The organism is Pseudomonas sp. E102, assembly GCF_052660185.1.
The window spans coordinates 4,578,047-4,633,513 of sequence record NZ_CP084025.1 but is presented as its reverse complement, the minus strand read 5'-3'; the positions used below and the strand labels follow the sequence as shown (position 1 = coordinate 4,633,513).

Below are 55,467 nucleotides of genomic sequence, written 5' to 3'. Positions count from 1 at the left end.
GACGCGCAGATGGGGCTTTTCCTGCAGCAGGCGCTGCATGGTCAACAGGAAATTGCGTCCTGCGTTGGAATACACCCAACTGGTGCGCAGGATCAGATGCTCTCCGCCCGCCTGGCGGATGGCCTCTTCGCCCGCCAGCTTGCTGCGACCGTAGACACTCAGCGGGTTGGGCGCGTCGTCCTCGGTGTAGGGGGTGTGCTTGCGACCGTCGAAGACATAATCGGTGGAGTAGTGGATCAGCGGCACGCCCAGTTCGAGCGCCGCCTGGGCGAGCACGCCCGGTGCGATGGCATTGATGGCGAAGGCCTGCTGCGCCTCGCTCTCGGCCTGGTCGACCGCCGTATGGGCGGCGGCGTTGATGATCAGGTCGGGCCGCGCCGCCTCGATAGGCGCGCGCAGGTGATCGGGTCGGGCCATGTCGAGCTGGCTGCTGCCCAGCACCGTCAGTTCGCCGATGCCGGCCAGGCGCTTTTGAAGGGCTTGGGAGACCTGGCCGTTCCGGCCGATGATCAAGATGCGCGAGGAAGTACTCATGGGAACAGATCGGCCTCATGCAGGGCCTTGCCGGCCTGGTCCTTGGGCGACAGGATCGGTGCGCCTGGCAACTCCCAGTCAATCGCCAGGTCGGGGTCGTCCCAGCGAATGCAGCGCTCGGCTGACGGGGCATAGTAATCGGTGGTCTTGTAGAGAAAGTCCGCCGAGTCGCTCAGTACGACAAAACCGTGGGCAAATCCAGGGGGAATCCACAGCTGCCGATGGTTCTGTCCCGACAGGCGTACGCTGGCCCACTGGCCGAATGTCGGCGAGCTGCGGCGAATGTCCACCGCAACGTCGAGTACCTCGCCGGCGGTGACGCGCACGAGTTTTCCCTGGGTTTGTTCGATCTGATAATGCAGGCCGCGCAGCACGCCCTTGGCCGAGCGCGAATGGTTGTCCTGGACGAACTGCACCGTGCGCCCCGTGGCTTCGGTGAATGCCTGGGCATTGAAACTTTCATAGAAGAAGCCGCGATCATCGCCGAAGACCTTCGGCTCGAGGATCAAGACTTCCGGCAGTCGCGAGGCGATGACATTCAACGTGTTTCTCCGGCAATCTTGAACAGGTATTGGCCGTAGCCGGTCTTGCCGAAGTAACTGGCACGCTCCAATACGTGCTCGCGGCTGACCCAGCCCTGTTGATAGGCGATTTCTTCCAGGCATGCGACCTTCAGGCCTTGGCGATGCTCAATGGTCTGAACGTATTGCGAGGCTTCCAGCAGGCTGTCATGGGTGCCGGTGTCCAGCCAGGCAAAGCCGCGGCCAAAGCGCTCGACATGCAAGTCCCCTCGTTGCAGATAGGCATTGTTGACGTCGGTAATCTCCAGTTCGCCTCGTTTGGACGGCTTGATGGCTTTGGCGATCTGTATGACGTCGTTGTCGTAGAAATACAGGCCGGTCACCGCATAGCTGGACTTGGGGGCGGCGGGTTTTTCTTCGATGGAGACGGCGCGTCCTTCGGGATCGAAGTCGATCACGCCGAAACGCTCGGGATCCTTGACCCAATAACCGAACACCGTCGCACCGCGTGGGCGGTTGACGGCGGTCTGCAATTGCTCGCCGAAATGTTGGCCATGAAAAATGTTGTCACCCAGGATCAGGCAGACCGGATCATTGCCAATGAACTGCTCGCCAATCAGGAAAGCCTGGGCCAGACCGTCGGGGGTCGGCTGCTCGGCGTAGCTGAAATGGACGCCGAACTGGGCGCCATCGCCCAGCAGATTTCGATATTGGGGCAGGTCCTGCGGGGTGGAGATGATCAGGATTTCCTTGATGCCGGCGAGCATCAGTACCGAGATCGGGTAATAGATCATCGGCTTGTCGTAGACCGGCAACAACTGCTTGGAAACCCCGAGGGTGATCGGATGCAGCCGCGTGCCGGAACCGCCGGCCAGAACAATGCCTTTCATCATGCAATCGTATCCTTGTTTTCGAGCGAGCCGAGGCGCTCGCCTTGATAGCTGCCATCCTGCACGCGCCGGCACCACAGCAGGTTCTCCAGATACCACTGCACGGTCTTGCGCAGCCCGGTCTCGAAGGTTTCCCGAGGGGTCCAGCCCAGCTCCCGTTCGATCTTGCCGGCGTCGATAGCGTAGCGCAGGTCATGCCCGGGACGATCCTTGACGAAGGTAATCAGGTCCGCATAGCGCTCGACGCCCTCGGGTTTGTGGGGCGCGAGTTCTTCGAGCAGCGCACAGATGGTGCGCACGACATCGATGTTCTTCTGCTCATTATGGCCACCAATGTTGTAAGTCTCGCCGACTACACCTTCCGTCACGACTTTGAGCAGCGCCCGGGCGTGGTCTTCGACGTAGAGCCAGTCGCGCACTTGCTGGCCGTCGCCATAGACAGGCAACGGCTTGCCCGCCAGCGCATTGAGGATGACCAGCGGGATCAGCTTCTCGGGGAAGTGGAACGGCCCGTAGTTGTTCGAGCAGTTGGTCAGCAGCACGGGCAAGCCATAGGTGCGCTGCCAGGCCCGGACCAGGTGATCGGACGCTGCCTTGCTGGCTGAGTAAGGCGAGCTGGGGGCGTAGGCGGTGGTTTCGGTGAACAGGTCATCGACGCCGTGCAGGTCGCCATACACTTCGTCGGTGGAAATATGGTGGAAACGAAACGCCCGTTTCTGCGGTTCGGCCAGGGCCTGCCAATAGGCACGGGTTGCTTCGAGCAAGCTATAGGTGCCGACGATGTTGGTCTGGATGAAGTCCGCCGGACCGTCGATGGAGCGGTCCACATGGGATTCGGCGGCCAGGTGCATGATTGCGTCAGGTTTGAACCGCGCCAGCACCGCGCTGATCGTTGGTTGATCGACGATGTCCGCCTGCACGAATTCGTAGCGGCTGTCGTGATCAATGCTGCTCAGCGACTCCAGGTTGCCAGCGTAGGTCAGCTTGTCGAGGTTCAGGACCTGGTGCTCGGTATCAAGAATCAAATGCCGTATGAGAGCCGAGCCGATGAAGCCGGCACCGCCGGTGATGAGAATGCGCATCCGGTTAAGCCTTTTTTCGATAAGACGATACAGCGATGGAGCATAGCTTGTCGGCATGACGAGGAGCGTGCAAGCGAATCTCCCTTGGGAACGGGCCAAGGGAAGCAGGCTCACTACTTAATAAGAAGTGGGGGTTGCTAATCCTCCGACTCAATGGCGAGATAAGCATCCAAAACAAAACCACTCAGGGGTCGTTGTATGCCGCTCGCTACGTTGGTTCACCGTGCCAGTTTGCCAAGCCCACAGATCAGCGCCGAACAGGCGTTGGTGCTGCTGCGCTCGAATTACGGACTCAGCGGTGACCTGCGACCCCTCGGCAGCCATCAGGATCTCAATTACCGCGTCGACAGCGACCGCGGGCGGTTCGTATTGAAGATTTGCCACGGCAACTATGCGGTCCAGGAGCTCCAGGCCCAGCATGCCGCGCTCAAGGCGCTGGCCGGGCATGGCGCGGTAAAGGTGCCTGCGGTCATGGCGGCCAGCAATGGCGAGGACCTGTTGACGCTTGAGGTCGACGGGCAAACCGTTCACGTGCGGTTGCTGGAGTACATCGAGGGCCAGTCCCTGACCCAGCTCAAGCATCTTTCCCGCGACCTGGTGACAGGGCTGGGGCGCGTGTGTGCCGAGATGGACGTGGCCCTCGCTGCGTTCGATCATCCCGGCCTGGATCGCACATTGCAGTGGGACGCGCGTCATGCGCCGGCCTTGATCGATCATTTGCTGCCCGTCATCAAGGATGAACAACGACGCCGATTGATCGCCGAGGCGGCGCAACAGGCCGAACGGCGTTTGCAACCACTCAAGGAAAGCCTGCCGGTGCAAGCGATCCACATGGACATCACCGATGACAACGTGGTCTGGCAGCGGGACGCCCAGCGCCAATGGCAACTGCAAGGCGTCATCGATTTCGGTGACCTGATCCGCACCTGGCGTATCACCGATCTGTCGGTAACCTGCGCGGCCCTGCTGCATCACGCCGATGGGGACCCGTTTTTCATCCTGCCGGCGATCCGCGCCTACCACCGCGTCAATCCGTTGCAACGCGAAGAACTCATGGCGCTTTGGCCGTTGATTGTCGCCCGCGCCGCGGTGCTGGTGCTCAGCGGTGAGCAACAAGTGGCTATCGATCCGGGCAATGAATACTCCCGTGACAATCTTCAACATGAATGGGAGATCTTCGATGTTGCCCATTCAGTGCCGCTCGAGTTGATGGAGGCGGCGATTCTCACCGCCGCCGGCCACAGCCTGCCGCCTTTCGCCAACGAGGGTTTCGCGCCGTTGTTGCCGAGTTTGGTCGGGCGAGATTTCGCCCTGATCGACCTCGGCGTCCTGAGCCCGCATTTCGAGGCCGGCAATTGGGAGCAGGCGGGAATCGACCAGCGCCTGCTGAGCGAAGCGGCTGCGGTGCATGGATTGGCGGCCAGCCGCTACGGGCAATATCGGCTTTCACGCACCCGTCCGGACAGTGCCGTCGAGCCCGATACCTTTCCATTGCACGTGGAATTGCATGTGCCCCACGGTACGCCGTTGGCGTCGCCCTTCGCCGGGGTTGTGCACAAGGATGCCAATGGCTTGCTGCGGCTCGACGGCCCGCAACTGAGCTTGCATGTGTGGGGCGTGTCTTCGTCGCTGCGTTCCGGGGCCTCGTTGACCAAAGGCCAGGCACTTGGCGAAGTGGCTGGCCCTTTGCGGGTCCAACTGTGCCGAGGTGAACATCTGGCGCCGCCGCTGTTCTGTGCGCCGTCGAGGGCGCCGGCTTGGCAGGCGCTTTGCCCCTCGCCCGCGGCGTTGCTGGGTCTGGCTTGCGATGCTGAGCCGGAAGTCGACCCCGAGGCGCTCCTGGCCCGTCGCGATGCGAGTTTCGCCCGGTCGCAAAAACATTACTACGTCGACCCGCCACGCATCGAGCGCGGCTGGCGCAATCACCTGATCGACATGCAGGGCCGCTCCTATCTGGACATGCTCAACAACGTCGCGGTGTTGGGGCACGGCCATCCGCGCATGGCGGCGGTTGCGGCCCGGCAGTGGTCGCTGCTCAATACCAACTCGCGCTTTCACTATGCGGCGATCGCCGAGTTTTCCGAGCGCCTGCTGGCGCTGGCACCGTCGAACATGGACCGGGTGTTTCTGGTCAACAGCGGCACCGAGGCCAATGACCTGGCGATCCGCCTGGCCTGGGCCTACAGCGGCGGGCGCGACATGCTCAGCGTGCTGGAGGCCTATCACGGATGGTCGGTGGCGGCGGACGCGGTCTCGACCTCCATCGCCGACAACCCCCAGGCCCTCAGCAGCCGTCCAGACTGGGTGCACCCGGTGACAGCGCCGAACACTTATCGCGGTGAATTCCGCGGGGTCGACAGTGCGCCAGACTACGTGCGCAGCGTCGAGCACAACCTGGCGAAAATCGCCGAGCAGAAACGCCAGCTCGCCGGTTTCATTTGCGAGCCTGTGTATGGAAACGCCGGCGGCATCGCATTGCCGCCAGGCTACCTGAAGCAGGTGTATGCCATGGTGCGCGAGCGTGGCGGTGTCTGCATCGCCGACGAGGTGCAGGTTGGCTACGGGCGCATGGGCGAGTTTTTCTGGGGCTTCGAAGAGCAAGGTGTGGTGCCGGATATCATCACCATGGCCAAGGGCATGGGCAACGGCCAGCCACTGGGGGCAGTGATCACCCGCCGGGAGATCGCTGAGGCGCTGGAAGCCGAGGGGTATTTCTTCTCTTCCGCAGGCGGCAGTCCGGTCAGTTGCCAGATCGGCATGGCCGTGCTGGATGTCATGGAAGAAGAAAAACTGTGGGAAAACGCCAGGGTGGTCGGAGGACATTTCAAGGCCCGCCTGGAGGCGTTGATCGACCGGTATCCCCTGGTCGGAGCGGTGCATGGTTCGGGGTTTTACCTGGGAGTGGAATTGATCCGCAACCGCGACACCCTCGAACCGGCCACTGAAGAAACCACGGCACTGTGCGATCGTTTGCGCGAGCTGGGTATCTTCATGCAGCCGACCGGTGATTACCTCAACATTCTCAAGATCAAGCCGCCGATGGTCACCACGCGTCAAAGCGTGGATTTCTTCGTCGATATGCTGGCGAAGGTGTTGGAGGAGGGGTTGTAGCCAATCTGAAACGCCACGCTGTTCCCCTGTGGGAGCGAGCTTGCTCGCGATGACGGTTCCAGGCCGATAATTGTTTGACTGGTCTACCGCTATCGCGAGCAAGCTCGCTCCCACAAGTTTTTCCGACGGTTATTTATCGATTTTTGTCGGCTCTGGAAGCATAGTTTCAGGGAAAATTGGCCTGATTCTATTTTAAAGTCGATTTTTATCGGCTATAAAGGCGGCTCTGTCCATCGCCCAGGAGATGATTCATGAGTCGTATCGTTACCGTAGCCGCTACTCAAATGGCCTGTTCCTGGGATCTTGAAGCCAATATCGAGACCGCCGAAAAGCTCGTTCGCCAGGCCGCTGCCCAAGGCGCGCAGGTTATCCTCCTCCAGGAACTGTTCGAGACGCCCTACTTCTGCCAGAAGCCGAACCCGGATTACCTGCAGTTGGCAACGCCGGTCGATGAGAACATCGCCATCAAGCACTTCCAGAAACTTGCCGAGGAGCTGCAGGTCGTGTTGCCTATCAGTTTTTTTGAACTGGCCGGCCGGGCGCGCTTCAACAGTATTGCCATCATTGATGCCGATGGACGGAACCTGGGCGTCTACCGCAAGAGCCATATCCCGGACGGTCCTGGATATCATGAAAAGTATTATTTCAATCCTGGCGACACCGGTTTCAAAGTATGGAATACCCGCTACGCAAAGATTGGCGTAGGCATTTGCTGGGATCAGTGGTTCCCGGAATGCGCCCGCAGCATGGCGCTGCAAGGCGCGGAGATCCTGCTGTATCCGACCGCTATCGGCAGCGAGCCGCACGACAAGACCATCTCGTCGCGCGATCACTGGCAACGCGTGCAACAGGGTCATGCGGGCGCCAACCTGATGCCGCTGGTGGCCAGCAATCGCATCGGCAACGAAGAGCAGGATGGCTACGACATCACGTTCTACGGCTCGTCGTTCATTGCCGACCAGTTTGGCGAAAAGGTCCAGGAATTGGACGAAACCGAAGAAGGCGTGCTGGTGCATAGCTTCGACCTTGACGAGCTGGAACACATTCGCAGTGCCTGGGGCACTTTCCGTGATCGACGGCCGAACCTGTACGGCGCGATCAAAACCCTCGACGGCTCACTGGAGTCCTGATTGATGACAACTTTGCACAGCACTCCGCGCGCGGACGGTTTCCACATGCCCGCCGAATGGGCGACTCAGACTCAGGTCTGGATGATCTGGCCCGAGCGCCCGGACAACTGGCGCCTGGGCGGCAAGCCGGCGCAGGCTGCCCATGTCGCGGTCGCCAAGGCCATCGCCCGTTTCGAGCCGGTGACCGTTGCGGTGTCCGCTGCCCAGTATGAAAACGCCCGGGCGCGCCTCGATGTGCCGAATATTCGTTTGGTGGAAATGTCGAGCGATGACGCCTGGGTCCGGGATACCGGCCCGACGTTCGTCGTCAATGACAACGGCGAAGTTCGCGGCGTCGATTGGGATTTCAACGCCTGGGGCGGGTTCGACGGTGGGCTGTACTCGCCGTGGAATCGCGATTCACAAGTGGCCGGCAAGATTCTCGAAATCGAGCGCAGCCCGCGCTATCGCACCGAAGGTTTTGTACTCGAAGGCGGTTCGATCCACGTCGATGGCGAAGGCACGTTGATCACCACCGAAGAATGCCTGCTCAACCGCAATCGCAACCCGCACATGAGCCGCGAGGACATCGAGGCGGTGCTCAGCGCCCAGTTGGCGGTAGACAAGATCATCTGGCTGCCGGACGGCCTGTTCAATGATGAAACCGATGGCCACGTGGATAACTTTTGCTGCTACGTGCGCCCTGGTGAAGTGCTGCTCGCCTGGACCGACGATCCGCAGGACCCCAATCATGCCCGCTGCCATGGGGCGATGGAGGTGCTGCGAAACAGCACCGACGCCAAGGGGCGCCCGTTCACAGTGCATAAAATGCCGATCCCTGGGCCGTTGTACGCCACCGAGGAAGAATGCTCGGGCGTTGACGCGGTGGAAGGATCCCAGGAGCGCAATCCGACTGTGCGCCTGGCCGGTTCCTACGTGAACTTCCTGATCGTCAACGGCGGCATCATTGCCCCGAGTTTCGATGACCCGCTGGACGGTCCGGCCAAGGACCTGCTGCAAAGCCTGTTTCCGGAGCATGAAGTGGTCATGGTACCGGGTCGGGAACTGTTACTGGGAGGCGGAAACATCCATTGCCTTACCCAACAGCAGCCGGCGCCGCGCATAAAATGAGTGGCGATGTAACAGCCGGGTGACACTCATCGCAGCGGCTCTATGCCGGTGTTTTTGGATCCATCCCGGCAAGCCCGCGTCCTGATTGGGGCGCGGGCTTTTTTGTGTCTGGCGGGCTACCAGCGCGACGACATTGGCATAGCTCTTGTATCGTTATTTCGGCAGTTCTGGGGCAGTGGAGCTGCGTTGTTTTGTCATAAACCTCGGATAGATTGGCCGCTCATCAACCAGGAGGGCGCTGGAATGAACATGATTAGCGAGCGCACATGCCATCCTTTGGCTGTAAATGGTGAGTCGCTTCAAGCCGTGGCGCAGTGGTTGAAATCCAACGGAACGCGTCAGATCAGGGAACCTGATCCGCGCCGGATGATCATGGAACGCTACCCCGCTGGCCTGTTCAGCGAGGCTGAGCTGGAAGCGTTGTGGGATGTGATGCAAGGATAGAATTCAACGGATTGATAAAAAGCGCTGACCGCGAGGGCAGCGCTTTTTTTATGAGCGACTGTTTACCCGCTCATGTAAACGGCTTGCTCACCATGGTGGCGTCTCTACCAACCCGACATTCCCTTGGACCGCATGCTTACTTGAATCCGTTTCCGGAAATTTTTTGCCTGATTTCAGAAGATTCACGAAATTGACACAGGCTTCCGGGCGCGACTAGGATTCGCCCACGCCTGTGGCTAACAGCCATGACTCTTAAATAATAAAAAGGCCCGACACGATGATTCGTGGGCGGGCCTTTTTATTATTTCCAGGAGCAAGAGTCCGAATAAAGAGCGCTAAAGCGCCATTCCGGTTGCCGGTTGCAGTGCGAATCAACCCGTACAAGGAAAATAATCATGTTGAACAAGCGCTTTACTTTGATAGCACTGGGGATATTGAGCAGCACACAAGCCATGGCCAACGACCAGGCTGAATCCAAGGGGTTCGTTGAAGACAGCAGCCTGAAAGTGCTGTTGCGCAACGCCTACATCAGTCGCGACTACAAGGACGGCAACCGGGACAAGGCCGAATGGGGCCAAGCGGCCATCGGTACGTTCTCGTCCGGCTTCACCCAAGGCACCGTGGGCGTAGGCGTGGACGCCTTCGGCCTGTACGCACTGCGCCTGGACGGCGGCAAGGGGCGCACCGGTGCGCAAGGCATCGACTTCTTCAAGAAGGGTGACAGTGGCAACGCCGCCGACGACCTGTCCAAGTTCGGTGCCGCGGTGAAGTTCCGGGTTTCCAACACGGTGCTGGCCTACGGTGACCAGATGCCGGCCCTGCCGGTGTTGAACTATGACAACTCGCGCCTGCTGCCGGAAAGCTACACCGGCACGCTGATCACCTCCAAGGAAATCAAAGGCCTTGAACTGAACGCAGGCCGCTTCACTGCCGAGTCGCGCAAGAGCGCCGAAGGTCGTGACAGTGGTGGTCTGAAGTCGATCAACGTGTTGGGCGGCAGCTATCAGTTCACCGAGCAGTTTAAGGCTTCGCTGTACGCCTCGGATGTCGAAGACGTCTTGAAGAAGCAATACGTGAATGCCAACTACGTGTTCCCATTGGCCAAGGACCAGTCCTTGACGCTGGACTTCAACGGTTATCGCACCAAGCTGGACAACAGCTACGTTCGCGAAAACAACGTCACCGGGGACGACAATAAGATCTGGAGCCTGGCGGCGATCTTCGCCACCGGCCCGCACAGCTTCACGCTCGCCCATCAGCGCAGCACCGGCGACAGCAACCTCGGCTACGCCTACGGTGGCTACCAGCGTGACCAGAACCGTGTCGGTGATGGCGGCAATACCATCTACCTGGCCAACTCGTACTGGTCGGACTTCAACGCCGAAGACGAGCGCAGCTGGCAATTGGGCTATGGCCTGGATTTCACCACCTTCGGTGTACCGGGCCTGACTTATAACGTGGCCTATGTGCGTGGCGATAACATCACCACCTCCACCAGCGAAGGCGGTACCGAGCGCGAGATCTTCAACCAGTTCAAGTACGTGGTCCAGGGCGGACCGGCCAAAGACTTGAGCGTGCGGTTGCGCAGCTCGTTCCTGCGCGTGTCGCAGAAGTCCAGTGAGTACAACGTCAGCGGTAATGAACTGCGGGTGTTCGTGGATTATCCGATCAATGTCTTTTGATCGTTGACTGAATCGCCCGCGTTTGATGAAAAACCCGATCTTTGGATCGGGTTTTTCTAAGTGCCTACCTTTATTCCATGACCGTTTTCTGTTCAAGGCGCAGGACATCAAGCAGGGTTTGCTGTGGATTGGCTTCAGCGCCGATGAGCTTTGAAAAATAGCCCACCTTGCGCTTGAGAACACTCCTGGGCCATGCGCAATGGATATCAGGATGTTCTTCTTCGAGCCACTGCATCAGATTGTCGATCGGCGCAGACTGGTCCTGCTCGGCTAAAGCATCGAGTAACCCTTGCGGTACTTCCCACCATGGCCAATCCTGGACCATCGGCACCTTCCTCGGGCTTGCTTCCAGCGGTTTGCCATTGATCAAATACCGTTCGAACACCGGTAGCAAGGCTTGGGCGTCGTCTCCCAGGCCTTCAAGGATCGGATAGATGAAACGTCCATCCCAAAACCGGAAAAACACCTCGCGACCTTTCGGCATTTTCACTTGCGTCAGGCTGCGCAGATGCCCCAGCACCTCCTCCGGTTCACAACGGGAGACAGCAAGCCAGCCCCAATCAAGGGCGTCGGTTTCGGTAATCCATGGCAGGAACGTTGAGTCGGGGGCGAGTTTTGTGACGTAGGGCATTACCGCATGCCAGGTGGAATAGGGCGTTTCGCTCCAGATGGGCAGGAGCGGATGGCTAGGGCCGCTCAGGCGATAGGTCCCCAGGGCGTCCGTATCGCTCGCCGCGCTAATGATCAGGTAAAGGTGTTCGTTTTCCCGCAGGGGCTGTTGGGCCAGCCAGGCGATGGGGTCGAGGGTCTTGAACGCCAGGGTCGTCATCCGGCTCTCCTTGCCAAGGGTATGGGGCCGGGCTTCACCCGGGGATGAGGCGCAGCAATCAAGGATCAAGCCAGGTTCGGCGAGTGCCGCGTGGTTCGGTGTTTACGACGGATTTTCAATGGCTTGGAGGAGCGGAAGTCGAGAATGACGAGCAAAAGATGCCTAATTGATTGCGCACTGTTGTGCCATGACTTGCGCACCCTCGTGGCGTCGAAAGCTGTGGGTGGTCTTTCCCCGGAATGAGGGTTCTGCGATGCAATTTTCCCAACGTAAAGTCGTACTAATGAAACTTTTTGCACCGTTTCAAACATCGCTTGAAATGCTTCAAATACTTTTTCATGGACGCAAATCCTGCACCTAATAGATTAGTCCGCTCAATGTAGTGGAGACCTATGAAAAATGATCGTTTTGAACAGGGAAGTGGGCGAAGCGCTAAGACGTGACAAATACGTCAACGTCCGCGGTGGAGACTTCAATCTCTACGGTCATTTCGGCGATTTTGTCCGGCTGACCAAAAGCTGGGAAAATATGGAGCCCGACAGCTATTACGGCCAGGCCGAGTCAGGCATGCGTTTTCGCCGCTACAGCGATTTCGAATACAACCCCACGACTCGTGAACTCAAGCAGCTCGAACACCGAGCCTATGTCCAGTCCAAGGCCAACAACAGCTACGTGGGCGGATTGGAGCGGCACTTCCAGGATTTCTCCAATGAAGTGATCAATTCTCCGGTGATGCGCAGCCTGATCGACACAGACTTCGACGTGTACAAAAACGTCCTGCCCCAGGAATTGCATGACGAAATCTGGCAATGCCAGATCCATCAGATCCGCATCGAGATCAAGCCGGGCAAGCAATTGGAAATCACCCCGGAAGGCATCCATTGCGACGGCTATCCGTTCAGCGGCGTCCATTTCTGGGGCCGAAATAACGTGTCCGGTGCAGAAAGCCGTCTCTACAGCCCTCAGGAAGAACAACTGGCGGCAACCACTTACGAGGATATCCTCGATACGACATTCTTCCTCGATCGGGACATGCGCCATTATGTGACCCCGGCGCGCAATATCCACAGCCATGAAATGGCGTTCAGGCAGATTCTGGCGATCTCCTTCTCGCGGCCCGGGACCGCTTTTGACATTGTTCGCTGAGCAGCTCGAACCGATGGACGATTCGGTGCAGCAAGTCCTGTTGCGCCGAGCCATGGTCAGGGACGCGGAGCGACTGGAGCAGTTTTTCCGGGGTTTTGCCGAGGTGTCATTCTGCGAGTGGCAGGATGCGCGGTTCCTGCGCGGTGTGTTGTTGCAGGAAACCACCACCGCCTACATGGCGTTCGATGCGATGGGTGAAGTCGTCGGCGCGGTCATCGGCGGCATGCTGGGCACTCGAGGCACTATCAATCACCTGGCGGTCAGCCCGAGGCATCGTACCCAAGGCCTGGGCCAGCGTCTGGTGGAAGCGGCATCGGCGGATATGAAACGCGTGGGTGTACTGCGCATGTTTCTGTTCGTCGACGATGCCAACCTGGCTGGCAAGCGCTTCTGGGCCGCCCAGGGGTTCTGCGAGCCCCAGGGTGAAATCACTTTCGAGAGGGATTTATGAACAAGACTTCCAGCCAGCCGCTGGTGGTCGAACCACAAGCCTCGCGAACCTTCGCTGAAGCCAGTCCGGTAGTTGCGGGTTATTTCACGGTTTCGTTTGTGTTCGGCCTGATGGCGGTGAATGCTGGGCTGCCATTGTGGCTGCCAGTTGCGATGTGCCTGTTCGTCTACGCAGGCGCCTCGCAGTTCGCTGCGCTGGCGCTGATTTCCAGCGGTGCGTCGTTGACCACGATCGTGCTCACCACGTTCCTGATCAATGCGCGCCACATGCTCATGTCCGTCTATATGGCCAAGGCATTACGGGCATTGGGGCTCAGTCGGTTCGAGCGCTGGTGCTACGCGGCGGGGCTTACGGACGAGTCGTTCGCCTTCCACAGCGTCAAGCTGGGTAGTGGGGCCCCGGTCAGCCTGCGCTACCTGATTGGCTTCAACCTTTTTTGCCATGCGTCCTGGGTATTGGGCGGCTTGTTGGGGGCCATCTGCGCGCAATATGCAGCGCACCTGATCAAATATCAGCTCGATTACGCCCTGACAGCCATGATGCTCTACGTCCTGGTTTCGCTGTGCAATACGCGCAACAAACTGATTGCGGCTCTGGCGGCGGTCGTCTGCATGGGCGTGCTCAGCCTGGTGGGCAATTCACCGTTCAACGTATTCATCGCCACGTTTGTTGGCTGCGGGGTGGGCGTATGCCTGACCAAACGTTCCTGATCCTTGTCGTTGTGTTGATGATGGCCGTGACCTTCCTGCCGCGGGCCTTGCCATTGCAGGTCAATACGGAAAACTGGCCACCCTTCGTCGCCCGCGCGCTGGAATACCTGCCGGTAGCGATTGTCGCCGCCATCAGCCTGACTCCGTTGTTGATCAAGGATCAACAGATACAGATCGACCGCCCTGAGTTCTATGCTGCGATTCCGACACTGCTATGTGCGTATTTCAGCCGCAACCTGTTTCTCAGTGTGGCGGTGGGCACGGCGTCGTATATCGCGCTCGGTTCGTTCCTGTAGCGTCAGGTCTACCACATCGTGCAGCGCCTGGTCGCAAAGCTCGGGATTGTTAACCGCCAGGCGCACTTCCAGGAAGTCTTCGAAATCCGGGAAGATGGCCAAGCCGTTGCGCATCGCCGCGTCCCTGGAGACAAGCCCCAGGCCGTCGAGCTGGGTGATCAGCGACAAGGTCAGCGTTTCGCTGCAGGAATACACCATCCTCTGGCTGGGTCCGTATTCGCCGAGACCCGCGTCGAGAAAACGCAAGAAGCTGTGGGAATACGGGCATTCCTGCGCAGGGCGCACCTGGAATTTGTCGACGAGCAAGCCAAGGGAGTCATCCTGGTTACCGCAATGGGCCCCGACCACCTGCACTTGCACATCCGGCATCGGGATACTGGTGAAACCGCTTTGTTGCCCGATCAGGATCGCCAGGTCGAAATGCTCGTTCTTCAGCTTGCTCAGGTTCTCCATCGACTCGGCATAACTGAACTCCAGCTGGTATTCAGGAAAAACCGCGATCAGGCGATCGATCATGCGTCGATTGAAATCGGGCGTAAGCGTCGTGTTGAGCGCCACTTTAAGGCTCCGTTGCCTGGGGGCCTTGAGCGCCGCGACCTTTTCTTCGAGTTGCCGAGTGGCCGCCAAAACCTGATCCATGAAAGGCGTCAACTCAGAGCCTTGGGTCGTCAATGTCAGGCCTTTGTTCGAGCGACGAAACAACCGGAACCCGAACTGTTCCTCAACCTTGTTCAATTGCGCCGCCAATGCCTGCACCGTAAGGCACGACTGTTCCGCGGCGGCCGACAACGAGCCGGTCTGCATGATGCGCATGAGATTGCGTAAGGTTCTGCTATCCATGAGGTAATGCCCTCTGCTTAAGTGGGCTCGCTATTGTTGGGCACCTGGCCGGGTCTGGCGGTGCGATGCTGGCTATCATCAAGCACCTTGTCACGCTTGTCGCGGTTTTGTGGCGAAAAGCGCTGGCAGGCGATGATTGGAGCTTATGCGCGATTCTGGATTTTTGCTGGGGCGGCGTGTAGGCCAATTCAATTAACCCGGAATACGGGACGCATCGTGTAGAGAAGCTGACTTTATTACAGTCGATGTTGTACGTTTTTGAATTAAAATTTAATTTTTGTACGCATATGTACTAATCTTCAGATATCAACCTGTAGCAAAGGAGCCAGACCTCATGGCGACCTCTTCGATTACCTTGAGTACCCAGCAACAATTGGACTCCCCGGATGCGGGTCGAGTCGCTTTGAAGTTTTTCTTCAATCTGATGGAGTTGTGGAGCTGCAGCGTCGAGCAGCAGCGCACCTTGTTGGGAAAAGTAGGAAACACGACCTTTTACAAGTACAAGCAGTTACCCGAAAACGTCAGGCTGCCGCGAGACACCCTTGAGCGCATCTCATACCTGATGGGTATCCATAAAGCGCTGAGCATCATTTTCAGCAACAGCCGCGACCGTGTGTATCAATGGGTCAGCAGCCCCAATGCTGCCGCGCCGTTCAACGGTCAGTCAGCGCTGTCGTACATGTTGGCCGGGCGGGTGGTGGATATTGCCGATGTGCGGCGGTACCTCGACGGAGTACGCGGTTGATGGCGCCGCCTCTGGCGGAACCGCAATGGAAACGGGCCTATCGGATCGTCAATAGCAGTTTCCCGCCGATCACCCTGTTTGAAGATGTGCTCGATCCGCAAGACCTCGCCACCGCCTATGCGTTAGAAGCTTTGACCAATGATCGGCTCATGGAAGAAGCCGGCGTGCTCTCCAGGGTTCGTCCTGAAGATCGCGTTTCGGGTCCTGGTTCGTCACCCGTGATGGCGGCATTTACCCATATCGGCAAAAGCAGCCGTTTCAGCGATGGCACGTTTGGCGTCTATTACGCTGCCAGCAGCCAGGAAGCGGCCATTGCCGAGACGTGTTACCACCAGGCTCGGTTCTTGGGGGCGACCAACGAGCCGGACCTGGAATTGACCATGCGTACCTATGTCAACCAGGTCGTCAGACCCCTGCACGACATCCGCCACGATTATCCGCATCTGCACAATCCAGACCCCACGGCCTATGGCCCGTCCCAGGTATTTGCCCGGGAGTTGCGCGCAACCTTGTCCTGGGGGCTTTTGTATAACAGCGTCCGCCTGCCTGGTCACGAATGCATCGCCGCGTTCCGGCCGCCGGCGGTGTCGATTCCGGTGCAGGGCAAGCATATTCGTTATGTCTGGAGCGCCCAGAAACGGGAAATATCGTTTGTGTTTGAGGTAAATCAGGTGTGATAGATCATATCTTGAACTGCTGCACCGAAGCCTGCATCGAGCCTGCGGCATCGTTCAAATGATCTGCCGTTTTCGTCAAATCGTGGATCGAGCGGGTGTTTTCCCTAGACTGCTCGGCGATCGACTCCACCCGTTGGGCCATCTCATCGCTGGCTTTTGATTGCTCGGCGATGGTCTGGGAAATTTCCTCCACCACTTCGGCGGCATGCCGGGCGCCTGTGCGGATTTCACTGATGGAAACCCCGGCCTGCTGTGCCAGGTTCACGCCTTCGTCCACTCGGCTCACACAGGCCTGCATGTTCGCCACCGCATCTCGTGCGCTTGATTGGATGCGCTCGATCATCGCGGTGATTTCCTGGGTGGATTGCGTCGTGCGCGCCGCCAGGTTGCGTACCTCGTCGGCCACCACCGCAAAGCCGCGGCCCGCCTCGCCGGCGCGAGCGGCCTCGATGGCTGCGTTGAGGGCCAGCAGATTGGTCTGTTCGGCGATGCTCTTGATCACCTGGATAATGGAATGGATGTCCTCGGACGATGCATCCAGCACGGTGATTTTGCTGGACGATTGGGCAACCACCTCAGCGATCCGATTCATCCCTTCCACCACGCCAAGGATCACCTGCCCACCGCTGCTCGCCAGTTGTTCTGACTGCGCCGAAATGGTCCGCGCACTGTCGGCGTGTTGATGGATCTGGCTTATGTTCGCCATCATTTGCTCCATGCTCGCCGCCATGCTGGTGGCGCTCTGGGCCTGCTGGTCGGCACTGGAGACAATCTGCCGAGCCGTATCGCCCAGATTCCGTGATGTGCCGTGCAACTCATCGCTCTGGCTGCGGATCGTGGCGATCATTTGCCGCAGGTTGGCCTGCATCTGCTCTATCACCGCCTGCAATTGCCCCAGTTCGTCATTTCCATGAGCGCCCATTGAGCGCTGCAGGTCACCTTGGGAAATGGCCTGGGTATTGAGAATGATTTTATTCAGTGGCGTGAGCACAGCCTTGAGCAGGCTCCACGACAACAACGCCAACGCCACACATGTGGCCAGCAAGGTGATGATCAACCAGCGCTCGGAGGTGTTAATGCTCTGATCTTGAAACTCGCGAGAGGAATGCGCCTGGCTCTCGATCAGTTCACTGACCGCCTCGTTGCGCTCCTCCAGGGCAGAAAATGCCTTGTCGAATTCAATGCGCAACGCCCGGCCATCCTGAGCGCCGCTCAGCGCCTTGCCAATCACTTGCTTCGCTGAGGCAATATAGGCCTCGGCCTGAGGCTTGAGCTCGGAAATGGTCTGGGAAATCGTACCAGGCAACCGCGCCTCGGCGTTTTCGGCAATGACCTTGCGCATCCGCTGTGAGTGCTCATCAAACGCCTCGTTTACTTCCTTTGCGCCTTCGGCATCTCCCGGCGCCACTAGCAAGGCAGCCAACACATCGCCACGTATGGCGTCGTGCATCATGTCCGCCTCCATGTGCTTGCGCATGGCCGAAATACTGGTCTCGTTCTGCACCAGGGCCTCGGTCATGGAGTGATAGCCCCACAATCCGATCCCGCCGAGCAGCAACGCAAAGGAAAGACTGACCAACCCCGAGCCTATGACTTTGGTGCGGATCTTCATCGCTAACTGCTCCTGGAGCGAGATGTCTGGGCAAGTGTAGTCAAGCGCCAGCAGCGTCTTGGGACGGCTCATACCTGAAGCTATCGGCGGGAGAAATGATTGGATGAGCCGGTGGTGAGAGAGCTTGCTCCCGTTGGGCTGCGAAGCCGTCCTTCTTTCCCGCAGTGAGCCGGAAGCAGGCATTTCAGGAAAAGGTCAGGGCGCCCTTCGCGACGATCTCGTCCCATGGCGTAGGGGTAGGAAACAGTTCGTTCAGAAAACCCACGAACGCCTTGACGTTCGGGCTTCCCCGACGGCTCTCCGGCCACAAAGCGGTAATGGAGGAACGGTCGACGGCAAATTGTGGAAACAATGGCGTCAGTTCTCCCCGGGCGACATAGGGTGCGGCAACATAAGTGGGTGAGATGCCGATGCCACCGCCAGCGGCGAGCACCGCAGCCACCGCATCGCTGGCGTCGATGACGATAGATGTGTCGGGTGCGATCTCCACCAATCGATCTCCCACGCTGAACGGCCAGCGCAACGCTTGGCCCGAACTCTGGTAACGAAAATTCACGCAGTCGTGGTCGGCCAGGTCGCTCAGCTCCAACGGCGTGCCGCGTTTGGCCAGGTAGGCGGGTGAGGCAAAGGCACAAATTCGATGTGGGCCCAGCGTGCGGGAGATAAGCCGCGAGTCGGCGAGGTTGCCGACGCGCACGGCCACATCGATGCCTTGCTCGACGATATCGGCAAACTGATCCCCCAGGCGCAGGTCAATGGCGAGCTTGGGGTAGCGTTCGCGAAACCTGGGGATCGCCGGTGCCAAGATGTTCAATCCAATAGGCGGTGGCGCAGTCACTTTCAACGTGCCGGAAGGCTCTGCTCGCGAGGCTACGGCGGCCTGTTCGATGTCTTCCACTTCACGCAGGATCCGCAGCGCCCGTTCGTACAGGTCCCGGCCTTCGACAGTCAGGGTCAGCGAGCGGGTGGTGCGGCTGAACAGACTCAACCCGAAATGCTGCTCGAGCCGTTGCACGCTTTTGCTGATGGCCGACGGCGACACCGACAAATCGCGCGCCGCAGCGGTATAGCTGCCCAAAGAGGCGGCGCGGGCAAAGGCAATGAGACCGGTCAGGCGGTCCAACCCTATCTGTTCCTTCATGGCATTAGTAAAGCGACTTGCGCTCTAATTATCAACGTTGGCGGGAATCTCTAGTCTTTGCCCCACCGACGCCATCCAGGTGTTCAAGGGGATAGACCATGAGCCATTCATTTACCCAACCATTGCCCGCCCAACTGCAGGATCGCACCGTAGTGATATTCGGCGGCACCTCCGGCATCGGTCTCGCCGCCGCGATTCAAGCCAAGGCCGCCGGCGCATCCGTCATCGTGATTGGCTCCAACGCCGAGCGCGCCGAGCAAGCCGCTCTGGAACACAGCCTTGTCGGCTGGCGCGCCGCCGACGTCACCCAAAGCGAAGCCATCTACACCGCCTTGGCGGATATCCCGCAGGTGGATCATCTGGTTCTGTTCGCCGGCACCTTCGTGGCGGGCAAAGTGCTGGACGCAGAAATCGACTACCTGCGCCAGGCGTTCGAAGAGCGCATGTGGGCCTCTGTCCATGCGATCCGCGCGCTCGGGGATCGCTTGTCCAAGGATGGCTCCATCACCTTTATTTCCGGCTGCCTGGCCGACCGGCCCAATGCCCATGGCACCGCGGTGATCGCTGCCGCTTCGGCCGCAATGGAAGCACTGGCCCGCGGCCTGGCCCTGGAACTGGCGCCCGTCCGCGTCAACACGCTGTCTCCAGGCCCGATCGATACGCCTATCTTCAGCAAAGCCTTGGGTGAGGGGCGCGATGCGTACGTTCGCGCATGGGAGCAGGTGCTGCCGCTGCATCGCGTGGGCACGGCCGTTGAAGCAGGCGCGGCTACGCTTTTCTTGATGACTAACACGTTCATGAACGGCGCCACGCTGAACATCGATGGCGGTGCGCGGTTGGTCTGACCCAAACCCGTGGCGAGGGAGCTTGCTCCCGCTGGGCTGCAAAGCAGCCCCTCTTTATCCGCTCAAGCCAATGCTGCCCCATCCAGCGAGCAGCATTGGCCCGCTACCCTTAAACCGGATGACTCCCCGGCGCCTCCAGCACCTTCACCACATCATCAATGACGGCCTTGCTCATATCCTGCAAATAATACGAAGCCCAGGCATACCGATCCGTGCCGCGAATCATCGCCGCTTCCTCGGCGAGGACTTTGGCGACGTGGAGCAGGTCGGAAGCGTGGGATAGGGCTTCGTCAATGGGGATGCCGCTGTTGACGCGGAATAGCGGGGGGTCGGAGTGGTAGGAGAAGGGGGTTAGGCCTGGGGTTTTTGAGGTCTTTGGGATGTGTCATTGCGCACCTCCAAGCGCCAACTGGCGGCGGGTGGCTGGCAACGTGATAAAGCGAGACTGCAGCAGATCCTCGTTTTGTATGTGCGGATCTGCCGAAAACATCCCATAGCTTTAGCGCATAAAAAAAACCGCACGATTTGAGCATGCTGACCAGGTCAACCTAGGCTTGGCGGGTATTCGGCAGCCATTTTAGGTTGCTGGAAAAGGTCGCCAACGTCCCGATAAAAGTATTTGTAACCCTGGATTGGAGATGAATGAGTTCTGGGGCTTGCCGGCCTCAAGCTTTTCCTTCACTGTAAAGACTAACGTCATTACAGCGAGGGCTATCTCATGGCTTCCATCAACGTTCGTATCGACGACGACCTCAAGGCGCGTGCATACCGCGAGCTGGAAAAGCTCGGCGTCACCCCTTCTGAGCTGATGCGCCAAGCTCTGCAGTACGTAGCGGAGCGCGGCCAGTTGCCGTTCAAGCCCGTCCTGATGACCGAGGACGATGAAGCCCTGATCGCAACGGTGCGCGAGCGACTCGCAGCCCCGCAGCGGGTTAAGGTTTCGCTAGATGACCTATAACCTCGAATTCGATGCACGGGCGCTAAAGGAATGGCAAAAGCTAGGGAATACCGTCCGTGAGCAGTTCAAAAAGAAGCTCACGACGATCCTGGCCAATCCGCGCATCGAAGCAAACCGACTGCATGCCTTTCCTGATTGCTACAAGATTAAGCTGCGGAGCAGCGGTTATCGGCTGGTTTATCAGGTGATTGATCATGAGGTCGTGGTGTTTGTCGTGGCCGTCGACAAACGTGAACGAGATCAGGTTTATCGGAAAGCGGCTGAGCGATTAGGTGGTTGAGTTGTCGGTGAGTTGTTGGCCTCATCGCGTGCAAGCTTGCTCCCACAGATTTTTCAGGAATGGACACCCAGAAACAACAAAGCCCCCGCATTTCTGCGGGGGCTTCGTTTTGTATGGTGCGGCACCAGACGAACGGTATGTTTCTGCGGGGCTAGGTTTTTCGGGCGTCTGGAGTTCGCTGGAAAATTCGGCGTACCCCAACTAGTAACTATAAATAAATCAGCTAGTTATGGCGCTCGGTGGAATCGAACTCGGGATTTTTTAAATGTCAGCACATTTTCGATCTGTAAGTAATTTAGAGCCGCATACGAATGTTAAACCTCCTGAGTTCGAACGTTTTCGATCATCCTAGGCAGGAATCCGCCCAAAGCTGCCATGGTGACAGACAGCAGACGACCACGAGCGGAAACTTTGTAGCGAAGCTCAATCCCGCTCAATGGCCACTCTCCGACTTGGATTACACGCTGGTCGCACTAATTCGAACGATCGCCATGATCCCTTCAGTGTTCTCCCAGACATTAATGTCGTCAGGATATGAACGCGGTACAGATCATATTGTACATAACTTCACCGGGATGCTACTCGCCGCTGTCGGTCGTGTTACCGAAAAACTGATAGTCTGCACCTTCGTTTACTCGATCAATTTTGGCTTGGGATCCGGCGGTAAGTTGGTGCTTGAGACCGACCATCTGCCGTGAAATCTGCCAGCTTCAACAACCGGTTACCTTCGCATATGTCAGATCAACGATCTGGTCGTTGGATAATTTTGAGGTAAGGGAGTGAGGTCTATTTTACTGTCAAAGATTGGATTGCCTTGGATCGAGGTTGCCGGTTGAGGTCGACAACCTCGGCTAGTAATGCGGAATTTATACGCAGTACCGCGTCTCTTCACTTTTGCAATACCCAACGAGTGCTCACATGCAGCCTCAATTACCATCCAAACGGAAATTTTCTCTAGATGCGAAAAAACCTCATCGACCGCAGGTTTATATTGTAGTAGATTTTACCAAAATATTTGGCAAGGTTTTGGAACACATAGCATGGATGAGAAACATACAGTTTTCCAAATTTTCACCCCTGCAAATATATGAAAATCAGATAACAACTCGTTGTATGCAGGGGATGAGCTTTGATCAACTTGTGTTAGACGCGTTCGATCAGTTGGCCCCATTTTACACTAGTGAATAAACTGGCAAAAAGACATCAACCAAAACCGCCCAACTTAGTGCGACATACTTAGGCATACAAAGTCAAATCTCCGCAGTGTCTACTATCGAATTCGCAGAAAAGTCAGTACGAATTCTCCCTCCTCAATTAACACTGCAAAATTTAGCTCGCTTTATGGGGCAATCTAAAAGTTGCTGGATACTAGAGGACTTTCACAAAATCAATGAGAGCGACCGGACAAAACTTTCTCAGGCAATGAAGGTGTTTGTTGATATGGCCGGCGAGTACTCCGACCTGAAAATAATTGCGATTGGAGCGGTGGACTCCGCAAGGCAGGTTGTCCAATATGACAATGAAATGCGCACAAGAGTGGCTGAAATCCATGTTCCACTAATGGATGTCCATGAGCTTCAGGATATTATTATCAAAGGAACTAAGTTGATGACCCTACGATTTGACTCTTCATTAACGTCAACCATTAGCCACTATGCGGCCGGACTGCCCTCAATATGCCATGCCCTCTGTCTAAATATTTGCTTGCACTTGGATCTAAATCGTCCAAGCACTGACAATGTCATCATGAAAAAAGCTGCTCTCCAACCAGCCATAAAAATGTACTTGGACGAGGCGTCCGATACTTTGAAAATGGCATTTGAGAAAAACCTAAAACAATCAAAAGTAAAGAAATACAATAATGCCGAGTTAATAGTCAAGGCACTTTCCGAACTGCCACAAGAGGGCGGAACTCGCGCCGACATCTTCAAAATGATTACAAGAAATGAAAAGACTACCCGCAAGGAAATCTCACAAAATATCTAAAGCAAATGTGTAAAACTGCCATCACACCATTAATTCGCTCCAGCGAAAACTCTGGAAAATATGCTTTCATCGATCCGCTTTACCGAGCATTTGCGATTGCGCTTTATTCTAACACCCAAAACCAACTCGCACATGAACTGATAAATTGGAATGCAGCGATTGCAGAGTTTATCAAGAATTTCGATGCCGAAGAATTAACAAAAAGCATTACAAAAACTATAAACATTAACCTGCACAGCAAGCTTCGTACTTAGAGTGAAAAACGGGGAAAACTTATTTCTGAAAATAAATCAGTCCCATTTTCCACTGATTGACGATACCCGAGGATACTCGATAGTCCATTCGATCCATTTTTTTTGGACTGAGATCAATCTCTTGAACGTTCTTTCGCTTCTCCGAGTACCGAAAGAAATTAAAGTGTTACCGAGGTCAAAAAAGATACTGTGAGAACAGCACCTCAGAGGGGGCCGATTAATAATCCTGCCAATGGCTTAGTGAATCTATAGGAACTCGAATTATCGGTCTTCGAAGAAGTCTTCCTAGCGCCAGCTCGAACCGGACCCAAGGTGACTCGCATATGCAAGGTGAGTCGATAACAAGAATCAAGTGGCAACGAATTATTGCTATAACTACGCCAAGTTGTTGATGTTTTAGTTTGTCCTGTTCCAAGGCGTGTATGAATGGCTCCGATGTACTTTCAAGATGAGACTTCAATCGCAATAACAGTTTTTTAGTTACCAATCCATCGCGCTGAGTATAGCTAACGAAGATTTTCATGAAATTATTTTGGTGTAAAAAAGTATCCAGATCGAAAAATCAATAACTATCATTAAGAAATATAGCCACATTGAATGATTTAAACATGCCTTTCTAACCTGGATGAATTGAGATAGTCCAGTTCTATTCTTTTCAATAAACGGATGGCCGATAGACATTATTGATTTATTATTACTTCTTTTGGCGATATCACCACGTATCTCCTCCATCTTCACTCGCAGCTTTGATTGGTAGTAATACGCCACCGAATCCAAAAACCAAAAGCAGAGTGGTATAAGCAAGGCGGCGACGAATATTGAGTGGTCTAAGGCTGAGTTACCAGAGCTATCTTTCGTGAAAGATGCGATGATGCCTACTACTATAAACTCTATGGACACGCAAAGTTTTTTAGATTCGAAGCAGAATCCGCTTATCTGGGAGACAGCTGAGTGCAATTGATCTACCATTTTCCAATCTAGTTCGTCTTCGAGTGACTTGCTGTAGCGTACTTTAGTATTGCTCATTAGCGTGCTGCCACTTTTCAATATAGGAGAGATAGCATTTGAATTTAGGTGTGGTCGGAAATGCTCTAGATGATTGCTCTTGGTAGAGAGCGGATGGTTGTGAATGACCACCATCGACAAAAGCTATCACCCGCTAAAGCGTTAGCTAAGGTCGATAGAGTCAACAACGACGTTAGCTCTCAATGAGCATTCGGGTAAGTGCTTGGTGCAATCCTCTTTCCAACTCTTCCGGTGTCTTCCATAGCACTAATTTTTGCGATCTAAGATCAAACGGGATATCATCCAAACCTGAGGCTAGAATTATCACACCTTTGCCGAGAGCATGTGCTATTCCAAGCTCGTAAAATACGTTAGGGTTTCTGCCGTCGATATTTGCGATAATAATTCCGGCAGTGGTCATTTCTCTTAGTATATGAGAAAGAATGCCGCCTTGAATAAACTGTTCGTCACCGCGAGTGCAAGATAATCCGACATTCTGACAAGCGCCGCTTATCAGTCGATATGTTTCCTCAAATCGTGGGTGGAATGGCGTTAGAACGAAAACTTTCTTTTTGTCAATTTTTAAAGTTTCCAGGCTAATTCCTGAAGCTGCTAAAAACTTCCTTCCGCTCAAGTCTTGTGTAGCTGCTGATTTATCTGATTCAGACTTTGAAAGGAAATCCATCACTAAGTGATTTACTTGTGACCAGCGCTCTGGATCTGCTGTAAGGCGATCTGTATTGTGATAGATTTTTTCTTCAAGGTTACGACGCATGGCTTCGATTTCAATGCGTCTTTTTTCGTCATTGTATTTAGAGTCTTTTAACTTTAATGTTGCATTAAACATCCCGTATATAAATGCCATCATTGTCAGAGACAGAGCAATAATACTGTAGATATCACTGGCCGCCATTTGCATTTCCCATTACAAGGTTAACTGAATTAACGAGTGCAAATATTGCCATGAGGTAATTCGCACCTGCCAAGCAGACAACTGATTTAACGTGGCCTACATCAAAGTATTTGATGGATCTACGCCAAAAAAAGACAATGAATATTGCTGCAAACATATAAAATGCAAACCATGCCATTCCCTCTCGAGGGTTTCCAGTTGGGGATATTGTGAATCCCACAACTAAAGATATCGCTAGGAATGTAATGTCAACAGGAAGTTCAAGGGTGCTCTCGATCGCCTGTGGCATTGTTGTAGAGCGATCTATAAACAGTTTGAGCATAAATGAAAGCCCGAGAACAATTGCTGGCATAAATAATTCAAGTCTATCCAAGCGAGATCCTCTTTGTAATTGGTTTAAAGCAAACGACTGAAAGCTTCGATGGCATGTAGTGCTTCATTTGTTATGACAAGGTAGAGCTTTGAAACTAAGAACCACCGCAACTCTCCAGTGCAAATTTTCAAATTTTTTGGGAGTGCGCCGAGGGTAGCGTGTCGAGGGGACCAAAGGCAACCAAGCAGCGCAGGGAATATGGGGATCTAAAGGTTTTATTGCGAAAATCCAGTTTTGGCCTGTAGGTAACGTAGGTCTAGCGGTTGAACTGCCAAGTTTTTCCTAAGCGCAGAGTGATCAGATCTGTGGTCAGCAGGTAGTAGTAGCGCGTCGACTCAGCGTGCTGGTTTACTTGACGGGTTAGAAACCACAAAAGATGTTTTCGCCGCCAAGACCACGGATTGTCTCGGTGCCAGCGCTCAGCGATCGCTGTTTGGATAGCCTTCGCCTGACGCAGGTGGCGTTGGCGGGTGGTGTGCGATCCGGTCAGGACGCCCATCAGGAACAGCTCCATATCGAATGGCTTGCTCATGCTGGGCCACCGATGTACGCCGATACCACGTCGATACGGCCGTGTCCGAGCTCATAGCTGATTTGTAAGCGTGCCTCTCGATCAAGGCGTGGATTGAGGCGCCTGCACCTGCCACCGTTGATGGGCGCGAGATGATGGGTGATTTGCTCATAGCGTTTGCACGCATAGGCTGCCCGCAATTCGTGAAAGCCTTTGAGTTTGTGCGTATGGAGGATATCTCGGGCGGGGCGGACGATCCCCTGCAAGAAATCGAGGTAGCTTTCGTTCGGTGCCAGCAGGTTGCGGCCACCATTGGGCGAAACCTGTTCGGCAAATCTCAGAGCTTCACGAATATGATCATCCACCGTAATCCAACGAGGCGCGGAGGCACCTGAGCGGCCCCCTTTGGTGCCGTCCTGGATGTTGATCTTGCCGAATTGTTCAGCTTCACGTTTTAGACGGGGAAGGTCGGCCAAAATCGCCTCGCGCAAGCGCATACCGATGGCTCGCGCTAACTGAGCGATGGCCGCGGCGCGCGGCTGCTGGTTTTCGCAAAGCACCTCTACGACCCGCTTCACCTGTTCGCGGTCTTGGCACTGCGGCACTGAACGACGAACACTGGTGCGCCGCATTCCTAGCGCCTTACTCGGGCTCGGCACTTTCATATACTGATCACCACGAAGCGCGGCCATGGTCCGATTCACACTGGACAACCGGTTTTGCGCTGTGGCGATGGCGAGCTCACCTTGTTCAACTTGCTGACGCAGATGTCCGGCGTAATCCAGCAAGGTCTGCCGATCAATCTGCCGCGCGTCGTTAAGCCCGGGTCCATCCTCCGATTGACACCAGCGCACAAACGCCTGCCAGCGATCACTGTGCGCCTTGACCGTGCCGTAATGCCCGCCGCCAAACATGTCCCGCAATGCCTGTGGCCCGGCATAACTCAATTGCCGGCCATAGCCAAAATTCCGCCCATCCCTTTTGCCTACCAATGCCATGATCAAACTCCTCTCGAAGCCAAACCCTTAAAACCTTCCCCACGTCATCCCGCCAAGAATGTTGAGTGTTGTCAGGGATCAAGGCCCCTGCGGCCTGTGAGGGTTATCCACTAACGCGGGACTGGCGGCTCCTTACGACCGGGAGCTTGGGCATCTCATGATCTGGCCTCCTGAACACTTCCGAAGACGTGGGCGGGTGGAGGCTGCACTGGCTGACGAGACCAGCGCCGCGAGATCCGAGTCAGGTGAAGGCAGTGAGGCGATGACCGGGGCATACCTGACTGTCAGTCAGGTGCAGTCCATTCCGTGGGCTGCGGCACCATCATCTGCATCGCTGTTGCTGGTGACTTCGATGTTTGTCACGCCGATTGTCACGAGGGGAGATGCCGCAATGCCTTGTACGAGGTGGGCTGCAGCAGTGGTAGGAGCGCCCGTCTCTTTCCGGGAGAAAGAGACGGGCGCAGGTTGGCGCAGTGAAATGGCCAAGCGGAAAGGTTGCTGCAGGGCAGCTGGGTAGGAGATGTATTTGCCGCAATGGCAACGATCTGAAGTAGGCATCCATCACATCGCTGTGACCGTGCGAGCCGCCGGACGCTAATCGCACTTTGGGAGAACCACCACGGTGTGGCGTAGCCTTAAAGGTTCTGGCTACCTGGGTTGCTGTCAACGACAGCGCTTTGCCCGATCTTTTCTACGCCTGTGGATAATTCGGGTCAAGGCTGGAATTTTCGGGAACTCTGCGGCTGTGGATGAAATTATCCACCGGTGGAAATTGGTGGTTTTCCACAGACAGTTGCATGGGCTTTAGATTTTTTAAGTGAGGTCCATCCAGACAGGGCGGCTTTGCAGCCCTGTCTGGAGGGACCCGCGTGGAAGGGCGGACTGCGGTGATCTCATTGGCTTACCCACGTTTGGATGCGCCACGGCTATTTTGTAGGGCGGTAATGTTGTCGCCGACGGGGTGAGCGAATTCGTGAGGCGTTACATGGCCGCTGCGATTGGCATCAATGTAGTTGCTCCACCACGCCATGATCAGCCGGCGCTGCTCCAGAAATTCAGCTTTGTGGATGTACGCGGCGCGCACACGGTTGCGTTCCTTGTGGCTCATTTGTCTTTCGATGGCAGCGTCGGTCCATAACCCGGACTCAAGCAGGGCGCTACAGGCCATGGTCCTGAAGCCATGGCCGCACACGTCCTTGCTGGTGTCATAGCCGACGTTGCGGAGCATGGTGTTCACCGTGTTTTCGGACATGGGCTTCCAGTACTTGTGGTCGCCCGGTAGCACCAACTCTGAAAAGCGACTGAGGCTGCGCAGGCGCTCCAGTATTTCGACGACCTGCGGCGACAGCGGAACCATTTGAATGTCGCCGTTCATCTTGGTCCCGCGTGTGGAGTTGCGTACCCCTTCAATCGGTGCGCGTGTATCGGGGATTTCCCACATGGCGCGTTGGAGGTCGAACTCACTCCATCGTGCGAAGCGAAGTTCGCTGGAGCGGACGAATACATGCAACGTCAACAGGACGGCGAGGCGCGTCAGTTCGCGGCCGTTGTAGTTGTCGATACGGTGCAGCAGTTCGGGTAGGCGGTTGAGAGAGAGGGCGGGGCGATGGACTGTGCGCGGCGCGTGAAGCGAGCCTGCCAGATCCAGTGCAGGATTCATGGTGATCTGCCGAGCCCTTTTGGCCCCGCGCATGATGGTGGATAAGTAGTTCTGTACCTTAACGCCACATCCATGGTGCCGCGTTCCTTGATGCGCTGGGTGATCTCTAGCAGGTCATGGGTATCGAGTTCAGCGATGGGTCGTTGGCCGATCAGCGGGAAGACGTGGGTACGCAGTCGGCTCATCACGGTTTTTGCGTGTCCTTCGGTCCAGCGACGGGACATGTCGGCGTGCCACTCCAGAGCAACGGTTTCGAAAAGCAGTGCCGCCCGCTGGGCTACGATCTTGGCCTTCTTCTTTTCTTCCATTGGGTCGAGGTTGTCGAGCAGCAACGCCTTGGCTTCGTCTCGCTTACGTCGTGCGACGGAAAGGGTAACGATGGGGTAATTGCCGATGATGAGCGTCCCTTCCTTGCCGCTGGGCTTGGTGTACTTCAAGCGCCAGGTCTTCACGCCATTGGGTTTGACGAAAAGGTACATGCCGCCGCCGTCGAACAGTTTGTAGGCGCGTTCGCGGGTTTTGGCCGTGCGGCATTGCAGGTCGCTGAGGGGGATCGCTAGACGTGGCATAGGGGTACGCGCTCCTGACCGGGAAATCGCAATACCCCTAACATACCCTCGGGGAAGGGGGATTTTGTTGGATTCCGACAGAGGGTCCTGGAACGAAAAAACCCGCCAAAGGGCGGGTTTTCGGGGCTTCCAGAGCATTCAGTAGAATGCAATGGAGCCTAATGTGGTGCCGGCACCAGGAGTCGAACCCGGGACCTACTGATTACAAGTCAGTTGCTCTACCAACTGAGCTATACCGGCGTGTGGGCGACGATTATAGCGATTGGGAAGGTTCTGTAAACCCCTGAATTCTGACTATTTTTAGACGAGCTGCAGTTCTGGTGGATGTGGCGCCGCTGGGCGGGGCGCGAGGGGCCTGGTAGCGTGCGGTTGCCTGACTCGAATCGAGGCAAGCCAAAGCACTTGATGCCTGAGCGCAAAAGACGTCAGACCCAACCTTTATGCTGGTTTGCTCAAACGCTTATGCACAATCGAAAGGACGCTGCGAGGGATATCTTTCTGTTTTGTGACCGCTTTCCCGTTTGCTCGCAAGCTGCTGTTTTCATGGTTTTTTATCCATGTGAACAAAAAATGACCAGCTGAGATTCAGCCCGGAAATCGCGGTTTTCTTGGATCCTGGTTTAATTCATCAACAGAGTTATCCACAGGCTGTTTCGCCTCATTAACGTTCTGCCAGCAATAGCAAGTTGCGCGGTGTCAGAGGTGTCTCGCAGAAGGTGCCAAGGCGGACGTTGTAGCTGTTCTGAGTAAGGAAAAGTGCCCGGTCCAAGACCAGCCAAAGCTCCAGGGGGCGGCGGAAAAGGCCCCGCACCAATTCCAGGTTACGCACCTCGGCCAAACGTTGGTGGCCGGCTGCTTCCAGGGCGACCCAATCAGGCGTGCCGATTGTGGATAAGTCTTTCAGGGCAGCCAGGTCGGTGCAGTACTGGGCGAAGGATTTTTCCAGCCAGACGCTGGGCAACGAGGGAGTAGGCAGGTAGTCGTCGCCCCCTCTGATTTGCCGTTGCAGCAGGTCGAAACCCAGGCGCCAGGCCATGGATTGGTCCCGTTGTCTTCCTACGCGGGCGCCAGCGGTGACGGTCTCGGTCTGCGGCAGGCTGAGATCGTCGAGCGACAGCTGTAGGGCAGAGCCTTTTGCGGCGTCGGACAGCGGCTGATATTCCGAGGTGCTGATGCGGTTGTAGCAGCACGGCGCGATAGCCAATTGTGCGCAGCCAGCGGCGCTGGCCAGACGCATCAGGCGCACATGCAAGTCGCCGCAAGCGTGCAGAGCCACCGGGGTGTGTCTGGGGCGCAGCGCCTGGTTTGCGTCTGCCGCCAATACGTCTTGTTGCGAGTGCGTGGCGGGCAGGTGATGGCGTTGGCTCAGCAACTGGCCGCTGGCGACCAGGGCGGGGTCGTATTCCAGGCAGGTTAGTTGTTGTCCATCCTGCAACAGGCGCCGGCCAAGGTGGCCCTTACCGGCGCACCAATCGAGCCAATGGATCGGTGGGGTGGTGAAGCGCAGGCGGCTGGCAAAGGCTTCTATCTGCTGCCATTTGCGTCCGGGTACGTCGACGTTGAGGCGATGGCTGGGAGCTTCGAGCGAGTTGGCCGGCAATTCAGCCACGGCGCTCAATGCCCGGGAGAGAGCAGCCAGTTCCGGGAATGGCGCTGGCGCGCTCTCAATCAACCATGGTTGATGATGGTCGTTTTCCGCTGCGTCCAGCGAACGCTCGCGTAGCCATCGGGCCAATTCCGGGTGGGAAGTTTCCCAAGGCAATTGCAGATGCGTGAAGGGCCGAGGCTTCCATAGTGACTGGTGCGTTGTAAGAAACGCATCCAGCGCGGTAAAACGGGTGAGCAATGCTTCACCCGTCAGCACTTGGCTGTCAGCGCCCTTGGCAGGCATCGACGCGCAGCCAGCGTTCAAGCTGCTTGAAGCCTTGCACCAGTACGAAGGACATCAGCAGGTAGAACATGCCGGCCGCGAAGAAAATTTCCACTGGCATGTAGGTCCTGGCAATGATGGTGCGCGCCATGCCGGTGAGTTCCAGCAGGGTCACCGTGCTTGCCAGGGCGCTGGCCTTGAGCATCAGGATCACTTCGTTGCTGTAGGCGGGCAAGCCGATGCGCGCGGCCCGGGGCAGCATGATGTAGAACAGCGCCTTGGGCCGCGACATGCCCAAGGCTCGTGCGGCTTCGATTTCGCCGCGGGGAATGGCCTGGATGGCGCCGCGCAGGATCTCGGCGATGTAGGCGGCGGTGTGCAGGGTCATGGTGGCCGTGGCGCACCAGAACGGGTCCCGCAGATACGGCCACAGCGCGCTGCTGCGCACGGCATCGAACTGTGCCAGGCCGTAATAGACCAGGAACAACTGGACCAACAGTGGCGTACCACGGAAAAAGAAGATGTAGGCGTAGGGAAACGCCCGCACGTACCACAGCCGCGATGAACGGGCGATGCCCAATGGGATCGCCAGCAGCAAGCCGGCGATCACCGCGATGGCCACCAGCTCCAGTGTAAGCGTGGCGCCCTGGGCCAGTTTCGGCAGCCATTTGATGATGACTTCCCAGTTCATTGGGTGCTCCTGGCAAAGCCGCGGGCGGCGCGTTTTTCCAGCAGGTGCATGCCGATCATGGCGAGCACCGTCAGGCCCAGATACATAAGCGCTGCGACCATATAGAAAGTGAACGGTTGCTTGGAAATGGTCACGCCGATTTGCGCGTGGCGCATGATTTCTTCCAGGCCGATCACCGAAACCAGTGCGGTATCCTTCATGAGGATCATGAACAGATTGCCCAGGCCGGGCAGGGCGATGCGCCACATCTGCGGCAGGATCAATCGGGTGAAGATCCGCCATTTCGACAGGCCAAGCGCCACGCCGGCTTCACGGTGCCCCTTGGGTATCGCCAGGATCGCACCGCGAAATACTTCGGTGGCGTAGGCGCCAAAGCATAGGCCGAGGGCGATGACGCCGGCGGCGAAGGCATTGAGGGCTAGGTCGGGATTGCCGAAATATTCACCCAAGGCACGCATCAGGTTGACGGTACCGAAGTAGATCAACAGCACCCAGAGCAATTCCGGAATGCCGCGGACCAGTGTCGAATAGGTGCCGCCAAGCCATTGCAACGGCTTGTACGGGGAGGTCTTGGCCAAGGCGCCGAGCAGGCCGAGCACCAGCCCCAGGCAGAGAGCCGAAAGGGCCAGCTTGACGGTCATCAGCGCGCCGGCGGCAAGCGCCGGGCCGAATCCGTAGAGGTCGATCATCATGGGCGTGTGTTCATATCGCGGCAGGCTTTGCTAAGGGCCGGCGCTACTGGGTAGCAACGCCGGCCAGGCACGTCAGTATCAATAGATGCTGAACGGGAAGTACTTGTCGTTGATCTTTTTATAGGTGCCGTCGGCAACGATTTCCTTCAGCGCGGCATTCAGTTTGTTGCGCAGTTCGTCATTACCCTTGCGCACTGCAATGGCGATCTTGTCGCCTTCCACCACTGGGTCGCCCTTGAACTCATAGGCACGGCCGGCGTCGGTTTTCAGCCAGTCGTAGTTCACGTATTTGTCCGCCAGGATCCCGTCAACGCGGCCGGAGGTCAGGTCCAGATAGGCGTTTTCCTGGGTATCGTAGAGTTTCAGTTCGACGCCTTCCATGTTGTCTTCCATCCAGGTACCAGCCAGGGTGGAACGCTGGGCTCCGATGACCTTGCCCTTGAGGGAATCTTTATCGACTTTGAACTCGACGTTTTTCGGCGCAATGAACTGCAGCTTGTTGGAGTAGTACGGGTCGGTGAAATCAACGGCCTGCTTGCGCTCTTCGTTGATCGACAACGAAGAAATCAGGAAATCGAACTTTTGGGCCATCAAGGCCGGAATGATGCCGTCCCAGTCGGAAGTGACCACTTCACATTCAACTTTCATCTTGGCGCACAGCGCGTCGCCGATGTCTTTATCGAAGCCTACGACCTGGCCGCTGGCATCCTTGTTATTGAACGGCGGATAGGCCGCCTCGATGCCCATTTTCAGTTTGTCGGCCGCCATGACGTTGGCCGAGAAGACCAGGCTGGCGGCAGCAGCCAAAAAGAATTTCCTGTAGGTCTGCATAGGTACTGCTCCGTTAGCGGTTGCTGGACATGAATTGTTTGCAGCGCGCCGAAAGCGGGTTTTCGAAGACCTGCTGTGGCGACCCTTGCTCCTCGACGAGCCCTTGGTGAAGGAACACGACTTCGCTCGATACCTGGCGGGCGAAGCCCATCTCGTGGGTTACGAGCAGCATGGTACGACCTTCTTCGGCGAGGGCGCGGATCACGCTTAGTACTTCCTGGACCATTTCCGGGTCAAGGGCAGAAGTCGGCTCGTCGAACAGAATGACTTTAGGTTGCATCGCCAATGTGCGGGCGATGGCGGCACGTTGTTGCTGGCCGCCGGACAGTTCGGCAGGGTAGGCGTGGCGCTTGTCAGCAATGCCGACCTTGGCCAGCAAGGCTTCGGCCACTTCCACGGCTTCGGCCTTGCTCTGGCCCAGCACGCGGCGCGGGGCTTCGATGATGTTGTCGAGCACGCTCATGTGCGGCCAGAGATTAAAGTTTTGAAATACAAAACCAATCTCGCTGCGCATGCGATTGATCTGTTTGCCATCGGCGGCGATCAGCTCACCGTTTTTGGCAGCCTTGAGCTTGAGCTCCTCGCCTGCGACCAGAATCTGACCCTGGTTGGGATTTTCCAGCAGATTGATGCAACGCAAAAACGTGGACTTGCCGGAGCCGGAGGAACCCAGGATCGAGATCACGTCACCGTCGCGAGCGGTCAGCGAGACGCCTTTGAGCACCTCCAGCTTTGCGTAGCGTTTGTGCAAGTTGCGGATTTCAAGCGCGGGCGTGGCCTGGGCCATGTGCGATCCTCATGATTTGTGCTCCCTTGCTATTGGCAGCCTTCCTGGCGAGGCGGCCAAGCTAGCATGCGTCCGAATGACAGCCAACAGCGCTTCGGACGGTAGACCGATGATGAGTGACAGGTTGTCGCATCGGCGCAGCAGACTGTCGCGCCATCAACAACCGAACGGCTGTTTGAACCCTGTCCATCGGCGATTTGCCCGGGGAGTCGCGTAAAAAAAGGCGCGATGGTGCCAGCTTTGGGCGGGGGTGGGAAGGGTTAACCGGATGAGCGTTGTCTATTCCGTTTGGCATTCGGCTCAACTTCCAATCGATCTGAACATGGGTGTTCATAAAACGATCAAACGAGGTGGTGTTCCCTATCAGGAGTTGTGGTCATGAAGTTGCTATATTGCCCCATCGTTCTGGGTGCGCTGCTTTTTCCCATCATGCTCAACGCCACCAACCTCGCGCCCATCGACAACGCAGGCGTCCAGGTCCAGCCCATGCAACAGAACGGTATCAGCTACCTGTCCGGCGGTATCGGCGAAGACGAAGCCCGGGCCATCGAACAGGCCCAGGGCTACAACCTGCACATGACTTTTGCGATCGGCCCGGAGGGCAAATACGTCCCGGATGTGGAGGTGACCGTGCAGAGCTCAACGGGACAGACATTGCTGACGCTCAGCGACGCAGGCCCATTGGTGTATGTACAACTGCCGCCGGGCAGTTACAGCGTGATAGCGACGCGTAACGGCGAGGAGCGTCGCGACACCGCCAAAGTGGGCAGCGGAGCCGCGCGCAAGCTAGTGTTCCATTGGAACAGCAGCGAGTAGCCGAGAGCTTACTCGCTGGCGGGCTCTTCCATGGATTGGCGATAACGGTCCAGCGCCTCGCTGAAATCCTTGATGAATTCCGGCGTGCTGAGCCAGCGCTGGGCGGCCTCGCGGTCCATGTCGTCGGCCCACATGCGGTAGTCCACCAGCATATCGGCGGCCAGGTTGGTGGCGGCCATGCCCTCGTTTTCCGCGTTCTTGAGGTCCAGCAGGCCCGGACGCTCGATGATCATTTCGCTAACGTCGGCAAGCAGCGTGTCGAGCATCTGGCTGCGGCTGACGGCCTCGGCTTCACGCAACTTAGCGAATAGCTCCAGCACATAGACCGGCGGCTGGGCAGTGGCGTGAGCCGGATCGCCGTACATCGGGATGGATTTGCGCCCGGTCATACGGATTTGCTTGGCTTTGTCTTTGGCGCGCTTGGCGCGTTTCTGCTGTTTGTTCAGTGAGGCCATTGGGCTTCGGTTTCCAATTCGTTAGGGGGCGGTGGCCGGCTCAATCGATTTTCGGCACGGTGAAGCGGAATTCGCTGCCTTTGCCTGGCTGGCTTTCGGCCTGCAGTTTACCGCCATGAGCCTGGACAATCCCCTTGGAAATATAAAGTCCGAGGCCGGTGCCGTTCGGGTTGCCGTCCTTGGTGGTCCAGTAACGGTCGAAAACATGAGGCAGTTGTTCTGGCGCGATGCCCTCACCAGTGTCGCGGACACTGAATACGATCTCATCGCCTACCGACATTGCGCTGATACCTACGCTACCTTTCTGCGGCGTGAACTTGATGGCATTGCCAATCAGATTGGACAGCACCTGGAACAATCGCTCCGGGTCCGCGTTGATCCTGAGGTTGGGTTCGGCGTGGAAAGAGATATCGATGGCCTTGGCAGAGGCCAGCGGCGTCAGTAATGAACACGCGTCTTCGAATATCTGGCTCACGTCCATCGGCTTGGGGTGGATGGTGTAGCGGCCGGCGTCGATGCGCGAGGTGTCGAGAAGGTCCTCCAGGAGCGAATTCATACGGCTGGCGGCCTGCTGCATGGTATCGATGGCCGAGGAAATTCGCTTCGAGCTGTGGGAGCCATCGGAGCTGAAAGCCTTTTGCATCATGCCGCACAGCATGGAAATGACCGTCATCGGGTTGCGCAAATCATGGGACACGACTGCAACCAACTCATCCCGGGCCTGCACCGCCTGGCGCTCCTTGCGAACTTGCCGTGCCAAGTCGTTTTCCAGGGCCGAGCGCCGCAGGTCGTTGGCGGCGAATACATCGCCATGGCTCCATTTGGTACTGATGCCCCCCATTTCGACTTTCCAGATTTCGAACGACGTCCTCGGGCGTAAGCGTAGTCCGGTCGCGCTTTGCTCCAGGTCGAGGGGTTTTTGAGGGTCACCGCTCCAATTGATGGTTTGCTTGACCTCGGGGCGGAACCACAGCACGCCGTTTTCCACTGGCTTGGGCAGGTGAATCGCCAGCACACCGCTCGCAACCTCCGGATAAGCCTTGGCCGGCGCGAAAATTTCGCCCAGGTTATGGTGAGCAAAAACCGGTTGGTCGGTTTCCATTATCCATTTGTGCAATTCACGAATCTGCTCCGGTTCCGGGCACTGTCCGTGGCGATGCAGCTTGTTGTCCTCGATGATCGCAACGCCATTGGCCCCGGTGAGTTCCATCAGACGCTGTGGGTCGTGGGACAGACTGTCAAAGACGTTTTCGCTGGATTCGGCCATGAGAGTGGCAAGCGCCCCGAGGTCTTCGAGCTTGGCGTCCCGTTGCCCTGCCAGTTCAAGAGCCTCCATCGCACTGATCTGCAGTGAGAGGATCTGGCCGATCGTCTGACAGGCCATGCGCATTTGGTGGGGAACATGCAGCGGCTGGCGGTTGCCGCAGCTGATCAATCCCCATAATTGCTCGCCTTTCATCAGCGAGATGCTCATGGATGACAACACGCCCATGTTCTTCATGTATTGACGGTGAATCGGCGAGACGCTGCGCAGCGTGGAAAAGCTCAAGTCCAGTGGCGCCTGCGTGTCGGGGCGCAGCTCGGGCATCAGCGGTACCGGCGTGTAGTCGGCGTTGGGGATGATGCGCAACCAGTTGGTGCGATACAGCTCGCGAGCCTGTTCCGGAATGTCCGATGCTGGGAAAAACAGGCCCTTGTAGAGCTCCATCGAAGGCGCGCTGGCCTCGGCAATGACTTGCCCGTGGCCTCCTTCCTCGAAACGATAAATCAGGACGCGGTCGTATCCGGTCATGGCCTGGATCTCCCGCACGCTGATTTCGTACAGGGCCTGGAGCGTTTTCGCGCTTTGCAGACGCTGCAGCATGCGGCCCAGGTTGGCCTCGCCATTGACGCCCTCGGGGCGGTAGTCGGTCAGGTGCTGTTCCAGTTCGACAATCAAGGCGCCCTGATGGCGGTGGATCAGGGCGTCGAAGCGCTGCTGGCTCACTACGATGTCGAGCGGAACGTTGTCTCTTTCAGTTTCGGTGCGGAAAGCTTCCAGAAGGGTTGCGGCCTGTTCCTGCCCAAACAGTGCATCCAGGGGCAGACCGAGAAGCTCTTGAGGATCATACCCTGTCAGTTGTTGCGCGTTTGCGCTGACCTGGCGGATCACGAAATCAGGCTCGGACAGCATCAGCAATACGCCGTGAGGCTGGATGGCCCCGGGGAAGCGGATCGGTTCGTCTGCGCAATTGGCCAGCAATTCTTCGAAGGCTTCTTGGTTTTCCGGTTTCATAACAGAACCTCCTGACTGGCCAGCCAGCGTTCAAAACAGATGAATGTCGCCTTGGCAGCGCGTGTGGCTTCGAGCGTCTGGTCGTCGCCAAGGTTCCGGTCACCTAGATACTGAAGAAAATCCTTCCAGCGCCGGCCGGTAAGTTCTCCATAAACGTCGAGGAAAGCGGCACCGCTGGATGAATCGAGACCTAACTGTTCGGCCACCCTGCGTCGCAGGATCTGTCCGCCCAATGTTGCGCCTTCCAGCACATAGGAAACGCCGAGGGCGGCGGCCGGAGAATCAATCTGCGGCAGGAGTTGGCAGACGGGCAGCGAGTCAATCGCCATTTCGTCCAGACCCAGCGCCATGAGATCCGCTCGTAGCACCGGCAGCTTGATGCGTAGGGATTGGTCCAGCCCCGTCGGCGTCAGCGCGAGAATATGGAGGCGACGTTCCAGTGGCTCATAAAAACCGTGGTATGCCGCTATCAAGCGCCGGTACAGGCCTAGATCCAGTTGCTCCGAGAAAAACGGCAAGCGTTTCTCCAGGGCAATGTGCAGTTCAGCGGTTTCAGTCCGCAATGCCTGGATCAGGGAGGGCGGAGGGGCGGACGGTGCAGGCATGCAGAATGAAGCTCTTTGAGTGAAGCGTTGCAGAAAAAAACGCATCAATCTTACACAGGTTTATTGGGTGGGCGATCGTCAATAGCCCGCTTTATTGTTCGGGCAGCATGGCCGGTCTGTCGCTCCTGGTATCGGCCGGCGAAGAGGCGTTCATTACCTTCACGGCGGGTGTCCAGCCGTTGGGCGTAATCCACGATAGGCTACGCCGTAAAATCAGGCTTGGCCTTGGCTCAGTGCTTGGGATGCGGCCACATAGTCGGCTTGGAATTGCTTGCTTTCCACCCAATCCAGCGCGGTCTGCTCATCGACACCCGTGGTCAGGCGACGGTACTCGATCAATGCAGTGATGATGAAGTCGGTGGCCTCTTCTTCGCCTTCCTGTTCCAACACGAGCGCCAGCAGCGGATGTGCCAGGAATGCTTCGCACATGGCTTTCTGGCTGACCTTTTCGGCGGCGCTCATGAGTCCGAACAGATCCGACAAGTCCACGGTTTCCAAGTCGATGCGCTCATCGTTCGGGTCAAGGAAATCGTTTGGCGCAGCAGCACGCTGAATGCGGTTGTTCTTGGCTTTCGCCTTCGCGCGCTGGCTGCGTTTGTGCTGTTTGTTCGCCGATGACATGGTCGGATTCCTGATGGATAAGACGATCTATCCTACAGCTTCGACGCGGACGCTTCGAATCTCAATCGACTATGAAGAGCGTGGCCCCTGATGAAGTCGAAGACCGATGGGGCTCGGCCTGGTCCGCCACCTGGTAGCTCATGCCTGGCTTGAGCAAAAATTGCCGGCCATCTTCGAGCTCGGTATCGAGCTCGCCCTTTAGGCAAAACAGGATATGGCCCTTGGTGCACCAATGGTCGGCCAGGTAACCGGCGGTGTATTCCACCATCCGTACCCGAATGCTCCCGAACTGCCGCGTTCGCCAATAAGCGGTTCCGGTAATGCCCTTATGCTCGGTGGGCTCGATGGTGGACCAATCGGTGGTGCCGAAGGGGATGCCAGTGATGTCCATTTCGACTCGCTTGCTGGAGGGGAGCGGACGAATGTAGCTGAGTCGATAGGGCGGCGGAAGAAAAATCCAGGCAATAAAAAACCCCGATCAATTTCTTGATCGGGGTTTTCGGTATTTGGTGCCCAGAGACGGAATCGAACCGCCGACACGGGGATTTTCAATCCCCTGCTCTACCGACTGAGCTATCTGGGCAACGGGGCGCATTAAACGGGTTTTTCAGGGGGGCGTCAAGCGAGTTATCAAAAAATATTTAATTATTACCGTCGCTTACGATTCGCCCCCGCTCTGGAAGGCTTATTCGGACGGCGGCACGTAGCCTTCGGCCTTGGCGTATTCTTCGCCGGAAAAGAACTTCTCCATCTCGCCTTGAAGGTATTTGCGATCTTCGGCGTTCATCATGTTCAGGCGTTTTTCGTTGATCAGCAGGGTCTGGTGTTTCTGCCAATCGCCCCAGGCCTTGGCCGAGACGTTGTCGTAGATGTCCTGGCCTTTGGCGCCCGGGAACGGCGCGCGTTCCAGGCCTTCCAGTTCTTCTTTGTACTTGCGGCACATGATGGTGCGGGTCATTGCAACTCTCCTGCATTCAGTACGGCGGCCGCGCGTTCGAGCAAGGTTTTGACCGGGGCGGCAAGGCCCAGGCGCGGCGGGGTGGCGAGGTTATACCAGAGCCAGTCGGCCTCGGCCACGTGGTGGCCGGTTTCCCGGACCCGGACCAGCCAGGGTTCGATTGCCAACTGGAAGTGGCTGAAGGTGTGTATCAGGTCTGGCATTGCCTGTTGCGGGCCCAGCTCCAGGGAATGTTGCAAGGCCAGGTGCTGCAGATCATCCAGGCCATCGAGTTCCGGCAGACTCCACAAGCCGCCCCATAAGCCGGTGGATGGGCGACGGTAAAGCAAGATGGCGCCCTCGCGATTGGCCAGCATGGGCATCAAGGTGCGCTTCTTGGGCACTTCCTTGCGTGGCTTGGGAATCGGGTAGCGGGTTTCCAGGCCCAGCATGTGCGCCTCGCAACCTTTTTTGAGCGGACACAACAGGCAACTGGGCTTGCTGCGGGTACACAGCGTGGCCCCCAGGTCCATCATCGCCTGGGTGTAAGCGTTGACGCGGTCTTGCGGCGTGAAGCGCTCGGCGGTGGCCCATAGCTGTTTCGCAACCTTGGGTTCGCCCGGGTAGCCTTCCTGGGCGGTGAAACGCGCCAGCACGCGCTTGACGTTGCCATCGAGGATCGGCGCCCGTAGGTCCATGCTGATGCTGGCGATGGCGCCAGCGGTGGACAGGCCGATCCCCGGCAGTTCGGTGAGCTTTTCCACATCCCGGGGGAATTCCCCGGCGTATTGCTCCACGACGATTTTCGCTGTTTTCTGCAGATTGCGTGCACGGGTGTAGTAGCCCAATCCGGTCCACAGATGCAGCACTTCATCCTCCGGCGCGTCGGCGAGGGCCTGGACCGTTGGCAGGGCGGCCATGAACCGGTCGAAGTAATTGAGCACGGTGCTGACCTGGGTCTGCTGCAGCATGATTTCCGAGACCCACACCCGATAAGGCGTGATGCCCTGTTGCCAGGGCAGGTCGTGGCGTCCATGGCGGTCGAACCAATCCAGTACCGCGGCGGAAAACTGCTCGGATGTCATCGCTTGAACAGCCCCTTGAGCGCGTCTTTGAGCTCAGGGCTGACTTTGTCGCCCAGCTTCTCGTCAATCTTGTCGCCGAGGCGGTCTCCGGCCAGTTTCGCCGCGACCTTGCCCAGCCCATCGTTATCCAGGCGGCAGGCTTTGGCACCCAACTCCAGCGGGCCGCGGCAGCGCAACGGCCACTCGACGTCGACGTAGCGTTCGTTGACCTGGCAGGCAGGGTCGGGCATGTCGCTTTTGTCGCCTTCGACGATCACGCCGACGCGGTAGTCCATGCCCAGCACGCGCAGGTCGATGTCGCCGTTGCCGTTGACGGTCATGCCGGGAATGCGGACTTTCAGGTCTGGGTTGTGGGCAACGCCGTTGGTGAAAGTGAGGTTGCCGTTGAGCTGCTGGAACGGCGTGTCCTTGCCGCGAGGTTCGCCAGTGAGTGACTTGCGGTTCAGCGTGGCGATGCCTTTGCACAGTTGCTGTTCAAGATTGGCATTGAGCAATACGCCATCGTTGATGACGAAACCGGCCGTGCCATTAAGGCTATCGATCAGGGCTTTTTGGCTGTTGCCGTTGGCGGTGATCGCGCTGTTGAGCGTGACCAGACCCTTGACCGGCGGATTCTTGCCTTGGCTTTCGATGATTTTCTCGGCCGGCACCCGGTTGATGCGGGTTTGCAGGCTCAACTGTGGCGTAGGCTGCCGTACGTCCAGGGTGCCCTTGGTTTCAAAGTTGCCGCTGTACAGGTCGCCGCGCAGGTTCTCCAGAGTCAACAGGCCACCCAGGCCGGTCGCCTTGAGCGCGGCGTTCTGGATCGGCAGTTTGTCGAGGGTCAGTTGGCCGAAGGTCAGGTCGGCATCGATGTCCAGCTTGCTCAGGCGCTCCACCGGAAACAGCCGATCATTGCTCCAGGCGCCTTGGGTTGGAGCGCTTGGCAGGGGTGTGCTGCCGGCGCCGGCCATGGCACTGGCCTCGGTGTTGCTGACTTCGGCCTCGCGGGCTGCCTTGGAGCTGTCGGCTTCGGCGGACTTTGGCGGCAGGTAGCGGTCGACGTTGAACGTATCGGCCTTGAGCTGCACGCGCAGGGCCTGTTTGGCAAAGTCTTCCACAGCGATACGGCCGCTGAAACTGCTGTCGTCGACCTTCAAGTTGATGTCGTTGAGTTCGACACTGTTCGGCGTGCCGGCAATGCGGCTCGCCAGTTCGACCTTGCTCAGGCTGCCCTCAGCCATTGCTGGCAGTTTTTGGCCAACGCTGTCGACAAACTTTGCCAAGTCGAATTGGGCAATCGAAATGCCGCCATTCAGTTGTGGCGTCTTGTCGAGGTCGTTGACCTTCAACTCGCCCAGTGCACGCAGTTGGTTGAGGGAAAGCTTGATCCCGGTCCACTCGGCGACGTTTGCCGCTTTATCCAGGGAAAGTTGCCCTTGGGCCGCGAAACTCACGGTCTTGCCTTGCAAGGGATCGCCGGTGGCTTCGCCGGACAGCTTCAGGTCTTCGAACCGATAGCGCTGCAAAGCGCGCTCGAAGCGCAGTTCGCCAGTGACCTCGGTGCGCACGCGGACGGCCGGCTGGTTGCTGGACAGGAACGCCGTGAGGGTAACCGGGATGTTGGTAGCGTCATGGATCGGGCCGGTGCTCAACTGGATGCTTTCGGCACTGAACTGCTTGCCGGTCTGCTCGTCGGTGTATTCCACTCGGGCGTTGTTCACGGTCAGGCTGTCGATGTCCAACCGTGTTGGCTGGGCCGGCTTTTCTGCCGGTGCGCTGGCCGGCGGGGTGGATTGTTCGACGGGCGTTGGTGCTTCCTGGGTGGATGCGGAGGTGGGCGCCTTGCCGATATCTTCCCAGTTGCCGTGGCCGCTCTTGTCACGGTTCAGGCGTAGGTTCAGGCCTTCGACCCGGACATCGCTCATCTGCACCTCGCGGCGCAGCAGCGGCATCACCCGGACAGACAGCCCGAGCATCTGAAGGTCGGCGAAAGGTTGGGTTGGGTTGGCCAGGGTGGCGACACTGGCTTCGTGCAGTTCCAGACCCAGCCATGGGAACAGGCTCCAACCGATGTCCCCATTGAGTGTCAGCTCGATGTGGGCTTTATCGCGGGCTATCTGGCGGATCTCTTCTTTATAGTCGTTGGGATCGAAGAGGTGGGTCAGGGCAAAGCCCAGGGCCACAATGATCAGCAACAGCCCGAGAAGTACCAGACCCAGGATTTTGCCGAACGCTTTCATGGGCGAATCCTTATAGGTTGAGTTCAAATTTTGCCAGGGAGTATAACGTCCCGGGTCGGTGGAGCGTTGAGGGATCGATTTTTCGAGCTGCCGTTACCCGGCCAGGCGCGGTCCCCGTGGCGAGGGAGCTATTCGACATCCAGAGGTAATTTCAATTTCGCCGCCAAGGCCTGGGCTTCCAGATGCCCGGCAGGCGCCTGCAGTCGCAGCTCGGCGTTGCCTTGCTCAGCCATCCTCCGGGCTTCGCTCACCAGCCGTTCCGCCACGCCCCGGCGGCGAGTGACGTTTCGCACGCATAGGTGGGACAAGCGCCAGACGTTCTGGTGCCGTTGCAGTCGTGCTGCACCGAGCAGGCGATCGTTGAAGCGTGCCGCGATCAACGAGCCTTCCTCGAGACATCTCTCTATGAGTCGCGCGGCGTCGCTGAACGGCTCGAACAGCCAGACCGGCGCGTCCCGATAGATTTTCTGCAGATCCTGCTCGTCCTGACGAGTGGCTTCATTCAGGTGCTCGACAACGATGGGCATGGAAATTCCTGAAAAATAAACGAATTGCCCCCTACAGAAAGTCAGCAGAGGCGCGATAAGACGAGTGAGAGAAAAAAGGTGATAGCACTTTGGTTTTTCTGTCACGAGCAAATGTTAACCTTTGTCGGTTCGTCCGTCCTTCTGCGACGTGATGTCGCACTAAAATGGAGCTTCACCACAGAATACAGTCATGCCTGCGTGCAAGAAGGCTGAGGGTGAGGTGTGGCTGGCGAACCATTCCAATAACTGGGGGATACACAATGAGCACGAGCATCACGGCGGACGGCATCGCCGACCAGCCTGCGTTCCTCTCCAAGGAACGTATCATCGCCAAGCCCGGATTCAACCGGTGGCTGGTTCCACCGGCCGCGCTGGCCATCCACCTCTGCATCGGCATGGCCTATGGCTTCTCGGTGTTCTGGTTGCCACTGTCCAAGGCCTTGGGTATCACCAAGCCTGTCGCCTGTGCACCGGATATGAGCTTCATCTCGCAAGTCTTTTCGTCCCAATGTGACTGGCCGATCTCCATGCTCGGCTGGATCTACACCCTGTTCTTCATCTTCCTGGGCTGCTCGGCAGCCATCTGGGGCGGCTGGCTGGAACACGCCGGGCCACGCAAGGCCGGCGTTGTTTCGGCATTGTGCTGGTGCGGTGGCCTGCTGATTTCCGCGCTGGGTATCTATACCCACCAGATCTGGCTGATGTGGGTCGGTTCCGGTGTGATCGGCGGCATTGGCCTGGGCCTGGGCTATATCTCGCCAGTCTCGACGCTGATCAAATGGTTCCCGGACAAGCGCGGCATGGCGACCGGCATGGCGATCATGGGCTTTGGTGGCGGTGCGATGGTCGGTGCTCCACTGGCTGCGGCGCTGATGAGCCATTTCGCTACGCCGACCGAGGTGGGTGTCTGGCAGAGCTTCCTGGTGATGGCCGCGATCTACTTCGTGTTCATGATCGGTGGCGCCTTGTCGTACCGCGTTCCGCCAACCGGTTGGAAGCCTGAAGGCTGGACCCCGGCACCGAAGAAAGCCGCGAACGCGATGATCACTCATCGTCACGTTCACGTGAACGTTGCCTGGAAAACCCCGCAGTTCCGCCTGGTATGGCTGGTGCTGTGCCTGAACGTATCCGCCGGTATCGGCATCCTGGGCATGGCTTCGCCACTGCTGCAGGAAGTGTTTGGCGGCAAACTGCTGGGCAACGACCTGCCTTTCGGTCAGCTGGACGCCGTGCAACTGGGCCAGATCGCTGCCATTGCGGCCGGTTTCACCGGTCTGTTGAGCCTGTTCAACATCGGTGGCCGGTTCTTCTGGGCGTCCTTCTCGGACTACCTGGGCCGTAAAAACACCTACTTCGTGTTCTTCGCATTGGGTGTTGCCCTGTACGCGCTGATCCCGAACCTGGGTCACTTGGGCAGTATCGCGCTGTTCGTGGCGGCGTTCTGCATCATCCTGTCGATGTACGGCGGCGGTTTCGCAACCGTGCCGGCCTACCTGGCGGACCTGTTCGGTACGCAAATGGTTGGCGCGATCCACGGTCGTCTGCTGACGGCGTGGGCGGCGGCAGGCGTGCTGGGCCCGGTTCTGGTGAACTACTTGCGTGAATATCAGCTGAGCATCGGCGTCGAGCGTGCCGCGGCCTATGACATCACCTTGTACATCCTGGCCGGCCTGCTGGTGCTGGGTTTCCTGTGTAACCTGATGGTCCGTCCGGTCGCCGACAAGTACTTCATGACCGACGCCGAACTGGCCGCTGAACAGGCGCTGGGCCATGACAAGGGCGCCGACAGCACCACTTCGCTGGAATGGAAAGCCGCGCCGGGCACCAAGCCTTTGGCAATCGCCGCCTGGCTGGTGGTGGGCATTCCGTTGGCGTGGGGTGTGTGGGTGACCCTGCAGAAGACGGCGGTGTTGTTCCGTTAAGACCGTTGCCCTGATCATCAGGTCAGGGCAGCCCTTGTGGGAGCGAGCTTGCTCGCGATAGCGGTGGGTCAGCGGACAGTAATGTCGGCTGACACGCCTCATCGCGAGCAAGCTCGCTCCCACAGTCGTTTTGGCTGGTGGATAAGACTTGTATGCACATGTCTATCGCCGACAGCCCGGGTTTCAACCCGTCAGTGATGTCACCTCTTTTGTTTCTGTTTGCCGCTCGCGCCCCTATAATGGCTGCCTTTTTCGCCCAATGATTTTGCGGAGCTGGTGATGGCCGAACGTAAGGCGTCTGTCGAGCGCGACACTCTGGAAACCCAGATCAAAGCCTCGATCAACCTGGATGGCACCGGAAAGGCCCGGTTTGATATCGGCGTGCCTTTTCTTGAGCACATGCTGGACCAGATCGCCCGTCACGGGCTGATCGACCTGGACATCGTCAGCAAGGGCGACCTGCATATCGACGACCACCACACGGTGGAAGACGTCGGTATCACCTTGGGCCAGGCCTTTACCCAGGCCATCGGCGACAAAAAAGGCATCCGTCGCTACGGCCATGCCTACGTGCCGCTCGATGAAGCGCTGTCGCGCGTGGTCATCGACTTCTCCGGCCGCCCTGGCCTGCAAATGCATGTGCCGTACACCCGTGCCACCGTCGGCGGCTTCGACGTTGACCTGTTCCAGGAATTCTTCCAGGGCTTCGTCAACCACGCCAACGTGACCCTGCACATCGACAACCTGCGCGGGCACAACACCCATCACCAGATCGAAACCGTGTTCAAGGCCTTTGGCCGCGCGCTGCGCATGGCGGTGGAGCTCGATGACCGCATGGCCGGCCAGATGCCTTCCACCAAGGGCGTGCTGTAATGCAGACGGTCGCGGTTATCGACTACGGCATGGGCAACCTGCACTCGGTGGCCAAGGCCCTCGAGCACGTGGGCGCCGGCAAGGTGCTGATCACCAGCGATGCCGATGTGATTCGCGAAGCCGACCGCGTGGTGTTCCCCGGTGTCGGCGCGATTCGTGATTGCATGGCCGAGATTCGTCGCCTGGGCTTCGACAAGCTGGTGCACGAAGTCAGCCAGGATCGGCCGTTCCTCGGCATCTGCGTGGGCATGCAGGCTTTGCTCGATCGCAGCGAAGAGAACGATGGCGTCGATTGCATTTCGCTGTTCCCCGGCCAGGTAAAGTTTTTCGGCAAGGGCCTGCATGAGGATGGCGAACATCTGAAAGTCCCGCACATGGGCTGGAACGAAGTGAAGCAGGCGGTCGATCATCCCCTGTGGCACAACATCCCTGACTTGGCGCGCTTCTACTTCGTGCACAGCTACTACATCGCCGCCGGCAACGCGCGGCAGGTGGTGGGCAGCGGTCACTATGGCGTCGATTTCGCCGCGGCCCTGGCCGATGGTTCGCGCTTCGCCGTGCAGTTCCATCCGGAGAAGAGCCATACCCATGGCCTGCAGCTATTGCAGAACTTCGCCGCATGGGACGGACGCTGGTAATGGCACGCAAGAAACCGCCGATCCTCACCCTCACGCCTGAGCAGGAAAGTGAAGCGAACCGCAAGATCCAGCGGTTCATGGAGGAACGTTTCGAGCTGGACCTGGGCTCGTTCGAAGCGGCGGAAATTCTTGACCTGTTTACCCGCGAAATTGCTCCGCACTATTACAACAGGGCGATTTTCGATGTGCAGGCGCACCTTAAAGAAAGGTTCGAAAGCATTGAAAGCGACTTGTGGGCGCTCGAGAAAAACTGATTCCCGAGCCAAGCTGAATACTCGTATTTAAGGGTTTGCCAGATGCTGATTATCCCCGCTATCGATCTCAAGGACGGCGCTTGCGTACGTCTGCGCCAGGGCCGCATGGAAGACTCCACGGTGTTTTCCGATGACCCGGTGAGCATGGCCGCCAAGTGGGTGGAGGGCGGCTGCCGTCGCCTGCATCTGGTTGACCTGAACGGTGCTTTCGAAGGCCAGCCGGTCAATGGCGAAGTGGTCACGGCCATCGCCAAGCGCTATCCGAACCTGCCGATCCAGATCGGTGGCGGCATCCGCTCGCTGGAAACCATCGAGCACTACGTCAAGGCTGGCGTGAGCTACGTGATCATCGGCACCAAGGCCGTGAAAGACCCGGCTTTCGTCGCTGAAGCCTGTCGCGCGTTCCCTGGCAAAATCATCGTTGGCCTGGATGCCAAAGACGGTTTCGTCGCCACCGATGGCTGGGCTGAAATCAGCTCCGTGCAGGTCATCGATCTGGCCAAGCAGTTTGAAGCCGACGGCGTGTCCTCGATCGTTTATACCGACATCGCCAAAGACGGCATGATGCAGGGCTGCAACGTACCGTTCACCGCTGCGCTGGCCGCTGCCACCAAGATCCCGGTGATCGCTTCCGGTGGCATTCATAATCTGGGTGACGTCAAGTCGCTGCTCGACGCCAAGGCGCCGGGCATTATCGGCGCAATCACCGGGCGTGCGATCTATGAGGGCACCCTCGACGTCGCTGAAGCGCAAGCTTTCTGCGATTCCTACAAAGGCTGAGGACTGACCATGGCGCTGGCCAAACGCATCATCCCTTGCCTGGACGTGGACAACGGCCGGGTGGTCAAGGGCGTCAAATTCGAGAACATCCGTGACGCCGGCGACCCGGTGGAAATTGCTCGCCGCTACGACGAGCAGGGTGCCGATGAGATTACCTTCCTCGACATCACGGCCAGTGTCGATGGCCGCGATACCACACTGCATACCGTCGAGCGCATGGCCAGCCAGGTGTTCATCCCGCTGACCGTGGGCGGCGGCGTGCGCTCCGTTCAGGACATCCGCAACCTGCTCAATGCCGGGGCGGACAAGGTGTCGATCAACACCGCGGCGGTGTTCAACCCCGAATTTGTCGGTGAAGCAGCGCAGCACTTCGGCTCGCAGTGCATCGTCGTGGCCATCGACGCGAAGAAGGTTTCCGCCCCCGGCGAAACCCCGCGCTGGGAAATCTTCACCCATGGTGGGCGCAAACCCACGGGTCTGGACGCTGTTGAATGGGCAAAGAAAATGGAAGCCCTGGGCGCCGGTGAGATCCTGCTGACCAGCATGGACCAGGACGGCATGAAAAACGGCTTCGACCTGGGCGTCACCCGCGCCATCAGCGATGCACTGGGCATTCCAGTCATCGCTTCCGGCGGTGTCGGCAACCTGCAGCACTTGGCTGACGGCATCCTCGAAGGTCACGCCAGCGCGGTATTGGCGGCGAGTATCTTCCACTTCGGCGAGTACACCGTGCCGGAGGCCAAAGCTTATATGGCGCAGCGCGGTATCTGCATTCGATAGGTTTCTTCATCGAAAACCGCCTGGTGCCTGTCAGAGTGTCGGGCTGGTCTCCTGCCGGCTTGTGGCAGGACTTAGCAAGTCTTCCCTGGGCTTGGATTCCTGATCCATTTTGTCGTAAGCGATGCTGCAGAATTTCTGCGGCAGTTCTTCGTTTTCGAACAAATAACCTCTCTGGTCATAGGGTTCGTACTCTTGCGCTTCAGTGCAGTCTGTCGTTTCCGGCGGGCCGAACTTGATGGCGTAGGTATGGTATTGATCCTCGGATTGTTCCAGTGCGACTCCGATGCCCGCGTAGATCGACAAATTTGGCTGGGCTGTCGGAGCGCCGTCCAGGATTTCTACCGGCAGCGAAAGGGTAGTGAGTGGCTCTGCCGGTCCCGAGGAGTCAACACCAATAATGCATAGGAAATAGACGCCTGGCTGAGTGCCGATATCAGTGTCTATAAACGCGTCGACCGAGCTGATTGGATCGCTATAGTTTTGGCCGTTTTCGCAGTGCTTTGCGGTACGAACCGTCTTGTGGCGATAAAAGGCAGTGCTGATCTTGAAGCGGTAGTTCCAAGTCGGGATTGCTATGGTCCCGTCAGGCTGTTTTACAAGACGCTGATACCGCGCCGGGCTGTTTTTTTCCAGGTCAACGGAAAATGACGGGTAAAGCGCGCAAGATGCCGTCACGTCCTTGACCAGATGGCCTTGCACGAAGCACCCGTTGAGAAAAGCCGTTGAAGTTCCATAGTGGTTGTCGGGGATTGGTTTATAGCCACTGTTGGTGCGCATACAAGGCACATACCATTCGCATGGGGTGAAGCCCTCGGGTGTGGCACTGGTGTTCAGCACACCGACAATCTCGTTGGTGTAACGATCAAGGATGGGGCCTCCTTCACTGCCTCCCGCCAGATCCGAGCATTGATTCATTATGTTGTTTCGCCAGACAAACTGACCTTTGATGACCTCGTCGGCAGATTGCAGTGTGCACGCGGCCATGCGCAGTGTGTTCTTTGGAAAACCCAACGAGGCTCCTACCGTCAACACATCGGTTCCATCAGTCGGCTGTCCCTGGGCCAATTTCAATGGTTTTATACCGGCCCTGATGAGTTCCTGAAGGCTGACGTTCAGCTCGATGATAGAAAGATTGGTGCCATGCATACTCCGCCATGCCACTTTTTTTACCGGGTAGATCTGGAATAACAAGGTGTCAGCGAAGTAACTGAAATAGATGTGGCCGCTTATGGGGGTGTCCGTCATGTTGCTTTCGTCGATTTGCCTCGTACAGAAACCCGTGGTGACCACATAGGCGGGCGTTGGTCCGGCCACAGTGGAATCCTGAGTATCGAGCAGTGTGGCGGTGCAATAACTGTCGGTATACAGCCGACCGATGCCTCGCCAATGGTCATATTTGCCATCCGCATTTTCCAAGACCCTGGACGCTGCGAAGTTTTGCAGGCCATCGCCATAGTCCTTGCTGTGAGCAATACCTTGCAAAGCCGACACGCACAGCACGGCCATTAAGGGAAATAAGATCGATCTCATAAAACGCTGCCTCTGATTAAATGAATAGAAACCGGTCAGGCCGGTGTTTCAATTAACCAGAGCGCGCCTGTTGGCTGGCGGTAACTAATTACCTCACCCTTGAAGGCTGGAACCTCTAGCCTGAAAGGTTGAGCCGGCGGCAAGTAACGACCGTAGACATGATTGCGGCCCTGAGGCACTCTTGGCTCGCCATGGATCTTCGGTAGTCAGACATGTTCAGACGTTTGGTTTTCTTTCTTGCCGGCACCGTGCTGTTGTTCATCAATGGGGCGCAGGCTCAAGAACATCGCGATGTCGGCGTGGTATTGCTGACGGAAAATTTCCCGCCATACAACATGGCCAAGAACGGCAAGAACTTCGCCCAGGACGAAAACATCCATGGCATCGCCGTGGACATCGTGCGCGAGATCTTCAAGCGCGCCGACATTACTTACAGCCTGACATTGCGCTTTCCTTGGGAACGAATCTACAAGCTCGCCCTGGAGAAACCCGGCTACGGGGTGTTCGTCACGGCGCGGTTGCCGGAGCGCGAGAAACTCTTCAAATGGGTCGGCCCTATCGGCCCGGACGACTGGGTCATGCTAGCCAAGGCAGACAGCAAAATTGCCCTAGACTCGCTTGAGCAGGCGCGTGAATACAAGATTGGCGCCTACAAGGGCGACGCTATTGCCGAGACATTGGCCAAGCAAGGACTCAAGCCTGTCGTCGTGTTGCGCGATCAGGACAACGCCAGGAAGCTGATCAGCGGCCAGATCGATCTGTGGGCCACCGGAGACCCGGCCGGGCGTTACCTGGCGCGGCAGGAAGGCGTGAGCGATCTCAAGACCGTGCTGCGATTCAACAGTGCCGAGCTGTACCTGGCGTTGAACAAGGACGTGCCGGACGATGTGGTTGCCCGACTCCAAGCGGCCCTGGACGAACTGCGCAAGGACGGTACGGTGGACGCGATCATGGCGCGGTATCTCTAAGCACTTCACCCGCCGCGCGGCCGCCATCGCGAGCAGGCTCGCCCCCACAATGGTTCTGCATCGGGCACAAGATTTGTGTTCACCGCAGATCCCCTGTGGGAGCGAACTTGCTCGCGATGGCGGCGACGCGGTTACCGTCGCTACCGATAAACCCCATCTTTCCCATGCCCGGCCATTGCTCGGTTGCTGCGCAGGCTGATCATCGATTTGATGTCGATCCATTCGATGCCCTGAGCCTTGAGCTTGGGTAGTTCGCGTTCGAGTACCGCCAGGGTCTGTGGGTAGGGGTGGCCGATCATCACGGCCGAGCCCTGCCGGCGGGCCAGGTCGATGGCGGTCTGGAGCTGATGGGCGATGGCTGCTTCGGTGCGCTCGTCATCCAGGAACACATCCCGCGACACGCTGGCGAGGCCGATTTTCTGGGCCTCGGCGCCGGCGACCGTCTGGGCGCTGGTGCGGCTGTCGACGAAAAACTTGTGCCGCTGTTGCAGGTTCGCCATCAACCACGCCATGGCCCTGGGTTGGGCGGTCATGCGGCTACCCATGTGGTTGTTGACGCCGCTGGTATAGGGCACTGCGGCAAACGCGGCGTCCAGGCGCTTGCCCAGTTCTTCGACAGGCAGTTCCGGATGCCAGGCGAACGGCCCGTTGGCCGGGTCCATGGGCATGTGGAGCATGACCAGTTTGCCGGCGCGATGGGCTTCGCGGGCAAGTTCGGCGGCATGGGGTGTGTCGGGCATGATCGCAGCGGTGACGGGCCCAGGGAGGGCCAGTACCCGGAGATCCCGAGGCAGGTTTTGCCCCAGGTCGTCGATAATCAGGCTCAGGTACGCCTTATGCGGCGAAGAAGGTGTAGCGGGCGCCGCGTTAACGGCTCCCGCCAGCAGGCACAGCAGGACGAAGGTAAACCGCCGGAACATCTCAGCGGCCGGAAGTGATGTTCAACCCCTTGAGCAAGCTCAAGGCCTGGGCCAACTGATAGTCGTCGTCCTGCGGCATTGGCTTGGCCTTGGCACCGGAACCGGTCGGCTTGTCGGCGCCGCCGTTGCCATTGCCCAAGTGACCTTGCAGGTCGGCTTCCTTGAAGTATTCGCTGTCCGCTTCGCTGGTGATCTTGGCCTTGCGCACTTCGATGTCCGGAACGATGCCCTGGGCCTGGATGGAGCGGCCGTTGGGGGTGAAGTACAGCGCGGTGGTGATCTTCAAGGCTCGATCGTTGTTCAGCGGCAACACGGTCTGCACCGAGCCCTTGCCAAAACTGGTGGTGCCCATGACCACGCCGCGTTTCTGGTCCTGCAGGGCGCCGGCGACGATTTCCGAGGCCGAGGCACTGCCGCCGTTGATCAGCACCACCAATGGCACGGCTTCGCTCAGGTCGTTGCCAGTGGCCGAGAAGCGCAGCTCGGAATTGGCAATGCGCCCCTTGGTGTAGACGATCAGGCCCTTGGTGATGAAGTGATCCACCACCTCGACGGCCGATTGCAGTACGCCGCCGGGGTTGTTGCGCAGGTCCAGAACCAGCCCGTTGAGCTTCTTGCCGTTGTCCTTGCGCAACTTGGCCAGGGCCTTGGCGACCTCTTCGCCGGTCTTGACCTGGAACTGCGTGATCCGGATGTAGCCGTAGCCCGACTCCAACAACTGGCTCTTCACGCTCCTGACCTGGATGACCGCTCGCGTGAGGGTCACGTCGAATGGCGTGCCGCCGTCGCGCACCAGCGTCAGGGTGATTTTCTGGCCGATCTTGCCGCGCATCTTGTCTACGGCTTCGGTCATGCTCTGGCCGCGTGTCGGCTGGCCGTTGATCTTGACGATGAAGTCACCGGCCTGGATGCCGGCCTTGGAAGCGGGCGTATCGTCGATTGGCGAGACGACTTTGACGAAGCCGTCTTCGCTGCCGACTTCGATACCCAGGCCGCCGAACTCGCCACTGGTGCTTTCCTGCAACTCGGCAAAATCCTCCGGCCCCAGGTAGGCCGAGTGCGGGTCAAGGTTGCTGAGCATGCCTTTGATGGCGTTTTCCAGCAGCTGTTTGTCATCCACGGGCTCGACGTAGGCAGCCTTGATCCGGTCCATGACCTCGGCGAAGGTGCGCAGTTCGTCCAGCGGCAGCGGAGCCTTGGTGGTCGCGGCGGTGGCGGCGGGTGCCGACGGGGCCGTTTCGGCGGCGAAGGCCAGGGGCGCGCCGATCACGAGGGCGATCGTCAGGGCCAGCGAGGTGAGGCGGGACAAATGCAGCATGTCGAACGAACTCCTTAATAGGATGGGCGCGCTTATCCTTGCGCACGACACCATTGGGCCGGGTCGCTGGGGCGACCCTGCTGACGAATAGCGAAATACAGTGCTGGCGTATCCTGCCCGCCACTGTTGCCGACCGTGGAGATGGACTCGCCGGCCTTGACCACATCGCCCGCCGCCTTGAGCAGCGTCTGGTTGTGGCCGTACAGGCTCAAGTAACCGTTGCCGTGGTCGAGAATCACCAACAGGCCGGCGCCGCGCAGCCAATCGGCAAACACCACGCGCCCGCCATGCACGGCGTGCACCTGGCTGCCGGCGGAGGCGCTGATCATCACGCCGTCCCACTTGGTGCGGGTATCGTCGCCGCGGGTTTCACCGAAGCGCGCAAGCAATCGACCATTGACCGGCCATGGAAGTTTTCCCCGGGCCGAACCAAAAGCACCGCCGAAGGTTTCTCCACCGCTGGAAACCAGCGTGCCGGGGCTCGATTTTGCAGGTTTGCGCGGCGCGTCGCCGGCGTCCGCGTCGGCCTGGGCTTCACGTAAACGCTTTTTTTCGGCTTCCTGCTGGGCGATCAGCGCTTTCTGGCGCGCTTCTTCAGCCTCTCGGGCCTGGCGGGCCAGTGTTTCCTCGATCGTCTTCAAGACGTTGGCCAGTTCGGCCTGGTCTTGCTCGCGGGCCTTGAGCTTGCTGTCGCGGGCTTTCACATCGTCATTGAGTTTGGCCAGGGCAACCTGGCGCTCCTTGCGGACTTTCTCGAGTTCTTCGCGCTGGGTGTCGAGACTGCTTTTCTGGACCAGCAATTGGGCTTGCTGCAACTCGATGTCTTTTTCGACATTGGCCAGTTGGCGCAGGGTTTCGTTGAAATTCTTGAGCTGTTCCAGGCGTGCCTGGCTCAGGTAGTCGTAATAAGTGAGGGTGCGGGCGAATTTCTCGGGGTTCTGCTGGTTGAGGAGCAGCTTGAGGTATTCCTGGCGACCGTTCTGGTAGGCCGCTCGGGCCTGGATCGCGATCAGCTTTTGCTGTTCAGTGCGCGCGCTCTGGAGTTTTTTTTTCTCTCCATCGAGCCGTTGCAGCTCGGATTCGCTTTTCTTCAGCTCTTTCTGCAGGGCCTCGACCTGCTTCTCCAGCTTGCCCATCTCGGTCTCGGTGCCGCGCAAGTCCTTCTGCACACTGGATTTTTCTTCCTGCAGCTTGCCCAGCAGTTTCTTCAGCTCGGCGATGTCCTGGCGCGTGGCTTCCAACTGCTGTTGGGTTTGCGCGCGCTCGTCGGCGAAGGCCGGTTGGAGCAGGCAGGTCAGGGCAAGGGCTATCAGGACGCGGAGCATAGAGGCGGGTGGCACCAGGGAAAGGGACGGCCTAGTATGCCCGCCCCACGCTGCAAAAAAAACGCCCATTTAGGGCTGTGTGATAACTGGCCGAAAAAACACCAAACCCCAATGTGGGAGCGAGCTTGCTGTGGCGAGGGAGCTTGCTCCCGCTGGGCTGCGAAGCAGCCCCTCGACAGTAGATCAGGCCAGAAGCCTTTGCGATGGCTGCGCCATCGAGCGGGAGCAAGCTCCCTCGCCACACAAGCTGTGCTCAAACCTGCGACGCTTCGTCAGACCAGGATCGAAGTCCCGGTCATCTCCGCCGGTTTCTCCATGCCCAGCAACATCAGCATGGTCGGTGCCACGTCAGCCAGCACGCCGCCGTCGCGGACCTTGAAGTCGCGCTTGCCGACATAAATGAACGGCACCGGCTCGGTGGTGTGGGCGGTGTGGGCCTGGC

The 55,467-nt window shown here is 57.9% G+C and carries 56 protein-coding genes, 2 tRNA genes and 2 pseudogenes (2 of these 60 only partly in view); 25 read left to right on the top strand and 35 right to left on the bottom strand.

From position 1 onward, the window contains the following. The 4 genes in view from rfbD to rfbB are tightly spaced (each overlapping or abutting the next) and all read right to left on the bottom strand, a layout consistent with a single transcriptional unit that may run on beyond the window. A protein-coding gene (rfbD, locus tag DOCECA_RS20965) for a dTDP-4-dehydrorhamnose reductase (protein ID WP_434561182.1) crosses the window boundary here: on the bottom strand, positions 1-534 show its 5' portion. Its footprint begins 348 nt before the window's first position; only the first 534 of its 882 coding nucleotides appear in the window; it begins with the start codon at positions 532-534; its stop codon lies beyond the left edge, outside the window. Then, positions 531-1,076, bottom strand: coding sequence for a dTDP-4-dehydrorhamnose 3,5-epimerase (rfbC, locus tag DOCECA_RS20960; RefSeq protein ID WP_434649260.1), 546 nt, complete (start codon positions 1,074-1,076; stop codon positions 531-533). Before rfbC ends, rfbD begins: the two co-directional genes overlap by 4 nt. Beyond that, positions 1,073-1,948, bottom strand: a complete 876-nt coding sequence (gene rfbA, locus DOCECA_RS20955) for a glucose-1-phosphate thymidylyltransferase RfbA (protein WP_420766412.1) — start codon at positions 1,946-1,948, stop codon at positions 1,073-1,075. The genes rfbC and rfbA overlap by 4 nt, the downstream gene beginning before the upstream one ends. Next, a complete protein-coding gene (gene rfbB, locus DOCECA_RS20950; RefSeq protein WP_445571018.1) occupies positions 1,945-3,027 on the bottom strand; it encodes a dTDP-glucose 4,6-dehydratase in 1,083 nt (360 codons plus the stop codon). Before rfbB ends, rfbA begins: the two co-directional genes overlap by 4 nt. A 198-nt stretch (positions 3,028-3,225) precedes the next feature. On the opposite strand from rfbB, the gene DOCECA_RS20945 reads away from it, so the two are divergent. From DOCECA_RS20945 to DOCECA_RS20925, 5 genes are all read left to right on the top strand, one after another. Next, complete coding sequence (locus DOCECA_RS20945; protein ID WP_445571017.1) at positions 3,226-6,138, top strand: aminotransferase; 2,913 nt, start codon at positions 3,226-3,228, stop codon at positions 6,136-6,138. 251 nt (positions 6,139-6,389) lie between these two features. Continuing rightward, entirely contained in the window at positions 6,390-7,268 is an 879-nt protein-coding gene (aguB, locus tag DOCECA_RS20940) for an N-carbamoylputrescine amidase (RefSeq protein WP_420766409.1), read from the top strand. 3 nt (positions 7,269-7,271) lie between these two features. Then, positions 7,272-8,378 (top strand): agmatine deiminase, encoded by a 1,107-nt coding sequence (gene aguA, locus DOCECA_RS20935; protein ID WP_420766408.1) that lies wholly within the window; start codon positions 7,272-7,274, stop codon positions 8,376-8,378. A gap of 243 nt (positions 8,379-8,621) precedes the next feature. Then, positions 8,622-8,822, top strand: a complete 201-nt coding sequence (locus DOCECA_RS20930) for a hypothetical protein (RefSeq protein WP_420766407.1) — start codon at positions 8,622-8,624, stop codon at positions 8,820-8,822. Positions 8,823-9,217: 395 nt separating this feature from the next. After that, positions 9,218-10,504 carry an OprD family porin gene (locus DOCECA_RS20925; RefSeq protein ID WP_434649264.1) on the top strand — a complete coding sequence of 429 codons (1,287 nt, stop codon included), beginning with the start codon at positions 9,218-9,220 and terminating at the stop codon, positions 10,502-10,504. 70 nt (positions 10,505-10,574) lie between these two features. Here the strand turns inward: DOCECA_RS20925 and DOCECA_RS20920 are convergent, their stop codons facing one another. Further along, positions 10,575-11,333, bottom strand: coding sequence for a DUF4123 domain-containing protein (locus tag DOCECA_RS20920; protein ID WP_434649265.1), 759 nt, complete (start codon positions 11,331-11,333; stop codon positions 10,575-10,577). Between the two features lie 399 nt (positions 11,334-11,732). On the opposite strand from DOCECA_RS20920, the gene DOCECA_RS20915 reads away from it, so the two are divergent. From DOCECA_RS20915 to DOCECA_RS20900, 4 genes are read left to right on the top strand one after another with little or no spacing between them, the layout of a single operon-like run. After that, entirely contained in the window at positions 11,733-12,479 is a 747-nt protein-coding gene (locus DOCECA_RS20915; RefSeq protein ID WP_420766404.1) for a 2OG-Fe dioxygenase family protein, read from the top strand. Between the two features lie 13 nt (positions 12,480-12,492). Further along, positions 12,493-12,930, top strand: a complete 438-nt coding sequence (locus DOCECA_RS20910; protein WP_420766507.1) for a GNAT family N-acetyltransferase — start codon at positions 12,493-12,495, stop codon at positions 12,928-12,930. After that, positions 12,927-13,640, top strand: a complete 714-nt coding sequence (locus tag DOCECA_RS20905) for an AzlC family ABC transporter permease (protein WP_420766403.1) — start codon at positions 12,927-12,929, stop codon at positions 13,638-13,640. The genes DOCECA_RS20910 and DOCECA_RS20905 overlap by 4 nt, the downstream gene beginning before the upstream one ends. Next, complete coding sequence (locus DOCECA_RS20900) at positions 13,619-13,936, top strand: AzlD domain-containing protein (RefSeq protein WP_039592671.1); 318 nt, start codon at positions 13,619-13,621, stop codon at positions 13,934-13,936. Before DOCECA_RS20905 ends, DOCECA_RS20900 begins: the two co-directional genes overlap by 22 nt. Here the strand turns inward: DOCECA_RS20900 and DOCECA_RS20895 are convergent. Then, entirely contained in the window at positions 13,853-14,776 is a 924-nt protein-coding gene (locus tag DOCECA_RS20895) for a LysR family transcriptional regulator (protein WP_434561168.1), read from the bottom strand. The two genes, DOCECA_RS20900 and DOCECA_RS20895, sit on opposite strands and share 84 nt — an antisense overlap. Positions 14,777-15,110: 334 nt before the next feature. Here DOCECA_RS20895 and DOCECA_RS20890 point away from each other — a divergent pair, with 334 nt between their 5' ends. After that, on the top strand, positions 15,111-15,521 hold the full coding sequence (locus tag DOCECA_RS20890; protein ID WP_445571016.1) for an MbcA/ParS/Xre antitoxin family protein: 411 nt from the start codon (positions 15,111-15,113) through the stop codon (positions 15,519-15,521). Next, positions 15,521-16,198: an RES family NAD+ phosphorylase gene (locus DOCECA_RS20885; protein ID WP_420766400.1), complete on the top strand. Its 678-nt coding sequence runs from the start codon at positions 15,521-15,523 to the stop codon at positions 16,196-16,198. The genes DOCECA_RS20890 and DOCECA_RS20885 overlap by 1 nt, the downstream gene beginning before the upstream one ends. A gap of 4 nt (positions 16,199-16,202) precedes the next feature. On the opposite strand, the gene DOCECA_RS20880 is transcribed toward DOCECA_RS20885, so the two are convergent. Together DOCECA_RS20880 and DOCECA_RS20875 are read right to left on the bottom strand one after the other, a co-directional pair. After that, a complete protein-coding gene (locus DOCECA_RS20880) occupies positions 16,203-17,810 on the bottom strand; it encodes a methyl-accepting chemotaxis protein (protein ID WP_445571015.1) in 1,608 nt (535 codons plus the stop codon). 184 nt (positions 17,811-17,994) lie between these two features. Beyond that, on the bottom strand, positions 17,995-18,951 hold the full coding sequence (locus tag DOCECA_RS20875; protein ID WP_445571014.1) for a LysR family transcriptional regulator: 957 nt from the start codon (positions 18,949-18,951) through the stop codon (positions 17,995-17,997). Between the two features lie 98 nt (positions 18,952-19,049). Here DOCECA_RS20875 and DOCECA_RS20870 point away from each other — a divergent pair, with 98 nt between their 5' ends. Then, entirely contained in the window at positions 19,050-19,796 is a 747-nt protein-coding gene (locus tag DOCECA_RS20870; protein ID WP_445571013.1) for an SDR family oxidoreductase, read from the top strand. Between the two features lie 109 nt (positions 19,797-19,905). On the opposite strand, the pseudogene DOCECA_RS20865 reads toward DOCECA_RS20870, so the two are convergent. Next, positions 19,906-20,185: pseudogene (locus tag DOCECA_RS20865) on the bottom strand (DUF3077 domain-containing protein). A gap of 329 nt (positions 20,186-20,514) precedes the next feature. Here DOCECA_RS20865 and DOCECA_RS20860 point away from each other — a divergent pair. From DOCECA_RS20860 to DOCECA_RS20840, 5 genes are all read left to right on the top strand, one after another. Continuing rightward, on the top strand, positions 20,515-20,754 hold the full coding sequence (locus tag DOCECA_RS20860) for a type II toxin-antitoxin system RelB/DinJ family antitoxin (RefSeq protein WP_027911784.1): 240 nt from the start codon (positions 20,515-20,517) through the stop codon (positions 20,752-20,754). Further along, positions 20,744-21,034, top strand: coding sequence for a type II toxin-antitoxin system RelE family toxin (locus DOCECA_RS20855; RefSeq protein WP_445571012.1), 291 nt, complete (start codon positions 20,744-20,746; stop codon positions 21,032-21,034). Before DOCECA_RS20860 ends, DOCECA_RS20855 begins: the two co-directional genes overlap by 11 nt. 311 nt (positions 21,035-21,345) lie before the next feature. Next, the gene (locus DOCECA_RS20850; protein WP_445571011.1) at positions 21,346-21,732 is read left to right on the top strand and encodes a hypothetical protein; all 387 of its coding nucleotides are present in this window, start codon (positions 21,346-21,348) and stop codon (positions 21,730-21,732) included. A gap of 565 nt (positions 21,733-22,297) precedes the next feature. Continuing rightward, positions 22,298-23,020 carry a hypothetical protein gene (locus DOCECA_RS20845; protein ID WP_445571010.1) on the top strand — a complete coding sequence of 241 codons (723 nt, stop codon included), beginning with the start codon at positions 22,298-22,300 and terminating at the stop codon, positions 23,018-23,020. 5 nt (positions 23,021-23,025) lie between these two features. Beyond that, a complete protein-coding gene (locus DOCECA_RS20840) occupies positions 23,026-23,274 on the top strand; it encodes a hypothetical protein (protein WP_445571009.1) in 249 nt (82 codons plus the stop codon). Between the two features lie 1,198 nt (positions 23,275-24,472). On the opposite strand, the gene DOCECA_RS20835 is transcribed toward DOCECA_RS20840, so the two are convergent. The 11 genes and pseudogenes from DOCECA_RS20835 to DOCECA_RS20785 all read right to left on the bottom strand — a co-directional run bounded on the left by DOCECA_RS20835 (position 24,473) and on the right by DOCECA_RS20785 (position 34,174). Continuing rightward, positions 24,473-25,192, bottom strand: coding sequence for a hypothetical protein (locus DOCECA_RS20835; protein ID WP_445571008.1), 720 nt, complete (start codon positions 25,190-25,192; stop codon positions 24,473-24,475). Continuing rightward, positions 25,179-25,565 carry a hypothetical protein gene (locus DOCECA_RS20830; RefSeq protein ID WP_152618632.1) on the bottom strand — a complete coding sequence of 129 codons (387 nt, stop codon included), beginning with the start codon at positions 25,563-25,565 and terminating at the stop codon, positions 25,179-25,181. Before DOCECA_RS20830 ends, DOCECA_RS20835 begins: the two co-directional genes overlap by 14 nt. A 256-nt stretch (positions 25,566-25,821) precedes the next feature. Continuing rightward, entirely contained in the window at positions 25,822-26,097 is a 276-nt protein-coding gene (locus tag DOCECA_RS20825) for a hypothetical protein (RefSeq protein ID WP_445571007.1), read from the bottom strand. Further along, positions 26,094-27,074, bottom strand: coding sequence for an integrase domain-containing protein (locus DOCECA_RS20820; RefSeq protein ID WP_445571006.1), 981 nt, complete (start codon positions 27,072-27,074; stop codon positions 26,094-26,096). The genes DOCECA_RS20825 and DOCECA_RS20820 overlap by 4 nt, the downstream gene beginning before the upstream one ends. A gap of 901 nt (positions 27,075-27,975) precedes the next feature. After that, positions 27,976-29,303: pseudogene (locus tag DOCECA_RS20815) on the bottom strand (tyrosine-type recombinase/integrase). A 164-nt stretch (positions 29,304-29,467) separates the two neighbouring features. Beyond that, positions 29,468-29,543, bottom strand: a tRNA-Thr gene (locus tag DOCECA_RS20810). A gap of 421 nt (positions 29,544-29,964) precedes the next feature. Further along, positions 29,965-31,194, bottom strand: a complete 1,230-nt coding sequence (locus DOCECA_RS20805) for a methyltransferase (protein ID WP_445571005.1) — start codon at positions 31,192-31,194, stop codon at positions 29,965-29,967. Beyond that, positions 31,175-31,864 (bottom strand): ABC transporter permease, encoded by a 690-nt coding sequence (locus DOCECA_RS20800; RefSeq protein ID WP_420766354.1) that lies wholly within the window; start codon positions 31,862-31,864, stop codon positions 31,175-31,177. The genes DOCECA_RS20805 and DOCECA_RS20800 overlap by 20 nt, the downstream gene beginning before the upstream one ends. Further along, positions 31,861-32,556, bottom strand: coding sequence for an ABC transporter permease (locus tag DOCECA_RS20795; RefSeq protein WP_420766353.1), 696 nt, complete (start codon positions 32,554-32,556; stop codon positions 31,861-31,863). The genes DOCECA_RS20800 and DOCECA_RS20795 overlap by 4 nt, the downstream gene beginning before the upstream one ends. Before the next feature lie 78 nt (positions 32,557-32,634). Beyond that, entirely contained in the window at positions 32,635-33,387 is a 753-nt protein-coding gene (locus DOCECA_RS20790) for an ABC transporter substrate-binding protein (RefSeq protein WP_434561154.1), read from the bottom strand. A gap of 13 nt (positions 33,388-33,400) precedes the next feature. Next, positions 33,401-34,174 (bottom strand): ABC transporter ATP-binding protein, encoded by a 774-nt coding sequence (locus DOCECA_RS20785; protein ID WP_420766351.1) that lies wholly within the window; start codon positions 34,172-34,174, stop codon positions 33,401-33,403. A gap of 378 nt (positions 34,175-34,552) precedes the next feature. Here DOCECA_RS20785 and DOCECA_RS20780 point away from each other — a divergent pair, with 378 nt between their 5' ends. Continuing rightward, a complete protein-coding gene (locus DOCECA_RS20780) occupies positions 34,553-34,990 on the top strand; it encodes a carboxypeptidase regulatory-like domain-containing protein (RefSeq protein ID WP_434608295.1) in 438 nt (145 codons plus the stop codon). A gap of 8 nt (positions 34,991-34,998) precedes the next feature. Here the strand turns inward: DOCECA_RS20780 and DOCECA_RS20775 are convergent, their stop codons facing one another. The 10 genes from DOCECA_RS20775 to panM all read right to left on the bottom strand — a co-directional run bounded on the left by DOCECA_RS20775 (position 34,999) and on the right by panM (position 43,717). Next, entirely contained in the window at positions 34,999-35,445 is a 447-nt protein-coding gene (locus tag DOCECA_RS20775; RefSeq protein WP_420766349.1) for a hypothetical protein, read from the bottom strand. Between the two features lie 40 nt (positions 35,446-35,485). Then, the gene (locus tag DOCECA_RS20770) at positions 35,486-37,720 is read right to left on the bottom strand and encodes an ATP-binding protein (protein WP_434649273.1); all 2,235 of its coding nucleotides are present in this window, start codon (positions 37,718-37,720) and stop codon (positions 35,486-35,488) included. Beyond that, positions 37,717-38,325, bottom strand: a complete 609-nt coding sequence (locus tag DOCECA_RS20765) for a biliverdin-producing heme oxygenase (protein WP_434608288.1) — start codon at positions 38,323-38,325, stop codon at positions 37,717-37,719. Before DOCECA_RS20765 ends, DOCECA_RS20770 begins: the two co-directional genes overlap by 4 nt. Positions 38,326-38,538: 213 nt before the next feature. Beyond that, positions 38,539-38,946: a hypothetical protein gene (locus DOCECA_RS20760; protein ID WP_434649274.1), complete on the bottom strand. Its 408-nt coding sequence runs from the start codon at positions 38,944-38,946 to the stop codon at positions 38,539-38,541. A gap of 61 nt (positions 38,947-39,007) precedes the next feature. Further along, a complete protein-coding gene (locus DOCECA_RS20755) occupies positions 39,008-39,337 on the bottom strand; it encodes a DHCW motif cupin fold protein (RefSeq protein WP_420766345.1) in 330 nt (109 codons plus the stop codon). Between the two features lie 116 nt (positions 39,338-39,453). Then, positions 39,454-39,529: transfer RNA gene (locus DOCECA_RS20750), tRNA-Phe, on the bottom strand. A 102-nt stretch (positions 39,530-39,631) separates the two neighbouring features. Then, positions 39,632-39,904, bottom strand: a complete 273-nt coding sequence (locus DOCECA_RS20745; RefSeq protein ID WP_039592693.1) for an oxidative damage protection protein — start codon at positions 39,902-39,904, stop codon at positions 39,632-39,634. After that, a complete protein-coding gene (mutY, locus tag DOCECA_RS20740) occupies positions 39,901-40,968 on the bottom strand; it encodes an A/G-specific adenine glycosylase (protein WP_420766344.1) in 1,068 nt (355 codons plus the stop codon). Before mutY ends, DOCECA_RS20745 begins: the two co-directional genes overlap by 4 nt. Next, complete coding sequence (locus DOCECA_RS20735) at positions 40,965-43,190, bottom strand: AsmA family protein (RefSeq protein ID WP_434608282.1); 2,226 nt, start codon at positions 43,188-43,190, stop codon at positions 40,965-40,967. The genes mutY and DOCECA_RS20735 overlap by 4 nt, the downstream gene beginning before the upstream one ends. 128 nt (positions 43,191-43,318) lie before the next feature. Continuing rightward, positions 43,319-43,717: an aspartate 1-decarboxylase autocleavage activator PanM gene (gene panM, locus DOCECA_RS20730; RefSeq protein ID WP_445571004.1), complete on the bottom strand. Its 399-nt coding sequence runs from the start codon at positions 43,715-43,717 to the stop codon at positions 43,319-43,321. A 260-nt stretch (positions 43,718-43,977) separates the two neighbouring features. Between panM and DOCECA_RS20725 the strand changes: the two genes are divergently transcribed. The 6 genes from DOCECA_RS20725 (at position 43,978) to hisF (ending at position 48,964) form a co-directional block, all read left to right on the top strand. Next, positions 43,978-45,639 (top strand): OFA family MFS transporter, encoded by a 1,662-nt coding sequence (locus DOCECA_RS20725; protein WP_434561140.1) that lies wholly within the window; start codon positions 43,978-43,980, stop codon positions 45,637-45,639. A gap of 279 nt (positions 45,640-45,918) precedes the next feature. Then, entirely contained in the window at positions 45,919-46,512 is a 594-nt protein-coding gene (gene hisB / locus DOCECA_RS20720; protein ID WP_024778052.1) for an imidazoleglycerol-phosphate dehydratase HisB, read from the top strand. Further along, the gene (gene hisH / locus DOCECA_RS20715; RefSeq protein WP_092173371.1) at positions 46,512-47,150 is read left to right on the top strand and encodes an imidazole glycerol phosphate synthase subunit HisH; all 639 of its coding nucleotides are present in this window, start codon (positions 46,512-46,514) and stop codon (positions 47,148-47,150) included. The genes hisB and hisH overlap by 1 nt, the downstream gene beginning before the upstream one ends. Continuing rightward, the gene (locus tag DOCECA_RS20710; protein WP_030141479.1) at positions 47,150-47,404 is read left to right on the top strand and encodes a DUF2164 domain-containing protein; all 255 of its coding nucleotides are present in this window, start codon (positions 47,150-47,152) and stop codon (positions 47,402-47,404) included. The genes hisH and DOCECA_RS20710 overlap by 1 nt, the downstream gene beginning before the upstream one ends. Before the next feature lie 42 nt (positions 47,405-47,446). Next, complete coding sequence (gene hisA / locus DOCECA_RS20705) at positions 47,447-48,184, top strand: 1-(5-phosphoribosyl)-5-[(5-phosphoribosylamino)methylideneamino]imidazole-4-carboxamide isomerase (protein ID WP_445571003.1); 738 nt, start codon at positions 47,447-47,449, stop codon at positions 48,182-48,184. Between the two features lie 9 nt (positions 48,185-48,193). Beyond that, complete coding sequence (hisF, locus tag DOCECA_RS20700) at positions 48,194-48,964, top strand: imidazole glycerol phosphate synthase subunit HisF (RefSeq protein ID WP_420766339.1); 771 nt, start codon at positions 48,194-48,196, stop codon at positions 48,962-48,964. Positions 48,965-48,994: 30 nt separating this feature from the next. Here hisF and DOCECA_RS20695 read toward each other — a convergent pair whose 3' ends face one another. After that, complete coding sequence (locus DOCECA_RS20695) at positions 48,995-50,494, bottom strand: trypsin-like serine peptidase (protein WP_445571002.1); 1,500 nt, start codon at positions 50,492-50,494, stop codon at positions 48,995-48,997. A 212-nt stretch (positions 50,495-50,706) separates the two neighbouring features. Here DOCECA_RS20695 and DOCECA_RS20690 point away from each other — a divergent pair, with 212 nt between their 5' ends. Beyond that, complete coding sequence (locus DOCECA_RS20690; RefSeq protein WP_420766337.1) at positions 50,707-51,462, top strand: substrate-binding periplasmic protein; 756 nt, start codon at positions 50,707-50,709, stop codon at positions 51,460-51,462. 140 nt (positions 51,463-51,602) lie between these two features. Here DOCECA_RS20690 and DOCECA_RS20685 read toward each other — a convergent pair whose 3' ends face one another. The 4 genes from DOCECA_RS20685 to gpmI form a co-directional block, all read right to left on the bottom strand. After that, the gene (locus DOCECA_RS20685; RefSeq protein WP_434608269.1) at positions 51,603-52,382 is read right to left on the bottom strand and encodes a divergent polysaccharide deacetylase family protein; all 780 of its coding nucleotides are present in this window, start codon (positions 52,380-52,382) and stop codon (positions 51,603-51,605) included. Position 52,383: 1 nt separating this feature from the next. After that, positions 52,384-53,700, bottom strand: coding sequence for a S41 family peptidase (locus tag DOCECA_RS20680; RefSeq protein ID WP_434608266.1), 1,317 nt, complete (start codon positions 53,698-53,700; stop codon positions 52,384-52,386). A gap of 32 nt (positions 53,701-53,732) precedes the next feature. Then, a complete protein-coding gene (locus DOCECA_RS20675; RefSeq protein ID WP_420766334.1) occupies positions 53,733-55,025 on the bottom strand; it encodes a murein hydrolase activator EnvC family protein in 1,293 nt (430 codons plus the stop codon). Positions 55,026-55,297: 272 nt separating this feature from the next. Continuing rightward, positions 55,298-55,467, bottom strand: partial view of a 2,3-bisphosphoglycerate-independent phosphoglycerate mutase gene (gene gpmI / locus DOCECA_RS20670; protein WP_434675750.1) — the end only. The gene runs 1,360 nt beyond the window's last position; only the last 170 of its 1,530 coding nucleotides appear in the window; its start codon lies beyond the right edge, outside the window — the gene reads right to left on this strand; it ends in the stop codon at positions 55,298-55,300.

Coding starts and splice junctions, on each gene's coding strand:
- rfbA (WP_420766412.1), bottom strand. CDS start 1,948: ATGATGAAAGGCATTGTTCTGGCCGGCGGTTCCGGCACGCGGCTGCAT.
- rfbB (WP_445571018.1), bottom strand. CDS start 3,027: ATGCGCATTCTCATCACCGGCGGTGCCGGCTTCATCGGCTCGGCTCTC.
- DOCECA_RS20945 (WP_445571017.1), top strand. CDS start 3,226: ATGCCGCTCGCTACGTTGGTTCACCGTGCCAGTTTGCCAAGCCCACAG.
- aguB (WP_420766409.1), top strand. CDS start 6,390: ATGAGTCGTATCGTTACCGTAGCCGCTACTCAAATGGCCTGTTCCTGG.
- aguA (WP_420766408.1), top strand. CDS start 7,272: ATGACAACTTTGCACAGCACTCCGCGCGCGGACGGTTTCCACATGCCC.
- DOCECA_RS20930 (WP_420766407.1), top strand. CDS start 8,622: ATGAACATGATTAGCGAGCGCACATGCCATCCTTTGGCTGTAAATGGT.
- DOCECA_RS20925 (WP_434649264.1), top strand. CDS start 9,218: ATGTTGAACAAGCGCTTTACTTTGATAGCACTGGGGATATTGAGCAGC.
- DOCECA_RS20920 (WP_434649265.1), bottom strand. CDS start 11,333: ATGACGACCCTGGCGTTCAAGACCCTCGACCCCATCGCCTGGCTGGCC.
- DOCECA_RS20915 (WP_420766404.1), top strand. CDS start 11,733: ATGATCGTTTTGAACAGGGAAGTGGGCGAAGCGCTAAGACGTGACAAA.
- DOCECA_RS20910 (WP_420766507.1), top strand. CDS start 12,493: ATGGACGATTCGGTGCAGCAAGTCCTGTTGCGCCGAGCCATGGTCAGG.
- DOCECA_RS20905 (WP_420766403.1), top strand. CDS start 12,927: ATGAACAAGACTTCCAGCCAGCCGCTGGTGGTCGAACCACAAGCCTCG.
- DOCECA_RS20900 (WP_039592671.1), top strand. CDS start 13,619: ATGCCTGACCAAACGTTCCTGATCCTTGTCGTTGTGTTGATGATGGCC.
- DOCECA_RS20895 (WP_434561168.1), bottom strand. CDS start 14,776: ATGGATAGCAGAACCTTACGCAATCTCATGCGCATCATGCAGACCGGC.
- DOCECA_RS20890 (WP_445571016.1), top strand. CDS start 15,111: ATGGCGACCTCTTCGATTACCTTGAGTACCCAGCAACAATTGGACTCC.
- DOCECA_RS20885 (WP_420766400.1), top strand. CDS start 15,521: ATGGCGCCGCCTCTGGCGGAACCGCAATGGAAACGGGCCTATCGGATC.
- DOCECA_RS20880 (WP_445571015.1), bottom strand. CDS start 17,810: ATGAAGATCCGCACCAAAGTCATAGGCTCGGGGTTGGTCAGTCTTTCC.
- DOCECA_RS20875 (WP_445571014.1), bottom strand. CDS start 18,951: ATGAAGGAACAGATAGGGTTGGACCGCCTGACCGGTCTCATTGCCTTT.
- DOCECA_RS20870 (WP_445571013.1), top strand. CDS start 19,050: ATGAGCCATTCATTTACCCAACCATTGCCCGCCCAACTGCAGGATCGC.
- DOCECA_RS20860 (WP_027911784.1), top strand. CDS start 20,515: ATGGCTTCCATCAACGTTCGTATCGACGACGACCTCAAGGCGCGTGCA.
- DOCECA_RS20855 (WP_445571012.1), top strand. CDS start 20,744: ATGACCTATAACCTCGAATTCGATGCACGGGCGCTAAAGGAATGGCAA.
- DOCECA_RS20850 (WP_445571011.1), top strand. CDS start 21,346: ATGTTAAACCTCCTGAGTTCGAACGTTTTCGATCATCCTAGGCAGGAA.
- DOCECA_RS20840 (WP_445571009.1), top strand. CDS start 23,026: ATGTGTAAAACTGCCATCACACCATTAATTCGCTCCAGCGAAAACTCT.
- DOCECA_RS20835 (WP_445571008.1), bottom strand. CDS start 25,192: ATGGCGGCCAGTGATATCTACAGTATTATTGCTCTGTCTCTGACAATG.
- DOCECA_RS20825 (WP_445571007.1), bottom strand. CDS start 26,097: ATGAGCAAGCCATTCGATATGGAGCTGTTCCTGATGGGCGTCCTGACC.
- DOCECA_RS20820 (WP_445571006.1), bottom strand. CDS start 27,074: ATGGCATTGGTAGGCAAAAGGGATGGGCGGAATTTTGGCTATGGCCGG.
- DOCECA_RS20805 (WP_445571005.1), bottom strand. CDS start 31,194: ATGCCTGCCAAGGGCGCTGACAGCCAAGTGCTGACGGGTGAAGCATTG.
- DOCECA_RS20800 (WP_420766354.1), bottom strand. CDS start 31,864: ATGAACTGGGAAGTCATCATCAAATGGCTGCCGAAACTGGCCCAGGGC.
- DOCECA_RS20795 (WP_420766353.1), bottom strand. CDS start 32,556: ATGATGATCGACCTCTACGGATTCGGCCCGGCGCTTGCCGCCGGCGCG.
- DOCECA_RS20790 (WP_434561154.1), bottom strand. CDS start 33,387: ATGCAGACCTACAGGAAATTCTTTTTGGCTGCTGCCGCCAGCCTGGTC.
- DOCECA_RS20785 (WP_420766351.1), bottom strand. CDS start 34,174: ATGGCCCAGGCCACGCCCGCGCTTGAAATCCGCAACTTGCACAAACGC.
- DOCECA_RS20780 (WP_434608295.1), top strand. CDS start 34,553: ATGAAGTTGCTATATTGCCCCATCGTTCTGGGTGCGCTGCTTTTTCCC.
- DOCECA_RS20775 (WP_420766349.1), bottom strand. CDS start 35,445: ATGGCCTCACTGAACAAACAGCAGAAACGCGCCAAGCGCGCCAAAGAC.
- DOCECA_RS20770 (WP_434649273.1), bottom strand. CDS start 37,720: ATGAAACCGGAAAACCAAGAAGCCTTCGAAGAATTGCTGGCCAATTGC.
- DOCECA_RS20765 (WP_434608288.1), bottom strand. CDS start 38,325: ATGCCTGCACCGTCCGCCCCTCCGCCCTCCCTGATCCAGGCATTGCGG.
- DOCECA_RS20760 (WP_434649274.1), bottom strand. CDS start 38,946: ATGTCATCGGCGAACAAACAGCACAAACGCAGCCAGCGCGCGAAGGCG.
- DOCECA_RS20755 (WP_420766345.1), bottom strand. CDS start 39,337: ATGGACATCACTGGCATCCCCTTCGGCACCACCGATTGGTCCACCATC.
- DOCECA_RS20745 (WP_039592693.1), bottom strand. CDS start 39,904: ATGACCCGCACCATCATGTGCCGCAAGTACAAAGAAGAACTGGAAGGC.
- mutY (WP_420766344.1), bottom strand. CDS start 40,968: ATGACATCCGAGCAGTTTTCCGCCGCGGTACTGGATTGGTTCGACCGC.
- DOCECA_RS20735 (WP_434608282.1), bottom strand. CDS start 43,190: ATGAAAGCGTTCGGCAAAATCCTGGGTCTGGTACTTCTCGGGCTGTTG.
- panM (WP_445571004.1), bottom strand. CDS start 43,717: ATGCCCATCGTTGTCGAGCACCTGAATGAAGCCACTCGTCAGGACGAG.
- DOCECA_RS20725 (WP_434561140.1), top strand. CDS start 43,978: ATGAGCACGAGCATCACGGCGGACGGCATCGCCGACCAGCCTGCGTTC.
- hisB (WP_024778052.1), top strand. CDS start 45,919: ATGGCCGAACGTAAGGCGTCTGTCGAGCGCGACACTCTGGAAACCCAG.
- hisH (WP_092173371.1), top strand. CDS start 46,512: ATGCAGACGGTCGCGGTTATCGACTACGGCATGGGCAACCTGCACTCG.
- DOCECA_RS20710 (WP_030141479.1), top strand. CDS start 47,150: ATGGCACGCAAGAAACCGCCGATCCTCACCCTCACGCCTGAGCAGGAA.
- hisA (WP_445571003.1), top strand. CDS start 47,447: ATGCTGATTATCCCCGCTATCGATCTCAAGGACGGCGCTTGCGTACGT.
- hisF (WP_420766339.1), top strand. CDS start 48,194: ATGGCGCTGGCCAAACGCATCATCCCTTGCCTGGACGTGGACAACGGC.
- DOCECA_RS20695 (WP_445571002.1), bottom strand. CDS start 50,494: ATGAGATCGATCTTATTTCCCTTAATGGCCGTGCTGTGCGTGTCGGCT.
- DOCECA_RS20690 (WP_420766337.1), top strand. CDS start 50,707: ATGTTCAGACGTTTGGTTTTCTTTCTTGCCGGCACCGTGCTGTTGTTC.
- DOCECA_RS20685 (WP_434608269.1), bottom strand. CDS start 52,382: ATGTTCCGGCGGTTTACCTTCGTCCTGCTGTGCCTGCTGGCGGGAGCC.
- DOCECA_RS20680 (WP_434608266.1), bottom strand. CDS start 53,700: ATGCTGCATTTGTCCCGCCTCACCTCGCTGGCCCTGACGATCGCCCTC.
- DOCECA_RS20675 (WP_420766334.1), bottom strand. CDS start 55,025: ATGCTCCGCGTCCTGATAGCCCTTGCCCTGACCTGCCTGCTCCAACCG.